This window comes from Paraburkholderia sp. J10-1 (assembly GCF_905220165.1).
In the GTDB taxonomy this organism is placed as follows: domain Bacteria; phylum Pseudomonadota; class Gammaproteobacteria; order Burkholderiales; family Burkholderiaceae; genus Paraburkholderia.
In genome coordinates this window covers 1,028,801-1,086,147 of record NZ_CAJMYW010000002.1, presented here as the reverse complement: position 1 = coordinate 1,086,147, position 57,347 = coordinate 1,028,801, and the positions used below count along the sequence as shown (strand labels likewise).

Annotated in this window: 50 protein-coding genes and 1 pseudogene (1 of these 51 cut by a window edge); 18 read left to right on the top strand and 33 right to left on the bottom strand. The window is 65.2% G+C overall.

The features are described from left to right. From U5A65_RS11630 to U5A65_RS11615, 4 genes are all read left to right on the top strand, one after another. Positions 1-71 carry the final stretch of an LPS-assembly protein LptD gene (locus U5A65_RS11630; protein WP_415764628.1) on the top strand. Its footprint begins 2,266 nt before the window's first position, so only the last 71 of its 2,337 coding nucleotides appear in the window; its start codon lies beyond the left edge, outside the window; the stop codon is at positions 69-71. Positions 72-278: 207 nt separating this feature from the next. After that, positions 279-1,589, top strand: coding sequence for an MFS transporter (locus U5A65_RS11625; protein WP_321914529.1), 1,311 nt, complete (start codon positions 279-281; stop codon positions 1,587-1,589). A gap of 4 nt (positions 1,590-1,593) precedes the next feature. Further along, positions 1,594-2,463, top strand: coding sequence for an alpha/beta fold hydrolase (locus U5A65_RS11620; protein WP_321946329.1), 870 nt, complete (start codon positions 1,594-1,596; stop codon positions 2,461-2,463). Then, entirely contained in the window at positions 2,460-3,821 is a 1,362-nt protein-coding gene (locus U5A65_RS11615; protein ID WP_321946328.1) for an MmgE/PrpD family protein, read from the top strand. Before U5A65_RS11620 ends, U5A65_RS11615 begins: the two co-directional genes overlap by 4 nt. Positions 3,822-3,829: 8 nt before the next feature. On the opposite strand, the gene gcvA is transcribed toward U5A65_RS11615, so the two are convergent. Continuing rightward, on the bottom strand, positions 3,830-4,753 hold the full coding sequence (gcvA, locus tag U5A65_RS11610; protein ID WP_321914526.1) for a transcriptional regulator GcvA: 924 nt from the start codon (positions 4,751-4,753) through the stop codon (positions 3,830-3,832). Between the two features lie 129 nt (positions 4,754-4,882). Here gcvA and U5A65_RS11605 point away from each other — a divergent pair, with 129 nt between their 5' ends. Both U5A65_RS11605 and U5A65_RS11600 read left to right on the top strand, forming a co-directional pair. Beyond that, on the top strand, positions 4,883-6,028 hold the full coding sequence (locus tag U5A65_RS11605; RefSeq protein ID WP_321933444.1) for an acyl-CoA dehydrogenase family protein: 1,146 nt from the start codon (positions 4,883-4,885) through the stop codon (positions 6,026-6,028). A 9-nt stretch (positions 6,029-6,037) separates the two neighbouring features. Beyond that, positions 6,038-8,188: an acetate--CoA ligase family protein gene (locus U5A65_RS11600; RefSeq protein WP_321946327.1), complete on the top strand. Its 2,151-nt coding sequence runs from the start codon at positions 6,038-6,040 to the stop codon at positions 8,186-8,188. A gap of 84 nt (positions 8,189-8,272) precedes the next feature. On the opposite strand, the gene U5A65_RS11595 is transcribed toward U5A65_RS11600, so the two are convergent. The 5 genes from U5A65_RS11595 to U5A65_RS11575 all read right to left on the bottom strand — a co-directional run bounded on the left by U5A65_RS11595 (position 8,273) and on the right by U5A65_RS11575 (position 13,445). Continuing rightward, positions 8,273-9,613, bottom strand: a complete 1,341-nt coding sequence (locus U5A65_RS11595; RefSeq protein WP_321914524.1) for an APC family permease — start codon at positions 9,611-9,613, stop codon at positions 8,273-8,275. A gap of 8 nt (positions 9,614-9,621) precedes the next feature. Further along, positions 9,622-10,458, bottom strand: coding sequence for an acetamidase/formamidase family protein (locus U5A65_RS11590; RefSeq protein WP_321914523.1), 837 nt, complete (start codon positions 10,456-10,458; stop codon positions 9,622-9,624). Positions 10,459-10,648: 190 nt separating this feature from the next. Next, a complete protein-coding gene (locus U5A65_RS11585) occupies positions 10,649-11,245 on the bottom strand; it encodes an ANTAR domain-containing response regulator (protein ID WP_321946326.1) in 597 nt (198 codons plus the stop codon). Continuing rightward, complete coding sequence (locus tag U5A65_RS11580; protein ID WP_321946325.1) at positions 11,242-12,387, bottom strand: transporter substrate-binding protein; 1,146 nt, start codon at positions 12,385-12,387, stop codon at positions 11,242-11,244. Before U5A65_RS11580 ends, U5A65_RS11585 begins: the two co-directional genes overlap by 4 nt. 245 nt (positions 12,388-12,632) lie before the next feature. After that, a complete protein-coding gene (locus U5A65_RS11575; RefSeq protein ID WP_321946324.1) occupies positions 12,633-13,445 on the bottom strand; it encodes a GntR family transcriptional regulator in 813 nt (270 codons plus the stop codon). 95 nt (positions 13,446-13,540) lie between these two features. On the opposite strand from U5A65_RS11575, the gene U5A65_RS11570 reads away from it, so the two are divergent. The 3 genes from U5A65_RS11570 (at position 13,541) to U5A65_RS11560 (ending at position 16,715) form a co-directional block, all read left to right on the top strand. Beyond that, a complete protein-coding gene (locus U5A65_RS11570) occupies positions 13,541-14,323 on the top strand; it encodes an SDR family oxidoreductase (protein WP_321933452.1) in 783 nt (260 codons plus the stop codon). 64 nt (positions 14,324-14,387) lie between these two features. Further along, positions 14,388-15,320, top strand: coding sequence for a 3-keto-5-aminohexanoate cleavage protein (locus U5A65_RS11565; protein WP_321933454.1), 933 nt, complete (start codon positions 14,388-14,390; stop codon positions 15,318-15,320). 96 nt (positions 15,321-15,416) lie between these two features. After that, on the top strand, positions 15,417-16,715 hold the full coding sequence (locus tag U5A65_RS11560; protein WP_321914517.1) for an MFS transporter: 1,299 nt from the start codon (positions 15,417-15,419) through the stop codon (positions 16,713-16,715). Positions 16,716-16,894: 179 nt separating this feature from the next. Here U5A65_RS11560 and U5A65_RS11555 read toward each other — a convergent pair whose 3' ends face one another. Beyond that, entirely contained in the window at positions 16,895-17,755 is an 861-nt protein-coding gene (locus U5A65_RS11555) for a 3-keto-5-aminohexanoate cleavage protein (protein ID WP_321914516.1), read from the bottom strand. 358 nt (positions 17,756-18,113) lie between these two features. Here U5A65_RS11555 and U5A65_RS11550 point away from each other — a divergent pair, with 358 nt between their 5' ends. From U5A65_RS11550 to U5A65_RS11540, 3 genes are all read left to right on the top strand, one after another. Then, positions 18,114-20,549: a membrane-bound PQQ-dependent dehydrogenase, glucose/quinate/shikimate family gene (locus U5A65_RS11550; protein WP_321946323.1), complete on the top strand. Its 2,436-nt coding sequence runs from the start codon at positions 18,114-18,116 to the stop codon at positions 20,547-20,549. Between the two features lie 78 nt (positions 20,550-20,627). Beyond that, on the top strand, positions 20,628-21,668 hold the full coding sequence (locus U5A65_RS11545; protein ID WP_321946322.1) for a porin: 1,041 nt from the start codon (positions 20,628-20,630) through the stop codon (positions 21,666-21,668). 164 nt (positions 21,669-21,832) lie between these two features. Then, positions 21,833-23,374 (top strand): methyl-accepting chemotaxis protein, encoded by a 1,542-nt coding sequence (locus U5A65_RS11540; protein ID WP_321946321.1) that lies wholly within the window; start codon positions 21,833-21,835, stop codon positions 23,372-23,374. 84 nt (positions 23,375-23,458) lie between these two features. Here the strand turns inward: U5A65_RS11540 and U5A65_RS11535 are convergent, their stop codons facing one another. The 6 genes from U5A65_RS11535 to U5A65_RS11510 form a co-directional block, all read right to left on the bottom strand. Continuing rightward, positions 23,459-24,421 carry a VOC family protein gene (locus U5A65_RS11535; protein WP_321946320.1) on the bottom strand — a complete coding sequence of 321 codons (963 nt, stop codon included), beginning with the start codon at positions 24,419-24,421 and terminating at the stop codon, positions 23,459-23,461. 15 nt (positions 24,422-24,436) lie between these two features. Further along, entirely contained in the window at positions 24,437-25,675 is a 1,239-nt protein-coding gene (locus tag U5A65_RS11530; protein WP_321946319.1) for an alpha-hydroxy acid oxidase, read from the bottom strand. Positions 25,676-25,704: 29 nt separating this feature from the next. After that, positions 25,705-26,628: an SMP-30/gluconolactonase/LRE family protein gene (locus U5A65_RS11525; RefSeq protein WP_321946318.1), complete on the bottom strand. Its 924-nt coding sequence runs from the start codon at positions 26,626-26,628 to the stop codon at positions 25,705-25,707. A gap of 21 nt (positions 26,629-26,649) precedes the next feature. Further along, positions 26,650-28,146, bottom strand: coding sequence for an MFS transporter (locus U5A65_RS11520; RefSeq protein ID WP_321946317.1), 1,497 nt, complete (start codon positions 28,144-28,146; stop codon positions 26,650-26,652). A 100-nt stretch (positions 28,147-28,246) separates the two neighbouring features. Beyond that, entirely contained in the window at positions 28,247-28,948 is a 702-nt protein-coding gene (locus U5A65_RS11515) for an RraA family protein (protein ID WP_321914508.1), read from the bottom strand. After that, entirely contained in the window at positions 28,945-29,937 is a 993-nt protein-coding gene (locus U5A65_RS11510; protein ID WP_321946316.1) for a hydroxyacid dehydrogenase, read from the bottom strand. Before U5A65_RS11510 ends, U5A65_RS11515 begins: the two co-directional genes overlap by 4 nt. Before the next feature lie 127 nt (positions 29,938-30,064). Between U5A65_RS11510 and U5A65_RS11505 the strand changes: the two genes are divergently transcribed. Further along, entirely contained in the window at positions 30,065-31,030 is a 966-nt protein-coding gene (locus U5A65_RS11505; protein WP_321933470.1) for a LysR family transcriptional regulator, read from the top strand. Between the two features lie 42 nt (positions 31,031-31,072). Here U5A65_RS11505 and U5A65_RS11500 read toward each other — a convergent pair whose 3' ends face one another. The 15 genes from U5A65_RS11500 to U5A65_RS11430 all read right to left on the bottom strand — a co-directional run bounded on the left by U5A65_RS11500 (position 31,073) and on the right by U5A65_RS11430 (position 45,348). After that, complete coding sequence (locus U5A65_RS11500; RefSeq protein WP_321946315.1) at positions 31,073-31,702, bottom strand: GntR family transcriptional regulator; 630 nt, start codon at positions 31,700-31,702, stop codon at positions 31,073-31,075. A 91-nt stretch (positions 31,703-31,793) separates the two neighbouring features. Next, positions 31,794-32,603 carry a CoA ester lyase gene (locus U5A65_RS11495; protein WP_321946314.1) on the bottom strand — a complete coding sequence of 270 codons (810 nt, stop codon included), beginning with the start codon at positions 32,601-32,603 and terminating at the stop codon, positions 31,794-31,796. A 10-nt stretch (positions 32,604-32,613) separates the two neighbouring features. After that, positions 32,614-33,195 carry a cysteine hydrolase gene (locus tag U5A65_RS11490; RefSeq protein WP_321946313.1) on the bottom strand — a complete coding sequence of 194 codons (582 nt, stop codon included), beginning with the start codon at positions 33,193-33,195 and terminating at the stop codon, positions 32,614-32,616. 48 nt (positions 33,196-33,243) lie between these two features. After that, positions 33,244-34,443 (bottom strand): CoA transferase, encoded by a 1,200-nt coding sequence (locus tag U5A65_RS11485; RefSeq protein WP_321946312.1) that lies wholly within the window; start codon positions 34,441-34,443, stop codon positions 33,244-33,246. Next, entirely contained in the window at positions 34,443-35,606 is a 1,164-nt protein-coding gene (locus U5A65_RS11480) for a CoA transferase (RefSeq protein WP_321946311.1), read from the bottom strand. The genes U5A65_RS11485 and U5A65_RS11480 overlap by 1 nt, the downstream gene beginning before the upstream one ends. An 81-nt stretch (positions 35,607-35,687) precedes the next feature. Then, a complete protein-coding gene (locus U5A65_RS11475) occupies positions 35,688-36,905 on the bottom strand; it encodes an FAS1-like dehydratase domain-containing protein (protein ID WP_321946310.1) in 1,218 nt (405 codons plus the stop codon). A gap of 209 nt (positions 36,906-37,114) precedes the next feature. Continuing rightward, positions 37,115-38,050 (bottom strand): SMP-30/gluconolactonase/LRE family protein, encoded by a 936-nt coding sequence (locus U5A65_RS11470; protein ID WP_321934152.1) that lies wholly within the window; start codon positions 38,048-38,050, stop codon positions 37,115-37,117. 22 nt (positions 38,051-38,072) lie between these two features. Then, positions 38,073-38,837: an ABC transporter ATP-binding protein gene (locus U5A65_RS11465; protein WP_321914499.1), complete on the bottom strand. Its 765-nt coding sequence runs from the start codon at positions 38,835-38,837 to the stop codon at positions 38,073-38,075. Further along, positions 38,830-39,648: an ABC transporter ATP-binding protein gene (locus U5A65_RS11460; RefSeq protein ID WP_321946309.1), complete on the bottom strand. Its 819-nt coding sequence runs from the start codon at positions 39,646-39,648 to the stop codon at positions 38,830-38,832. Before U5A65_RS11460 ends, U5A65_RS11465 begins: the two co-directional genes overlap by 8 nt. Beyond that, positions 39,645-40,643, bottom strand: coding sequence for a branched-chain amino acid ABC transporter permease (locus tag U5A65_RS11455; protein WP_321946453.1), 999 nt, complete (start codon positions 40,641-40,643; stop codon positions 39,645-39,647). Before U5A65_RS11455 ends, U5A65_RS11460 begins: the two co-directional genes overlap by 4 nt. 1 nt (position 40,644) lies before the next feature. Next, complete coding sequence (locus tag U5A65_RS11450; RefSeq protein ID WP_321933483.1) at positions 40,645-41,523, bottom strand: branched-chain amino acid ABC transporter permease; 879 nt, start codon at positions 41,521-41,523, stop codon at positions 40,645-40,647. Then, complete coding sequence (locus U5A65_RS11445) at positions 41,520-42,440, bottom strand: NAD(P)-dependent oxidoreductase (protein ID WP_321946308.1); 921 nt, start codon at positions 42,438-42,440, stop codon at positions 41,520-41,522. The genes U5A65_RS11450 and U5A65_RS11445 overlap by 4 nt, the downstream gene beginning before the upstream one ends. A 16-nt stretch (positions 42,441-42,456) precedes the next feature. Next, complete coding sequence (locus tag U5A65_RS11440; RefSeq protein ID WP_321914495.1) at positions 42,457-43,200, bottom strand: SDR family NAD(P)-dependent oxidoreductase; 744 nt, start codon at positions 43,198-43,200, stop codon at positions 42,457-42,459. A gap of 85 nt (positions 43,201-43,285) precedes the next feature. Continuing rightward, a complete protein-coding gene (locus U5A65_RS11435) occupies positions 43,286-44,143 on the bottom strand; it encodes an FAS1-like dehydratase domain-containing protein (protein ID WP_321946307.1) in 858 nt (285 codons plus the stop codon). Continuing rightward, positions 44,140-45,348 carry an ABC transporter substrate-binding protein gene (locus tag U5A65_RS11430; protein ID WP_321914492.1) on the bottom strand — a complete coding sequence of 403 codons (1,209 nt, stop codon included), beginning with the start codon at positions 45,346-45,348 and terminating at the stop codon, positions 44,140-44,142. The genes U5A65_RS11435 and U5A65_RS11430 overlap by 4 nt, the downstream gene beginning before the upstream one ends. Before the next feature lie 155 nt (positions 45,349-45,503). Here U5A65_RS11430 and U5A65_RS11425 point away from each other — a divergent pair, with 155 nt between their 5' ends. Next, positions 45,504-46,739 (top strand): CaiB/BaiF CoA-transferase family protein, encoded by a 1,236-nt coding sequence (locus U5A65_RS11425; protein ID WP_321946306.1) that lies wholly within the window; start codon positions 45,504-45,506, stop codon positions 46,737-46,739. Positions 46,740-46,933: 194 nt separating this feature from the next. On the opposite strand, the gene U5A65_RS11420 is transcribed toward U5A65_RS11425, so the two are convergent. The 4 genes from U5A65_RS11420 to U5A65_RS11405 form a co-directional block, all read right to left on the bottom strand. After that, positions 46,934-48,241, bottom strand: a complete 1,308-nt coding sequence (locus U5A65_RS11420; RefSeq protein WP_321914490.1) for an MFS transporter — start codon at positions 48,239-48,241, stop codon at positions 46,934-46,936. 91 nt (positions 48,242-48,332) lie between these two features. Then, positions 48,333-49,250: an NAD(P)-dependent oxidoreductase gene (locus U5A65_RS11415; RefSeq protein WP_321914489.1), complete on the bottom strand. Its 918-nt coding sequence runs from the start codon at positions 49,248-49,250 to the stop codon at positions 48,333-48,335. A 37-nt stretch (positions 49,251-49,287) separates the two neighbouring features. Next, positions 49,288-50,769: an aldehyde dehydrogenase gene (locus U5A65_RS11410; RefSeq protein WP_321946305.1), complete on the bottom strand. Its 1,482-nt coding sequence runs from the start codon at positions 50,767-50,769 to the stop codon at positions 49,288-49,290. A gap of 63 nt (positions 50,770-50,832) precedes the next feature. Next, on the bottom strand, positions 50,833-52,077 hold the full coding sequence (locus tag U5A65_RS11405) for an MFS transporter (RefSeq protein WP_321946304.1): 1,245 nt from the start codon (positions 52,075-52,077) through the stop codon (positions 50,833-50,835). A gap of 494 nt (positions 52,078-52,571) precedes the next feature. Between U5A65_RS11405 and tcuA the strand changes: the two genes are divergently transcribed. From tcuA to U5A65_RS40955, 3 genes and pseudogenes are all read left to right on the top strand, one after another. Beyond that, positions 52,572-54,053, top strand: a complete 1,482-nt coding sequence (gene tcuA / locus U5A65_RS11400; RefSeq protein ID WP_321946303.1) for an FAD-dependent tricarballylate dehydrogenase TcuA — start codon at positions 52,572-52,574, stop codon at positions 54,051-54,053. Positions 54,054-54,076: 23 nt separating this feature from the next. Continuing rightward, a complete protein-coding gene (locus U5A65_RS11395) occupies positions 54,077-55,096 on the top strand; it encodes an MmgE/PrpD family protein (protein WP_321946302.1) in 1,020 nt (339 codons plus the stop codon). A gap of 59 nt (positions 55,097-55,155) precedes the next feature. After that, positions 55,156-55,410 (top strand): annotated as a pseudogene (locus U5A65_RS40955) (MFS transporter); the annotation flags it as partial. A gap of 69 nt (positions 55,411-55,479) precedes the next feature. Here U5A65_RS40955 and U5A65_RS11390 read toward each other — a convergent pair. After that, positions 55,480-56,187, bottom strand: coding sequence for a GntR family transcriptional regulator (locus U5A65_RS11390; protein ID WP_321946301.1), 708 nt, complete (start codon positions 56,185-56,187; stop codon positions 55,480-55,482). A 216-nt stretch (positions 56,188-56,403) separates the two neighbouring features. Here U5A65_RS11390 and U5A65_RS11385 point away from each other — a divergent pair, with 216 nt between their 5' ends. Then, on the top strand, positions 56,404-57,177 hold the full coding sequence (locus tag U5A65_RS11385) for an MBL fold metallo-hydrolase (RefSeq protein WP_321946300.1): 774 nt from the start codon (positions 56,404-56,406) through the stop codon (positions 57,175-57,177). Positions 57,178-57,347 lie beyond the last annotated feature (170 nt).

The following is a 57,347-nucleotide window of genomic DNA, read 5'->3' as shown; positions in this document are numbered from 1 at the left end:
AAAACGTGCCGGGTTATACGCCACCGACGGGCGGCGATGCACCGGTCTCGAAGTTCACGGACTATGAGTAAGGCGGTTTTCTCGAGTTGACGGTTGCAGGCTGCGCGCATGATCGACAGAATCTTCGATGTGACTTTTTGGAACATGTCTGTGCGCGATATGAAGTGTTTTTTCTGATGCGCCCGTCCCAGACTGTCTCTACAAACCCCGCGTACACCCCCTGAGTGGGGGTCCCGTCGAGGGACCGAGGACCCGTAAGGTTCAACAAGGAGACAGCAGTGTCAGATATACCGTCCAATACGGCCGCACACCGATATCGCAGCGCCACACCGGTCATTCGGACCCGGATGGCCGGCTGTATCGGGCACGCCATCGAATGGTTCGACTTCTCGATTTACGCGAATTTCGCCATTTTCTTCGGTCCCCAGTTGTTCCCGTCGACGGATCAGCGCTCCGCGCTGCTCGCCGCGTTCGGCGTCTACGCCATCGGCTTCGTGATGCGGCCTGCGGGGGGCTGGCTGCTAGGCGCCGTCGCCGATCGCCACGGCCGCCGGACCGCGCTCGCCATTTCCGTCACCTTGATGGCGCTGGGTTCGCTCCTGCTCGCGGTATTGCCGCCCTACGCGGCGATCGGTCTCGCCGCCCCGGTCATCGCAACGATTGCCCGGCTATTGCAGGGGCTCTCCGTCGGCGGCGAGTTCGCCGCAGCCTGTTCGTTCCTAGCCGAGACAGCGCCGCCGAACCGCCGCGGATTTCACGGCAGCTTCCTGTTCTTCGGCACGGGCATCGGCTTGATCGCCGCCTCGGCGATCGCCTGGGTGCTGAACCGCGCGCTCACCCACGAGCAGATGCTGCATTTCGGATGGCGCATCCCGTTCCTGATCGGTGCGTTTGGCGGCCTGTTCGGGTACTGGCTGCGTACGCGCGTCGAAGAAACCGAAGCGTTCCGGCGCACCGCCACGCGCGCCAAGGAACGCAAAGGCTCGATCCGCATTCTGTTCACGCAATACGCGAAGCCAACGTGGACGCTCATCGGCACCAGCATTCTCGGTGCGTTCGCCTTCTATCTGTTCATTGTCTACGTGCCGGTCTACGCGATTCACCGCGCGGGCGCGGAACCGGCGACCGCCTACGCAGCGAGCACGTTGAGCCTGATCGCATTCACCGCGGTTCAACCGCTCTTCGGCTGGCTCTCGGACCGCTTCGGGCGTCGTCCGCAACTCATCGTGATGGCGGCGCTCTATACGCTGTTCGTCTACCCCGTCGTGCTCTCCGTGGGCAGCTCATTCTGGTCGATCGCTCTGGTCGAGATGTTCGGCATCGTGGTGTACGGCCTCTATACCGCGATTGCGCCAGCGCTCATGGCAGAGCTTTTCGGCGCCGAGATCCGCTCACTCGGTATCGGGCTCCCGTTCAACCTGGTCGTCGCGATTCTCGGCGGCACGACGCCCTATTTGATGACGTGGCTGCAGGGCCGCCAGCAGGAATACCTGTTCCTGATCTATGTCTGCATTGGCTCGGCAATCAGCCTCTTCACCTATGTGCGGATGAAGGAGACGCGTGGCATCGCGTTAGATTCGGAGCGCTGACACCATGATCGACGCATTGCACACGCGCCTTTCGCGCGCCGCGATCACCACGCAAGCTGACGAGTGCGCGCTGAGCCACATCGATCTGGGTAGCGGGGCCCCGCTTCTGTTGATCCACGGCGGCCACGGCGGCTGGTACCACTGGCTGAAGAATATTGAAGCCCTCTGCGCCCACTCGCGCGTCATCGCGCCTGATCTGCCGGGCTTTGGCCGCAGCACCGGCCCTGTGAGCAACTTCTCGTTGCAAGTGGCCGCCAGCGAGCTGTTTGCCCTGCTCGACAGCCTTGGTATCGGTACGATTGACGTCGCGGCGTTTTCGTTCGGCGCATGTATTGGCGCACAGATGGCGGTGCAAATGCCGCATCGCGTGCGCTCGCTTGCCGTGGTCAATCCGGCCGGAATGGGCCCGGTTTCAGCACGGCTCGCCGACATTCAACATGAAGCGGCGCGGGTCGCGAAATCGCATGGCCTCGAGCAAGGCGTGCGCATTTCACTCGAGCAAATCATGCTATGCGACGCCCGCCTCGTTACAGAGGACCTTTGCAGACTCACCGCCGACCATGTGCGGGCGACGCGCGTGCAAACGCGCGCCATTGCACGGACTCATCCCACGCGCGCCCTTTTCGGGCGCGTGCGCGCGCCAATGTGGCAGGCACTCGGCTCACAAGATCCCCACCAGCGCCATGCGCTTGAACAGCGGGCTCGCTATGTGCAGTCAATATCGGAATGCAACACCTCGTCGATTCGCCACGCCGCTCATTGGCTGCAATTCGAAGCGGCGCCGTGGTTCAACGACAACCTGACTGCCTTCCTCGACCGCGTTCGCGCGAGGCAGCGCACACCCAGTTCCATCGATACCGGATTCCAGACATGATTCTCGACACCTTCGCAGACTACGTCGCCACACAAGCGGAAGTCGATTTGCCAGCGTCCACCCGTCATGCGGCAAAGCGCGCACTGATCGACTGGTTCGCGGCGCTCCTGCCAGGCACGCTCACGGCACCCGCCCTGCAACTGCGGCGCGCGCACAGCGAGGAATTCGGCTTTGCGCGTTCGAGCTTGCCGGGCGCCGGGGCACGCACGTTCCCGGCAACTGCCGCCTGGATCAATGGCAGTACCTCGCACGCCGTGGAATTCGACGATATCTTCCGGGACGCCGTCTACCATCCGGGCTGTCCAACAGTGGCCGCAGCACTCGCGCTAGCCGAAGACAGAAACGCAAGTGGCGACCAGTTGCTCAAGGCGATTGTTGCGGGCTACGAAGTTTCAACGCGCATAGGCGCCGCGGTACAACCCGCTCATTACCGCTTCTTCCATACGACAGGAACGGTGGGATGTTTCGGCGCCGCCGCAGCGGGTGCGCTTCTTGCCGCGCCCGGTTCCAGCGACACGGCGCGTCATGCAATGGCGACGGCGGCGACCTTCGCGTCGGGCCTCCAGCAGGCATTCCGCTCCGACGCCATGACCAAAGCCCTGCACGCCGGCCACGCTGCCGCTGTGGGCGTACGCGCGGCACAGGGAGCGGCCGCCGGACTGACCGGCGTGACCGACATCCTCGAAGGCGCAGCGGGCTTCGGAGCCGCATTGTGCGACTCGCCGAGCTGGGACGGCGTAACCGACGGCCTGGGCGTGCGATTCAACATCGAGCACATTACGCAGAAAAATCACGGTTGCTGCGGACATACATTCGCCGCCATCGACGCGCTGCTCGAACTGAAGCACGAGCACGGCTTCACGGCCGGCGCGATCCGCAATATCACCGTGCGCACGTACGGTGCGGCGCTCGAGGTGGCCGGCATTCGCGATCCGCGAACGGCCTTTGAGGCGCGTTTCAGCCTGCCCTACGTCATGAGCCACGCGGCGATATACGGCTCGGTGCGGCTCAGCGCATTCGAGCCCGCACGGCTTGCCGAGGCGCCGCTGCGCGCATTGATGGAAAAAGTCGAACTGGTCGCCGATCCGGCGCTAACAGCCGCGTTCCCGAAACAGCGCGCAGCGCGTGTGGCCGTGACGCTCGACGATGGCCGCACGGTCGAGACTTTTGCTCCTTATCGCCGAGGCGATCCCGAAGCTCCGCTCACGGACGCCGAACTCGACGCCAAGTTCACCGAACTGGCAACGCCCGTCATCGGCACAGCCGCTGCGCGAGCGCTGCTCGATCAGCTCTGGCGCATCGACGAACATCGTGTCACCGATCTCGCGCTTGCCAGGCTCGTTGCATTGCAAGCGTAGCCCCCCCATCACTCTGCCATGCCTTCGATCTTTGGCATGGCAGAGATTTCGTCCATGAGCCACGAGCGAAATGCTGCGATCTTGCGCGACGGCCTGCGGCCTTCGGCAACCAGAAGGTAATAACCCAGCTTTCGCTTCACCGGGCGGTTGAACGGACATACCAACGCGCCCGAGGCGATATCGTTGGCGAGCAGACGCGTTTGCCCGATCACCACGCCGAGACCCTCGATCGCCGCCTGATAGGCGAGCAGAGAGTTCTGAAATCCGCCGCGCTGCTGCTTCACTAGCGCTTCGAGATCGCTGCGCCCCACGGCGCGCAGCCAGTCGAACCAGTCTTGGCGCCGATAGCGCGACTGAAGCAGCCGGTGTTTCGCGAGGTCCGAAAACGTCTTCAGCGGCGGCCCGTCACGCAACAACGCCGGGCTGCAAACAGGCTCGATGACATCGTCGAACAAATGCTCGCTCTGGATGCCAGGCCAGTTGCCGTCGCCGAACTGGATCGCCGCATCGGCCTCGACTTCATTGAAGTTCATCGGCGCAACGGTCGTGCTGATCTCGACGGGAATGTTGGGATAGCGCTGCTCGAAGCGTTGCAGGCGATGCATGAGCCACTTCGCTGCGAACGTGGTGTAGACATTGAGCCGCAGCGCCTCGCCCTCCGCACTCCCCACGATGCTTTCCGTTGCCGCCGCAATGGCGGCGAACGCCGGCCCCACCGCCTTGTGATAAGTCGCGCCCGCCTTCGTGAGCCTCACGCCGCGAGGCTCGCGCTCGAACAACGTGACGCCGAGATATTGCTCGAGCGTGCTGAGCTGCCGGCTCACCGCCGAGTGCGTGACGCACAGCTCGGCCGAGGCCTTCGTGAGGCTGCCAAGACGCGCAACGGCATCGAATACGTGTAGCGGGTTGAGCGGAGGAACCGTGCGGGACATAGCTGACTATCCGGGAATTGGTGTTCCAAAAACTCACATCAACGTACCGTATGCGAAGTAGTGTGTCAATCTCGCGGCGGGAATAATGACCTCACGATGAACACGTACCTGGAGACGAAGAGGAGAACCATGGACTTCCAGTTCACTGAGGAGCAAACCGCCTTTGCAGACGCCGTGCGCCGGTTCGCGAAAGACACGCTTGCGCAAGGCGCGCTGCGGCGGGCCCACGAACCCGGCTACGCGTTCGACGTAGCGCGGCTACTGTCCGAACAGGGCTTGCTCGGCATTACGATGGACGAGGAGGACGGCGGCCAGGGCGGAACGTTGATGGACGCCGTCATCGCGATCCAGGAAATCGCACTGGTCTGCCCCAAGAGCGCGGACGTCGTGCAGGCCGGCAACTTCGGTCCGATTCGCACTTTCGTCGAGTATGCGAGCGCGGAACAGAAGCGCCGCTACCTCAAGGATCTGCTCAGCGGACGCAAGGTCATCGCGCTCGGCATGACCGAGCCCGGCGCGGGTTCGGCCGTCACCGAACTGCGCACCTCCGCGCGCGAAGAAGGCGACGAGTACGTCATCAACGGCACGAAGATCTTCTCGACACACAGCCCCGAGGCCGACCTCTTCCTGATTTACTGCCGCTTCGGGCCGGGAACGGGCAACATCGGCTCGGTTCTGATCGAAAAAGGCACACCTGGATTCACGGTCGGCAATCCGTCCTGCTTCATGAGCGGCGAACCGTGGTCGCAGTTGTACATGGAGGAATGCCGCATTCCGGCCGAGAACGTCCTGCTCGGGCCAGGCGGCTTCAAGAAGCAGATCTCCGGCTTTAATGTCGAGCGCGTAGGCAATGCGTCACGGGCTCTGGCCCTGGGCCGTCACGCGTTCAATCTCGCGCGCGAGCATGCTGCCATGCGGGAGCAGTTTGGCCACCCGTTGTGCGAGTTTCAGGGCATTCAGTGGAAATTCGCCGATATGGCACTCAAGCTGGAATCCGCTCAATTGCTGCTCTACAAGGCCGCAAACGTTGCGCGCGGCACGCTGCCTTCGCCCAACGACACGGCGCTTGCCAAGCTCGCATGCAACCTGGCCGGCTGGGAAGTCTCGAACGACGCGCTTCAAGTGATGGGTGGCATGGGCTACAGTCAGGAGTCGCTGGTGGAATACTGCGTGCGACGAACGCGCGGCTGGATGATTGCCGGTGGATCGATCGAAGTACTCAAGAACCGTATCGCCGAAGGCGTGTTCGAACGCCGTTTCGACCCGCGCAAGTGAAGGGACAACATGAGCATGAATGAGACGATGGAGCCGACTCCCCGCACTGCCGTACGTGACATATCCCTCGCACGCTGTGTGCTGGCGCCCGAAAGCGTCGCGCTGATCGGGGCATCGGACGACCCGGCAAAGACGGCGGGCAGACCGCTGCGCTTTATCCGGCAGGCGGGCTACGAAGGGCGCATTTACCCGATCAACCCGAACCGCGACGTTGTGCAGGGGGAACGCGCCTGGCATCGTGTATCGGATCTGCCCGAAATTCCGGAGCACGCGTTCATCCTCACGCCAACGGAAGCCGCAATCGACGCGCTCGAGGCATGTGCGAACTTCGGCATTCCCGTGGCCACCATTCTCGCCGCGGGTTTCTCTGAGACGGGCCCGGACGGCGCCGCACGCGAACAGCGCGTGCGTGACATCGTCGCGCGCACGGGCATTCGTGTTCTCGGGCCGAGCGGTCTCGGTATGGTGAACGTGCGCACCAAGCTCGCATTGACGGCCAATGCCGCCTTTGCCGAGCCGGATCTTCCTGTTGGCGGCGTGTTTGTGGCCTCTCACAGCGGCAGCATGATCGGCGGCCTGCTCTCGCGCGGCAAGGCCAAAGGCGTTGGCTTTGCGGGTCTGGTTTCCGTTGGCAACGAAGTCGACCTGAGCGTTGGCGAACTCTGCGCCGCAACGCTCGACGACCCCGCCATCACCGGCTACATGCTCTTTCTCGAAACGCTGCGTCATGCCGACAAACTGCGCGCCTTCGCCCTGGCGGCGGCCGAGCGCGGGAAGCCCGTCGTGGCCTACAAACTGGGGCGCTCCGCGGCGGCAGCAGAGCTTGCTGTCTCGCACACCGGCGCGCTGGCCGGCGAAGACGATGTTGCCGACGCGTTCCTCAAGGATTGCGGCATCGCTCGCGTCGACACGCTCGAAGCATTTCTCGAAAGTCTCCCCCTGCTCCGGCAAATGCCGTTGCCCCGCTCCCGCGAAGCTGCGCGCGTGCCGCGTGTCGCGGTGGTGACCACGACCGGCGGCGGCGCGGCCATGGTGGTCGATCAACTAGGTGTTCGCGGCATCGATGTCGTGCAGCCCCGTGAAGAAACCTTCGCGCGGCTCGCGAGCGCGGGCGTGGACGTGTCCAGCAGGCGCATCGTCGACCTGACACTTGCGGGCACCCGTTATGACGTCATGAGCGCCGCGCTCCGTGTGCTTCGTACGGCACCGGAATTCGATCTCGTCATTGCCGTCGCAGGGTCTTCCGCTCGCTTCGCACCAGAACTCGTGGTTCGCCCGATTATCGATAGCGGGACGGCTGACCCGGCGTTGCTCCCGCTGGCCGCGTTTGTCGTGCCAGAAGCGCCGGAGGCGCTGCTGCGACTGACTGAAGCGGGCGTGCCGTGTTTTCGGACCCCTGAGGCGTGCGCCGATGCCATCGCCGCCGCAGCATCGAGACGCGCGCCGAAGCCCTTCTCGCGGCAAAACGCGGAGGAGAAAAGCACTACGAAATATGAGGATGCCTTACTGCTCGACGAGCTCGTGGCGTACGAGCAGCTCGCTCGAGTGGGTGTTGCGCATGCACCGGCATCAGCCATCTCAGTCAGCGAAGCCGCAGCGTTGCCCGAAGGTCTTGCCTACCCGCTCGCGGTCAAAGTTCTCTCTGAGCGGCTGCCTCACAAGACGGATGTTGGCGGTGTCGAACTCGGTATCAGCGACGGCGCCCAGTTGCGCGCAGCAATTGCTCGCATTGTCGAGAACGTGGGAAAGCACGTGCCCGATGTCGCGGTCGAGCGCGTCCTCGTGCAACCGATGACCCGGGGCCTCGGCGAGGCGCTGATCGGCTATCGGCTCGACGCGCAGGTGGGCCCGGTCGTCATGCTCGCGGCCGGCGGCGTCTATACCGAGCTTTACCGCGATCGAGCGTTGCGACTGGCGCCTGTCGATTTCGACGAAGCACGGGCGATGGTTGCCGAAGTCAAGGGACTGCGCGCGCTCGAGGGCTATCGAGGCAAACCACGCGGCGACATGGATGCTCTCGCCAGAGCGGTGGTGGCCATGTCTCGACTGGCCACCCTTCCCGATGTTTGTGTCGTCGAAGCCGAAGTCAATCCCGTGATGATCAGGCGTGAAGGCGACGGCGTACTGGCTGTCGATGCGTTAGTGCGCATCAAACAATGAAGCATGGCGCGCGTGACGGGCGTTCAGACGCACCAGGTTTTCCCGCCTGGTGCGCCCGAGCCAGGCAAAGTCGCCAGGCGCACGTCACAGCTCCATACTGACGCCTCGCCGGAACAGACGGGTGTTGACAAGGTAGTAGACAACTCCGGCCGCAAGCCAGGCCAGGCCGATCGCCTTTGCTCGCCAGTCCATCAGGAACAGGACGTAGCCGATAATAAAAAGGCCGATAAGCGGAAACACCAGATGGAGCATCCATCGCTTCGATCGCTGCCGGATCATGAAGTGATTAATGACCGACAGATGCAGTACGAAGAAACCCGTCAACGCGCCAAAGTTGACGATGCTGCTGAGTTCATCGATCCGCCCGAGGAAAGCGAGGCCGACCACAAGCGACACAACCGCGACGAGAATCGTGCTCACGTAAGGCGTCTGGTACTTGGGATGAACCTTGGAGAGCACGTGTGGCAGCTTGCGATCACGACCCATCGCGAACAAGATCCGCGAAATGGCCGCTTGCGCGACAAGCGCGTTGGCGATTCCCCACGAAAGCGCCGTGGCCCAAATGGTCGCGTAGCGCAGCGCGGGGCCCCCTGCAATCGCCGCCGTGTCATAGAACGCCCCATCGGTACTGGAAAACGTCGTTCCACGCGCAAGATCGACCGCAACCCACGTCTGCAGGATAAATAGCGAGCCCACCACCAGCAGGGCCCAAAGCGATGCCTTACCTACGCTGTCAACCCCGTCCCTGCTCTCCTCGGACAACGTAGAAATGCCGTCGAATCCCAGAAACGAAAGGACCGCGATCGATACGGCTCCGACCACCACTGACACACTGAACTTGTCCGCATCGTAGAGCGGTTTCAATGTGAGACCCGTGGGATGATCGCCCGAATAGAGTGCAATCAGACCCAGCACGATAAACACGGCGAGGATGATGCCTTCAGCCACGAGGATGTACCGGTTCGCCTTCGCGGTGAACTCCACGCCAACGAAGTTGATCAGCGTGTTGATGCCGATAAATCCCACTAGCCACAGCCAGTCCGGCACTTGCGGGAGGATCGGCCGCAGCGCCTCGGCGCTCACGAGATACAGAAGCGCCGGAACGAGAATATAGTCGAGCAGGATCAGCCAGCCCGAAAAGAAGCCAACCGTCTCATGAATGCCACGTTGGGCGTAGGCGTAAACCGAGCCAGCAACCGGGAATGCCCGTGACATCGCCCAGTAACTCATGGCGGTGAAGAACATCGCGACCATGCCAATCAGATAGGCGAGCGGCACCATGCCTCGCGCGTCCTGATAAACGTAGCCGAAGACACCGAATGGCGCGATTGGCACCATGAAAATCATCCCGTAGATGACCAGATCCCAAACGGTGAGTGCGCGCTTGAGCTCCTGCGTATATCCGAATTCTCTTTCGATTGACATAGTGTTTCCTAGAGGACGATTCCGAGCTGCTCCGCGATCGATTTGGGCAGTGCGTAGCGGCATGTTTTCTGAGGGTCAACGACCTGACAGATTTGCAGATCGCCGGCGACTGACAGCAAATTGACTGCGTCATCTGTCGAGAGCCCCGTCTCACCTGCAATGAAACTGACCATATTGCGCGCAGCCAGATTGGCTGCGTCATCCAGCAAACGAGCGGATGCGATCGTATAGAGGGTGTCCGCCGTCTGGGCCATCGGTGTCGGGAGCACACGGTCCCTGAGCACTGAAATGCTGACGGTGACTTCGCCGGCTATCTCCATCCCGCAAACGGAGACTTCGCCGTCTCCCATGGCGGCATGCAAATCGCCCAGTGCCAATAGTGCGCCGGGCACGTTGACTGGCAGATACAGGGTCGTGCCTTCAGTGATGATCTTGCAGTCCATGTTTCCGCCGTGCGCGTCCGGAACGCCGCATGACACTGAGTCACTGGACGGGGCCGTGCCGATGACACCGATCATCGGGTTGAGCGGCACGCGTACGCCTTGGGGCAGCGTGCCGAAGCCACCTTCCACGGGAATCACGCGGATCGACGGCGCCGTGATCTCATCGCCGCAGACTCCGAGGCCCGGCGCCGTCATCATGACCGCCTGCTTGCCAAGTACGATTCGTTCGATCTGAACGGCGAGGACGTCCCCGGGTTGCGCGCCGTCCACATAGACCGGGCCCGTCGCCGGATTGATGCGACTCCAGTCGAGCCCGGTGTACGGTGTGTCGGCGGATCGGATCTGATCCTCGAAGCAATCACAGGTCTCGAATACGACCCGCTCGCCGTCCTTTACGGTCAAAGCGGGAGCGTTCCCCGGGCCCATTGCATAGATGAGGTGGTTTCTGCTAACTCGATGCACAACGATTCCTTTCTCTTTCAGTTCTCAACGGGCGATAGCGCCTATTAGCCAAGCAAAGTTAGACGTATATAGGATTACTGATTAGCGAGGCCTATCTGGTTCCGTTGCCTTCCGGCTCGCCCTCAGTCGTTCATGATGACGCGAGGCGCACGGCGGCTGCGTGATGGAGAATTTCCTCGCTCACCTCGACCATGCTTCGATGCGTGGCCATTGCGCTTGAACGCAGCCGTTCGTAGCCTTCTTTCTCGGTGAGGCTGTGTTTCCCGACCAGGTATGCGACGGCCTGCGCGACGAGCGGATAGCCCTCGATCTTTTTCTGCAGTCCGGTGTTTCGCGCCTGAAGTGCGCTAATCCGCTCGCCGAGCGCAAACGCCATCATGAGTGCGGTATAGACCGCGCCCTGCGTGATCGGCGGATGCAGCATCGCCGTGGCGCCGAGCGCCACACCGCGCTGGATCTGCGAAAGCGTTTCCTGGCGCGTCAACGCACAGATCGGCACGCCCTGTGCACGCAGGCGCTCGGCAACGGATGGACTGTTGAATGTGTCCAGTTCGACGATGGCGGCGAAGCAATCGTCGATTGACGCTGGCGTGTCGCCGTGCACGGTGAACCAGCGGATACCGAGCCGCTGAAGACTCTTTTCGAGGCTGGCCAGATGGCGTTCGCTGCAGTCGACCAGCGCGACGCGCTGGTGTCCGAAGTCTGGTGCGTTGATGGTCGGCTTCATTTCACGATTCTTAAACGCGGGCGGGTCGAATCGACCGACAAGCTTTCGAAGGTTCTCAAGTCGGTTTGGGTCAGATACGGGTCCGCCTCGATCGGATGAGGTTCGGTGTGAACGATGCGAAAACGGTTGCCCGCGAGTTCGGCGATATGGCAAGGCAGCGCACCGTGGTTATTGCGTGAGCAAAGCTGGATCGCGCCGATTGAGGTTGCAACAGGCCTCTCATAGAGCCAGGCAAGCAACTGGCCCGGGTCGTCGTTGCCACACGCCGCACGCGCCTCTGCAAAGAGTTCGATCGAGACATGCGCGCCGGTGTAAAAGTGGGACAGCCGCATTTGCCCGTGCCCAGCGTACTGCCGCCGCGTGAATTCCGGCGCGGACTCTTCGAAAAACGGACCGGCCGTCAGGAGCGACAGCGCCTCCAGCGGACCGATCTTCTCCAGTTCGGCTTCCGTCAGGTCGTAACTGAGCACGGGCAGGCGCAGTCCGAGGCGCTGGCTCGCTGCATCGAGCGTTTGCAGGAACGCATATGACGACTCGCCAACCAGATTGTTGAGAACGAACGCGGGCGGACGGACCAGGAGTGCGTCGACGAGTTCGTCGATACCCGTGGTCGAACCAAGGTGCAGATAGCGTTCGCCCAGCACCTCGCCGCCCGATATCCGCAGCACTTCGCGCGTAATGCGGTTGCTCTCCCACCCCCAGACGTAGTTCGAGCCGATCAGGAAGGCGGTTTTGCCGTATGCGTGCAGGGCGTATCGCAGCAGAGGCAGCAGAGCCTGATTCGGCGTGGCGCCCAGATAAACGACGTTTTCGTTGCTCTCGAAACCTTCGTAGGAACAGGAATACCAGAGCAGCGCGCCGTGCTGCTGGAGGTCGGGAATGATGTCCTTGCGGCTCGCAGACGTCGATGCGCCGAAGATATGCCGCACGCCCTGCTCGAGCAAAGCGGCCGCGCCGTCGCGATAGGCTTCGGCCCCGCCTCGCGGATCGTATTCGCGCGCGCACAAACGGAATCCATAACGGCCCGAGCGGTTGATACGATCGATAGCATGCCTCGCACCGGCGAGCGAGCTGCGGCCCAGGCACTCGTAAGTGCCTTTGCTCGACCATAGCAGTCCAATCGGAACGTCTTCAAGCGTCAAGTTATTGTTCTCGCAATAAAAAAAGCCTGAACCGCCATTCATGGCAGGTTCAGGCTTCGGTGCCTGTTTCAGCGAAACAAAGTCTTAAAGGCCTAACGTCGCCATGCTTTGCGTTTTCAGATATTCAGCAAAATCGTTGCTCACGCAACAACGCGAGCGGATGATAAAGCAAAAGCGCGAGTGTATCCAATAGGAAATAACCCTTCCCGCAGGCAGCACATTCGGGCGGCCCCTCCAGCTTGCGCTCAGGCGTCGGACGACTCGGCCTTCGCACGCGCAGCCCGCGGCGGCTTTGCCGGATTTGCCCGCTTTGGCGGCTTTGCCACTTTGGCGCTCGATGCCGCAACCGGGACCGCCCCGCCGGCATCCGCGCTGAGCAGCACGCCCGCCGACACGATATAAGCCGCCGCGCTTTCGATATCGCCGCGCAACGCCGCGCAGGCGGCGTCGCTATCGCCCTTGCGCAGCGCGTCGAGCAGCTTGTCGTGGTGCTTGACGGCAACGCGCTCGCCCACGCGCTTCGAACCTGAGCGCAGGTCGTAGTTGAGAATCGGCCCGATGCGCAGCCACAGCGTCTCGATCATCTGCAGCAGCATGGGCATGCGCGCCGCTTCGTAGATGGCGAAGTGAAACGCCTGGTTCATCGCGATCACCTTCGCACCGTCGGGCTTCGCCTTTTGCATTTCTTCGGCAAAGCGTTCGTGCAGCGCCTGCAGGCGCGACAGGTCTTCTTTCCCGATCCTTGCGGCCGCCTGTGCCGTTGCGAGTCCCTCCACGTTCACGCGGATCTGCGTGATCTCGCCGAACTGGCTGATGCTCATGGTCGATACGCGCAACGCCCGGTTGGGTGTGAGCTCGAGCACCTGCTCGGCCACCAGCCGGTGCACCGCCTCACGCACCGGCATCACGCTAACGCCAAGCGCCGTTGCGATATTGCGCAGCGAAATCTGCTCGCCCGGCATCATCTGGCCGGTAATCAGGAGTTCGCGCAGTTGCGCGTAGACGTCACGGCTGAGCGTTTGGCGCGTCAGCGGGGTCACGAGTTCGTTCAGAGCCATGACCGGATCATAGCACATAGGGTATGCCCGATATGAGATCTGTGATCACAGTTATAACATTCAATCCGGTCACGATCTATTGACGGAGAGAACACATGTGGAAGGATGAATCGCTTGTCGGCAAGCGCGTGCTGGTCACGGCCGGCGCGGACGGCATCGGACTGGAAATCACGCGAGCCTTCGTGGAAGCGGGTGCGCGCGTGGCCGTCTGCGACGTTGCGGGGCAAAGTCTGGAGCGCATCGCGGCCGAGTTGCCCGGCGTGCTCGCCATCAAGGCGGACGTCTCGAACGAAGGCGACGTCGCGGCGCTCTTCGAGCGCATTGACGCAACGCTCGGCGGTCTCGACGTGCTCGTCAACAACGCGGGCGTGGCCGGGCCGACCGGCGGTATCGAAACGCTGACGCTTGCCGACTGGGAACGCACGCTCGCCGTCAACATCACCGGCCAGTTCCTCTGCGCGCGGGCCGCGGTGCCGCGCTTGCGCAACGGTCGCGCGCCGGCAATCGTGAACCTCTCGTCGGCAGCGGGACATCTGGGCATGCCGGGGCGCTCGGCCTACTCGGCCTCGAAGTGGGCCGTGGTGGGCTTTACGAAGTCGCTGGCGCTCGAACTCGGGCCGCAGGGCATTCGTGTGAACACCGTGTTGCCCGGCGCCGTCGACGGCCCACGCATCCGCGCCGTGATCGCGGCCAAGGCGGCTTCGCTCGGCAAGCCGCTCGAGGACGTGACGCGCAGCTACACCTCGCAGGCCGCACTGGGCCGCATGGTGACCATGCGCGACATCGCCTGCATGGTGCGCTTTGCCTGCAGCGATCAGGCCGCGAACGTGCACGGCCAGGAACTCGTCGTCGACGGCCTCACGCAGGCACTCAGCTAGGTCGTCGCGCTCACGTCGAACCGGGCAGCCGCCCCACCCCAATCAGGAAGAGCAAGGAGACCCCATGGCCAAGCGAGCCAAAGCCATCATCACCTGCGCGCCCACCGGCGCGATCCATACGCCGAGCATGTCGCCGCATCTGCCCGTCACCGCCGACGAGATCGCCACGGCAGCCATCGACGCCGCTCGCGCCGGTGCTGCAGTTCTGCACCTCCACGCGCGCGACCCGCGCGATGGGCGGCCCTCTCAGGACCCCGAACTGTTTCGCCCGTTCCTCTCGAAGATCAGCGCGGCCACCGACGCGGTGATCAATATCACCACGGGCGGCAGTCCGCATATGACTGTCGAGGAACGCATGCGTCCGGCCACCACCTTCAAGCCAGAGCTGGCGTCGCTCAACATGGGCTCGATGAACTTCGGCCTCTTCCCGATGCTGGAGCGATTCAAGGATTTCGAGCACGACTGGGAGCGCGAGCATCTGGAAAACAGCCGCAACCTCATCTTCAAGAACACCTATCAGGACATCGAGAACATCCTGCGTATCGGTGCGGCGAACGGCACCCGCTTCGAATTCGAGTGCTACGACATCAGCCATCTTTACAATCTCAAGCACTTCGTCGACCGGGGTCTCGTGACGGGCCCCGTGTTCGTGCAGACGGTGTTCGGCATTCTCGGCGGCATTGGCGCGGACCCCGAGGACCTGATGCACATGCACCGGACAGCGCAACGCCTGTTTGGCGAGCGCTTTCGCTGGTCGGTCCTCGGTGCGGGACGCAACCAGATTCCGCTCGCGACCATTGGCGCCGCCATGGGCTCGAACGTGCGCGTGGGTCTCGAGGATTCGCTCTGGATCGGGCCAGGCCAGCTCGCCGCGTCGAGCGCGGAACAGGTCTTGCGCATCCGCGCCGTGCTCGACGCCCTTAACATCGATGTGGCAACGCCTGCCGAAGCGCGCGACATACTGGAACTGAAGGGCGCGACGGACACGGCGTTCTGAATCTACTGAGCTGCCTGTCCCGACCGCCCCTTTCAACTGACCACCCGGGTCGCCACGCCGGCACAAGCCGCCGGCGTGCCTTGGAGACTTCCGATCATGCCTACCGCTCATGCTTGCGGCGCCTCGCTGTCGCGCCCGGCCGATCGCACACTGACCGCATTGCTGTTTCGCAAGCTGATGCCGTTGCTCGTGCTGGCCTACGTCATCAGCTTCGTTGACCGAACCAATATTGCGCTTGCCAAGGCGCACATTGCCGTCGATCTGCATATCTCGGCGGCCGCGTATGGGCTGGGCGCCGGTCTTTTCTTTCTGTCCTATGCCCTGCTGGAGGTGCCGAGCAACCTCATCATGCATCGCGTGGGCGCGCGCTTCTGGATCGCGCGCATCATGGTGACGTGGGGCGTGCTTTCGGCCGCGATGGCCTTCGTGCAGGGGCCAGTCTCGTTCTATGTCATGCGTGTGCTGCTGGGTGCGGCGGAAGCGGGCCTCTTTCCCGGCGTGATGCTGTACCTGACCTACTGGTTTGGTCAGGAAGACCGCGCACGGGCCATTGGCTACTTTCTGCTTGGCGTGTGTCTCGCCAATATCGTGGGCGGGCCGCTGGGCGGCGCACTGCTGGAAATGGACGGGATCCTGGGCTTCAAGGGCTGGCAGTGGATGTTCCTGATCGAAGGCGTGCCCGCAATCCTGCTCGCATTCGTGGTCTGGAAGAAGCTGCCTGACGGCCCGGAATCCGCGGCGTGGCTCACCCCGGCGCAGGCGCAGGAGGTGCGACAGCGCCTCGGCACCGAAACCGGGAGCCATGCAGCCACCGGCGGGCACACGTTCCTTGGTGCGCTGCGCGATGGCCAGGTGTGGCTCGCGATCTTCATTTACTTCTGCCACCAGATCGCCATTTATACGGTGATCTTCTTTCTGCCCGGCATTATCGGAACGTATGGCAAGCTCACCCCGCTGCAGATCGGCTCGCTCAATTCGCTGCCGTGGGTCGTTGCAGCAGTAGGTGCGGCATGGTTGCCCCAATACGCAAGCACGGCGCGCCGCGGACGGCTGCTGCTTGTCGTCGGTCTCGTCGTCATGGCCGCTGGCATGCTGCTCGCCGCGTCGAGCGGGCCGGTCCTTGGCCTCGTCGGCTTCTCGCTCACCGCGCTGATGTTCTTCGTCGTGCAGTCGATCGTGTTCGTATTCCCGTCGTCGCGGCTCAAAGGCGCGGCGCTCGCAGGCGGGCTCGCGATCATCAACACGTGCGGACTCGTGGGCGGCTTCGTCGGGCCATCGGTCATGGGCGTGATCGAACAGACCACGGGCAGCACGCGCTACGGACTCGTCGTCATCGCGGTGCTGCTGCTCGTCGCGGCTATCGGTGCGCCGTTCATGCGGCAGGGGCACGAATAAGCGTCGCCACAGGGGTCGTTCTGCAACACGGCCACCCGAACGCGAAGGCTCGCAAACACGATGCCGCCATTCCAGGCGGCATTTTTCGTTTGCGCGCGCTGACACCCACCATGGGATGCGAGACGCCCTGATCGCTGGGCGGGCCCCGGCGGATCAAAGTCCTGCAATGCTCGCAAACATCACGAACTCGCCTGATCACCCACAGGCCTAAGCGCCAGAATCTCGCGAGCCTGTTTCGCCGTAGCAACCGGCCGCCCAAATTCGCCGCACAGCGCAGCCACTCGCTCAACCAACTGAGCATTGCTTTTCGCGAGCGTGTCCTTATCCCAGCGCACGTTGTCCTCGAGACCCGTGCGGCAGTGGCCGCCCATTTCGAGCGTCCAGCGGTTCACCTCCAGCTGATGGCGACCAATACCCGCGGCAGTCCACGTTGCCGTCGGCAGCAGCTTGTTCAGTTGAGCGACTTCGAATTCAAGGATTTCGCGCCGGGCTGGCAATGCGTTCTTCACGCCAAACACGAACTGCACGTGCACGGGCTCCTTCAGGAGCCCTTGCTGAACCAGATCCACGGTGCTGTACAGCATCGCCAGATCGAAGATTTCGATTTCGGGCTTCACGTCGAGGTCGAGCATCGTCTGCGCTAGCGAGCGCACGAAATCCGGCGGGTTTTCGTAGACGATGGTCGGAAAATTCACCGAGCCGGTGGCCAGCGATGCCATATCGGGTCGCAAATCGAGCATCGCGCCGCGCTGCTCGAACGAGCGCCCGCGCCCGCCCGTCGAAAACTGGATGACGATGTCCGGGCAGTGCTTGCGGATGCCTTCCTGAAGCGCTGCGAAACGGCTGCGATCGGAACTGGAGCGCTCCTCTTCGTCACGCACATGCAGGTGCACGAGTGTCGCCCCCGCCTCATAGGCCTCGTGCGTACTTTCGATCTGCTCTGGCACCGAAATCGGCACGGCCGGGTTGTCCTTCTTGCGCGGCACGGAACCCGTAATGGCGACGGAAATGATGCAGGGCTGCTTCAAGGTCGAACTCATCGTGACACCTTTTTCCATGTACAGACATCAGGCTATTTGCGCCGAAGGAGCACTGAACACAAGCAGCCCGAGTCGCCCAAGGATAGGCTGACGCCGGTCGGACAGCAATATTTCGAACAGCCGTGGCGCGCGTTTATCGCACGCGCGCGTGCGATAAACGCTCACTTGCCGGGTTTGCACCGAGAGGCAGCCTACCGACTCCTCCTTGCCCGTCATAACTTAGTGATACGAAACAATCGAGTTGTCTGGACCGGCAAGCACGAGCGTGCCGACCTCCCCCCGATGCAACTTCTCGGGCGAACTCGCCAATTTAATCATAAAATGTACCACTTAGTTAATTTAGGCGACTTACACTGGTATGTCCAAGCAAGCGAACACAGAACCGATCCCCGCTCCGGCCCGGATCGGCTTTACCCTGGCAGGTCTCGCCGGCCTGCTCCTGGGGCTTTACTTCACCATCGGCGGCAGCATGCTCATCGCTCGCGGCGGCAGCGGGTATTACCTGCTGGCGGGTCTCGCGCTCTGCGCAACCGGCGTTCAGCTCGCACGGCGCCGCTCCAGTGCGTTCGTCATCTACCTCGTCCTGCTGATCGCCACGGCGCTATGGGCCGTGTGGGAAGCCGGCTTCGACTTCTGGCCGCTGAACACGCGCATCTTCATGTTCTCGATGATCGGCATGCTGCTCGCGCCAGCCTGGCCCGCGCTGCGCCGGGGCGAAGGCAAGACGCCGGCGCGCGGCGCGGCCTGGGGCCTTGCCGCCGTGCTGCTCGCCTGCAACGTCGCGTTCGGCTACGGCATGTTCGTCCCACACGGCAAATTCGGCGCCGAAACGCCCACGCCCACGGCCGGCAACACCGGCACCGAAGACTGGACCGCCTACGGCCACTCGGCCGGCGGCGACCGCTTCGCGGGCAATGCGCAGATCAACCGCGACAACGTGAAGAACCTTCAGGTTGCGTGGACCTTCCACACCGGCGACACGCCGATGAGCCCCGACGGCGGCGGCTCGGAAGACCAGGAAACCCCGCTGCAGGTCGGCAAGACGCTGTTCCTGTGCTCGCCGCACAACACCGTGATCGCCGTGGACGCCGCCACCGGCACGCAAAAGTGGCGTCATGAATTCCCGACCAAAACCACGGTTTGGGTGCGCTGCCGCGGCCTCGCCTACTTCGACGCGACGAGGCCGCTCGTGCAGCCCACCGTCGCCGGATCGACGCCGGTGTCGCCGATTGCCGCCCCGGCCGATGGAACCGATGCGGCCGCCTGCCGCCGTCGCATCTTCATGAACACGATCGACGCGAAACTCGTCGCGCTCGACGCCGACACCGGCAAGCTCTGCGACGATTTCGGCGACCACGGCATCATCGACCTGAAGGCGGGGCTCGGCAAAGCGAAGAGTCCGCTGTACCAGCTCACGTCCGCGCCGACGGTCGCGGGCACGACCGTGGTCACGGGTGGCCGGGTGGCCGACAACGTCTCGCTCGACATGCCGGGCGGCGTGATCCGCGGCTTCGACGTGATGACCGGCAAGATGAAGTGGGCGTTCGATCCGGGCAATCCGGACGACCACGCCGAGCCGGCGCAGGGCAAGATCTTCACGCGCTCGACGCCGAACGTGTGGGCGCCGATGACCTATGACGCGACGTCGAACACCGTCTACATGCCGGTGGGCAACGCTGCGATCGACCTCTGGGGCGTGAAGCGCACCGCGCTCGACGAGAAGTACGGCGCGTCGATTCTCGCGCTCGACGCCACCACAGGCGCCGAAAAGTGGCACTTCCAGACCGTTCACCACGATCTCTGGGACTACGACGTGCCGATGCAGCCCACGCTCATCGACTTCCCGATGCAGGACGGCAAGCGCGTGCCGGCCCTCATCGTCGGCACCAAGATGGGCCAACTGTTCGTGCTCGACCGCCTCACCGGCAAGCCGCTCACGAAGGTCATCGAGCATCCGGTCAAGCCCGCCACGATTCCCAACGAGCCCTACGCGAAGACGCAGCCGCTCTCCGTGGGCATGCCGCAGATCGGCGCCGAAGTGCTCAAGGACTCGGACATGTGGGGCGTCACGCCGATCGACCAGCTCATGTGCCGCGTGATCTTCCGCGGCATGCGCTACGACGGTCTCTTCACCGCGCCGGACACCGACCGCTCGCTCAGCTTCCCGGGCTCGCTCGGCGGCATGAACTGGGGCGGCCTCTCGTACGACCCGAACGCGGACATGATCTATGTGAACGACATGCGCCTCGGTCTGTGGGTCCATCTCGAGAAGGCAAAGAACCGCAGCGGCGCCTCGGACGGCAACGAAGCCGTGAACGCCGGCATGGGCGCGGTGCCGCTTGGCGGCACGCCGTACTCGGTGCTCAAGGACCGCTTCTTCTCGCCGCTCGGCATTCCGTGCCAGAAGCCGCCGTTCGGCAGCCTCACTGCCGTCGACCTGAAGACGCGCCGCATCGCATGGCAAGTGCCGCTCGGCACGGTGAAGGACACGCGCCTCTACGGCGTGCAGATGCAGATGCCCTCGCCCATCGGCATGCCGACCATTGGCGGCTCGCTCACGACGGGTGGCGGCCTCGTATTCTTCGCGGCGACCCAGGACTACTACCTGCGCGCCTTCGATAGCTCGACGGGCAAGGAAGTGTGGAAGGCGCGTCTGCCGGTCGGCAGCCAGGGGACGCCGATGAGCTACACCGTCGACGGCAAGCAGTACATCGTCATTTCGGCGGGCGGCGCGCGCCAGTCGCCGGATCGCGGCGACTACGTGATTGCTTACGCATTGCCTGATCAGAAGTAAGCGTCGAACCAGACCGTATTCGGGAGGGTCGCCATGCCGATCGCCGGTGTGCCGCGCCCTCCCTTTTCTGCTTTACCCATGCGTCATTCTTTTCTCGTACCCTGCGCGTTGCGCTTTGGCGTCGCTGCAACCGCGCTCGTGGCTCACGCCGCCGCCGTCCACGCACAAAGCACCGTGACGCTTTATGGCTCGATCGACACGAGCATCGAAGTCACGAACCCTGGCGCGGGTTACGTCGCCCGCATGGATTCCGGTGCGTATCGCGGCTCGCGCTTCGGCGTGCGCGGCGCCGAGGATATCGGCGACGGCGTCAAGATTCTGTTCGACCTTGAAAACGGTTTCAGCTCCGCTGACGGCACCCTCGCCGTTGCGAACACCCTGTTCAACCGTCAAGCGTGGATCGGTGTCGGCACGCCCTACGGCACGCTGCGCATGGGCCGCCAATATTCGCCGATCTATATCCCGTTCAAGGGTCAGCTCGATGCATTCGGTGCTGGCACGATCGCCTCGGGCCTGAACAATCTCTCGAAGATCACGCCCTACGAAAGCAATGCGCTCACGTATCTTTCGCCCGAAGTGCACGGCTTTTCCACCACGATCATGGCTTCGCTGCGCGACGCAACGGATGGCGACGGCAACGGACTCGCCGGCCACATCGAAACGTTCTCGTGGCACGAAGGCTCATTGCGCCTCTCGTACGCGCACCAGCAAACCCACGGTAGCGGCGCACTGCGCGCGAACCAGGGCGGCGTCTCCTATGCGTTCGGCCCGTTGACCGGATTCCTTTCGTATTTCAACGGGGACGGCGGTACGCCGCGATATCACAACGATGGCGTGTCCGTCTCCGCGCGCTATGCGGCGAGCGCGCGTTTTCGGGCGTCGCTCGGCTATGCCTGGCTGCGTGACCGCTCAGGAGCCGACAACGATGCCGACCAGTTCAGCGCCGCATGCGAATACGATCTCTCGAAGCGGGTGCTGCTCTACGCGAGCGCCGGTTGGCTTCGTAATCGCGGGCAAGCGCAATTCACCCTGAAAGGCGTGAACGTGACCGGCCTTACGCCTTCCTGGCCCGGCGCTTCCGTGCGAGGCGTTCAGCTGGGGATGATCGACCGCTTTTAGACTGACGTTCGCCACAGCGGCGTTATTAACTATTCAGTATACAAATCGTATTCCATATACATCCCATACCCAGGGATAGCGAGCATTAAAGTCGGACCCCTCATGCCGATAGTGTTAACCAGTTGGTTAATTTAACCTATCGCCATCCTGCCTATCCGCCAGACATGAAAGTTTCGACCAAGCTCGCCTTACTTGCCGGCACCGCACTCATTGGTTTGCTTTGCATCGCCGCCATCACGTTGACACAACTGAAACAGGCGCTCGTCGAGGGCCGTCAGGAGCAGATCCAGAATCTGCTTCTGAAGGCCGAGCACCTGGTCCTTTACTATCAGTCGCTGGAATCCCAGGGGAAGATGACGCGCGCGGATGCACAAGCCGCGGCGAAAACCGCCATCGGTCAGCTGAATGCGAACAGTAAGAGCTACTTCTGGGTAACGACGTCAGACAGCATCAATCTCGTCCATCCCGTGGCGGACTTGATTGGCAAGAAGTCCGGCGGCAACCGCACGACTTCCGGGGACCTCACCGATACTCAGGCCTACGCCCAGGGACTCGCCGTCAACCATATCGCGCTCGTCGACGTGCTGATCCACCGCACCCCGACGAGCCCGCTGGAGCCCAAATTGCAGGGCGTCGTGGCCATTCCCGCATGGCAATGGTGGATCGGTACGGGGTTTTTCTACGACGACATCGACGCCGCTTTCTGGCGCGTTGCGCGGACCATGCTCGCCGTCTCCTCGCTCATCTTCGCGATGGTCGGCGTCATGGCATGGTCGATGATGCGTGGCATTCGCCGTGCGCTGGGCGGTGAGCCTGTCGACGCTGCCGAATTCGCCGCGCAGATCGCAGCCGGCAATCTCGCTGCACACATCGAGCTTCACGCTGGCGACAGATCGAGCCTGCTCCACGCGCTCAGCGAAATGCGCGGCAAGCTGCGAGAACTGGTTCAAGGCATTCAGCAATCGAGCGACTCGATTGCAACCGGCGCGTCGGAGATCGCGCACGGCAATACCGACCTCTCGCAGCGTACCGAAGAACAGGCGGCCTCGCTGGAGGAAACGGCGGCCAGCATGGAGCAATTGACCGCCACGGTGAAGCAGAATGCAGACAACGCCCGGCAGGCACGCCAGCTCGCCGCGCTCGCGTCCGACGCGACTGGCCGGGGCGGCTCCGCAGTCGACGAAGTCATCCTGACCATGCGGGGAATTGCCGAAGAATCGAGAAAAATCGAAGAGATCATCGGCACGATCGAAGGCATTGCATTTCAGACCAACATTCTCGCGCTCAATGCGGCCGTCGAGGCCGCGCGCGCCGGCGAGGAAGGCCGCGGATTCGCGGTCGTCGCCGGAGAGGTCCGCGCGCTCGCGCAGCGCAGTGCGTCGGCTGCGAAGGATATCAAGGCGCTCATTGGCGCTTCGGTGGGACGCGTGGACGAAGGTACGGGCCAGGTCGCGCTTGCGGGCGAAAGAATGAAGGAGATCGTGCATTCCATCACGCGCGTGAGCGACATCATGGGCGAGATTGAATCGGCCTCCGTCGAGCAAAGCACGGGCATCGAGGAAGTCAATCGCGCGGTTTCGCAGATGGATGAGGTCACCCAGCAAAATGCGGCGCTCGTTGAAGAGGCTGCCGCGGCCGCCGCAGCGCTCGACGAGCAGGCGGCACGGTTGCGCGCGACAGTCGGTGCGTTCAGGCTTGCGCCGTGAGCGCTAAGCGCGCGCGATGACCGTGCTGCGCAACTGAGCAGGCAAACAGGCAGCTTTACAGGCGGCGCCGCTTGAGGCGTCGCTTCAAAACGCGCCGCCGCGCGAATCGGCGCCCTGTTGATAGTGGCGGTTGGTCTGTTGCGGATTCCGGTTGACCAGTGGCCGTGCATAAAGCGGGTGATGCAAACTCCGCACTTCGTGTTCGAGTTCGAAGCAACGCGCACCCGATGCAGGATTCACGATGCTGGCAAAGCGGAACTGATGGGGCTCTTCACCATAGACCACGCCGTGTTCGGCCAGACGCGCGTACGGCTCCGAAAAACTCGCGGCGTACACCGCAATGTGATGCCCGTCGTACTCGGGAATCGGCTCTGAAGTTTCCACATAGAGCAGTTGCTGATGCGTTCCGACGCCGATCACGGCGCACTGCGCGCCGTCCTGGTCCTGCACGGCAACCGGCGTGCGGAAAACATCCCGATAAAAGTCGGCGATCTGGGCAGCGCTGCCGACCGGCACATCGAGCTTGACGAACGCCATTCCCAAATCGATTTTCGACCACGGAGCCGAGTCCGGGCGGCGCTGGGGATCGAGGCAGTGATAGCGATTCCCCCATGGACAGGTCACCTCAACGTAGCCAGCGTGTTCGGCCCATGCGAACTGCGTGTCGCTGAGCAGCGGCGCAACCGCTTGCAGGCGCGTGACGAGCGCATCCAGCTCACCGACGACGATACCGACGCTGCCTCTTACGCGCTGTGCTTCTCCGGTCGGCAAATGAACCTGCGATCGGCCGATATTGATCCACATATTGTTCACGCCGGTCATCATGAACGGGTCGCGCGTGAGCCCGAGACCGCTCACGTAAAAGGTGGTGGCGAGAAGCTGGTCAGGCACCCGAAGATTGACGTGCTCGAGCAGAATCAGGTTACCTGTATCGTCGGCTGCGTAGATATGTTCCATTGGGTCGGCGTGGCGATCGGGAGCTGTTAAAGGAACCGCGAGACGTCCTGCAAAATTATGCCGCATCACGGCACAGGTTCCGCCAAGCATTCAGGTTCGCATTTTTCAGCCGACGCGTCGAGTCATATGGCTCGCGCCCAGTTCGTCGGGCCGGCACACGCCAAGCAGGGCCATGTTGCGCATCATCTCGGCGGCGACGATCGCAAACGCATGCAGGATGCCCGCCTGCCCGGCCACCGCGCCCGCGTAATTGAACGGCCTGCCGATAAAGACCGCCCGCGCGCCCAGCGCGAGCGCCATGAGCACGTCGCCGCCGCGCCGGAATCCGCTGTCGATCATCACGGGGCACGCGTCGTCCACGGCGGCCACCACGGCAGGCAGCGCGCGCAGCGGCGCGATCGATCCGTCGAGCTGACGCCCGCCATGATTCGACACGATCAGTCCATCGGCCCCAAGCTCGCGGGCGCGGCGCGCATCGTCCGGATTCAGGATGCCCTTGACGACAAGCTTGCCTGGCCATTGCTGCCGGATCAGCTTCACATGCTCCCAGTTCAGATGATCGCGGGCGCCGAAGTCGCGCAGCACGTTCGACGAAAGAATCGGCGCGCCGCGCGCCGTGCGCGAGTTTTCAAAGTGCGGCATGCCGTGCCGCCACAACGTGCGCAACGCCGTGCCCAGCAGCCAGCGCGGGTGCGTCGCGCCATCCCACGCCAGCCGCAGCGTGGGCCGCAGCGGCGTCGAGAAGCCCGCGCGCAGGTTGTTCTCGCGATTGCCCGACACGGGCACGTCGGCGGTCAGAACCAGCGTGCGAAAGCCCGCATTCGCCACGCGTTCGAGCAGCGCCGAGATCTTGTCGGGCTCGCCGGGCACGTACATCTGAAACCACGCCTGCGGGTTGGCCGCGCAGATCTCCTCCATGCGGATGAGCGATGAGCCGCTCATGATCATCGGCACATTGGCGAGCGCCGCCGCTTGCGCCTGGATCAGGTCGCCACGATACGCCGTGAGCGCGCTGATGCCCATGGGCGCGATGCCGAAAGGCGCCGCATAGGTTTGATCGAACAGCGTCGTTTCCAGCGTGCGCTTCGACGTATCGACGAGCACGCGCGGCACCCAGTCGTAGTCCTCGAACGCGCTGCGATTCTCGCGCAGCGAGCGGTCGGTCTCGCAGCCTCCGCTCACATAGGCGAAGATCGGCGGCGGCAGATGGCGGCGCGCCATGACTTCGAAGTCCGCGAGCGACAACACGCGCGCGAGACGCCGCGGAATGTGCGGTGACGCCGCGTCGCGCGGCGCGGTGTGATTGGCGAGCGGATAGTCGCGCAGGTTGAACGTATCTGACATGATTCCGATGCGAGGTCGAACGGCCGGTCTCAGGCGACGCGCGGCAACGCAATGCCGGGCACGCCAACGTCGGCCACGAGCACGCTGCCGCTCTTCGATTCGGTGATGAAAATCTGCTGCCGCTGCGCTCCGCCGAAAGCCAGATTGGTTACCGTCTCGCCCGCGCACGACTTCACGCGCGCAATGCATTCGCCATTCGGAGCAAACACGAATACCTGCCCGAGCGACGCGTGCGCGACGTACAGGTTGCCGGCTTCGTCCATCGCGAGTCCATCGGGGCCGCTCGTGCCAAAGAGCGAACAGAAGCGCCCCACTTTCGCGGTGCCACCGTTCGCGAGCAGCGGCACGCGCCACACCGCGTTATCGCGCGTCATCGCGACGAACAGCACGCGTCCGGACGGGTCGAGCACGAGCCCGTTCGGGCTCACACCGTTCGCAACCAGGCAGTCGAGACGGCCATCGGCGCTCAGGCGGTACACGCGGCCCGTCGGGTCTTGCAGGCCCGTTTGACCCTGGTCCGTGAAATAGATGTCGCCGTTGGCGGCGATCGCGAGATCGTTGCAGCCCTTGAACGATTCGCCGTTGCGCGACACCAGCAGCGGCTCCACGCGCCCCGATTGCGGATCGAGCTGCATGATGCCGTTGCGGTAGTCGGCAATCAGAATGCGGCCGTCCGGGTGAAACTTGAGACCGTTCGGCTCGCCGTCGTATTGGGCGACCAGCGTCCAGTCCCCCTCCTTGCCGATGCGAAAAATCCTGCCGAACGGAATGTCCACCACGTACAGGCGCCCTTGCGCGTCGAACGACGGCCCTTCGAGGAAACTGTCGACGCTCTGCCCTGCCTTGTTGGCGTTCGCCCATGCCGACGCAACAGCGCGCTGGCGAAAATGCTCGGGCATCGCGGAAAACACGCGCGTTTCGATAACGCGCGGCGGTTGATCGAGATAGAACATGTCGTAACCTTCTGCCTGGTGTTATCCGGAGATCTGTTCGAGACTCAGGCCACGCGAGCGCGGACCGAAGAACCCAATCGTCAGGACGACTACGAACATCGATCCTGCGATGAGCGTGAACACGCCCGCCACGCCCATATGCCGCAGAAAGAAACCGATGAGGAAGCCCGAGAGCATCGCGCTGATGCGGCTCGCCGAATACACGAGCCCGATGGCGCGTGCCCGCATCCGGGTGGGAAAGAGTTCTGCCTGATAGGTGCGATACGAGAACGTCATGCAATTGCCGGCGAGCGTCATCAAGAGACCCATCGCAACGAGCAGCGCGGGATCGCGCTGCTGCGCGAAAATCACGCCGAGCACGGCCATGGCGGCGGCCGAGCCCACGATCAGCCATTTGCGCTCCACGCGGTCGGCGATCAGCATGGAGAGCAGCGGCCCGAGCGGGCTGGCAATGGCGATGAGAAACGAATACCAGAGGCTGTGCGTGAGCGTCACGCCTTTTTCCGCCAGCAAGGTGGGCACCCAGCTCGCAAAACCGTAGTAGCCGATCGACTGGAAGAAGTTGAATACCAGCAGCATCACCGTGCGGCGGCGATAGCGGTTGCTCCAGGGGCCATCGTTCGACGCAGACTGACTCGTTGCTTGCGCAACGTTTTGCGCGCTCGAAGATGCGCTCGCCGCAGCCGGCAAGGGCTTGCCCGTCGCGCGTTCGATGCGCCGTTCGAGCCGCGTGACGATCGCCTCGGCTTCGGCCATGCGGCCGTGCTGGATCAGCCAGCGCGGGCTCTCGGGCAGCCCGAGCCGGATCAGCCAGACGAATACCGCGCCCGAGCAGCCGATCCACACGACCCAGCGCCAGCCGTCGTGGCCGAACGGCGCGATCGGCACCAGTTGCCACGACAGAAAGGCAATGGTGGGAATCGAGGTGTACTGAATCGCCTGCACGAATGCGAATGCGCGGCCGCGCAGGCGCGCAGGCACGAACTCCGAGACATACGCGTCGATGGTCACAAGCTCCGCGCCCACGCCAATGCCCGCGACCACGCGCCAGAACACGACCCATACGGGATCGCTTTGCAGCGACATCATCACGGCGGCGAACGTATAGCAGAGCAGCGCCCCGACGAACACGCGGCGCCGGCCCAGGCGGTCAGCAACGAATGCCACGCCAATCGTGCCGATGAAGAGCCCGAGAAAAAGCGCCGCGACGAAGGCGCCCAGGCCGCCCAGATCGAACAGCGACGCCGTCGTCTTCGTGAAGATGCCCGCCTTCACGAGCCCCGGCGCGATGTAGGCGGTGAGAAACATGTCATAGATCTCGAACCAGCCGCCCATGGCAAGCGCGGCGATCAACAGCCACACGGGCGCGCTGGGCGGCAGGCGGTCGAGGCGCGCCGAGATCTGGCGCGCGTGGGCGTCGGGTGCGAGCGCCGCGTGGGGTGCGGCGTGCGGTGCAAGCGCATCGTGGTTCGCGCCTGCCACGTCGTGCGCGTCGGCGGTGTTTGAATAGGGATGCATGGCCTCGTCTCCTGATTGTTGTGCTGGCGATGCCGCCGCGGCCCGGGCGGCATCGGCGGCCTATGCCGCGCGAAGGATTCGCTCGAAGCGCCGGCGGCGCTTACACCGGGCAGCCCTTCTTGCGCAGCAGCGCGTTGAAGCGCTCCGGGTCGGCCGTGCCCGCTGCGTTGCTCGCGCGGATCGCCGCTTCCTTGTCCGCGTGTGCGCGCACGAGCGGCAGCAGCGCGTCGAGCCGATCCACCGGCACGGCGATCACGCCGTCCGCATCGCCCATCACGAGATCGCCGGGGTTCACGACGAGGCCCCCACACGCGACCGGCACGTTGACTTCACCGGGGCCCTCCTTGCTCGGCCCGCGGAACGTGTGGCCGCGCGCATAGACCGGAATCACGCCCTCGGCCCATTCCGCGAGATCGCGGATCGCGCCGTCTACCACGAAGCCGCCAATGTGCTTCGTGAGGGCCGACGTGCGCATGAGGCCGCCGATCAGCGCCTGGGTCAGGTCGCCGCCGCCGTCGATCACGATCACGTCGCCGGGCTGCGCGAGTTCGATCGCCTTGTGGATCATCATGTTGTCGCCGGGGCGCACGCGCACCGTGAGGGCCGGCCCGCACATCGTGAGCGAAACCGAGTGGTGATAGGCCGTCAGACCCATCGCACCGATGCTGCGGCCAAGGCAATCGCCTGCGTGCGCGACGGGCACGTTGCGAAACGCTTCGACCTGCGCGGGCGTCGGCAGCGACGTGCGTTGACCGACGAAGAAGCCTGCGGGCCAGCCGGCCCGATCCTGCGACGTATTCATGCGATGACCTTTTTTTCGGAGTGGAGAGCGTCGGGGTTCACGCAGCTCTTGGCGTCGACGCCCTCGCCGCGCAGATAGCGCAAACAGGTTTCGGCGGCGCTCACCGCGACGGCATCGAGCGCGTCGGGCGTTGAGCCGCCCACATGCGGCGTGAGCACCACATTCGGCAGCGCGGCCAGCGGATCGTCCGCGCCGAGCGGCTCGTTGCGAAAGGTGTCGAGACCCGCGGCGGCGAGCTTGCCGCTTTGCAGCGCCGCGACGAGCGCGGCTTCGTCGATCAGCTCGCCGCGCGCCGTGTTCACGACGATGGCGCCGTCGGGCAGCCGCGCGATGGCGTTCGCGTCGAGCAGATTGCGCGTGTGCGCATTGACGGGGCAATGCAGGCTCAGCACGTCCGCCTGCGCCAGCAGATCCTCGACCGAGCGTTCGAGCGTGACGAAAGGCTGCGCGCCGGATTGCGTCGCGACGGGATCGAAGGCACGCACCGTCATGCCGAGCGCGTGTGCGATCGCCGCGACGCTGCGGCCGATCTGGCCATAGCCGATGAGACCGAGCGTGCGCCCATGCAACTGGCGGCCGTCGCCCGTGCGGGTCCAGCGGCCCGCGCGCAATTCGCTGTCGTAGTAGTTGACCTTGCGCGCGGCGCCCAGCATGAGCGCCATCGTCAATTCGGCGACCGAATGCGTGTTGGTGCCGGGCGTGGTGAAAACGGGAATGCCGTGGCGCGTGGCGGCTTCAACGTCGATGTTCGTCACGCCCACGCCGTGCTTGCAGACGACGCGCAGCGACGGGCAGCTCGCGATCGCCGCCCCGGAAAGCTCGACGGTGCGCGAAATCACGGCGTCGATGGGTTGGGTGGCAAGAATGTGGGCGACCTGGGCGGCGTTCTGCGCGTCGTCGATATAGACGACTTCGCACTGCGCCGTGGCCAGCACCCTTCGCCCGGCCTGCGCGAGACGCGGCGCCGTGACGAGAATTCGGTGGGACATGGGTGTCTCCTTCTGTCTGCATGAGGCTTCACGACATTGTTGACACCGCGACTCATAATGTCTATTTTCGATTTTTCATCTTTTCATTCCTGATGGTTATGTATTCGTCCACCCAACGGGGCCGCCCATGGTGATGAACCTGCAGGTACGCGACCTGATGTACTTTGCGAAAGTCGCCGAACTGGGGCACCTGGGCCGCGCATCGCAAGCGCTGCACATTACGCAGCCCGCGCTTTCCAAATGCATCGACCGGCTGGAAGAGAACTATGGCGCGGCGCTCTTCGAGCGCAGCGGCCGCGGCATTCGGCTCACCGACGCCGGGCGGCTGTTGCAGCAGCGCGCGGGGCTCGTCGAGCGCACGCTGGACGAAACGCAGCGGGAAATCGCGTCGTTAGGCGCTGGGCTGGCGGGTCTTGTGAAGATTGGCGCGGCGGCCACCATCGCCGAATTCATCATGCCGACGGTGTGCCGCGTGTTGCAGGAGGAGGCGCCTGCCGTTGTCGTCGAATTGCAGATCGGCATGAACGACGTGTTGCAGGACGCGTTGCGCAAGCGGCTGCTCGACGTGGTGATCGGTCCGCTCGGCGGCCACGACGAAACGCTGGTGCAAATTCCCATCGTCGCCGACCACGTCGTGGTGGCAGCCAGCGCCACCCATCCGCTCGCGGGCAAGCGTGCAACGCTCGAAGCCATGTCCCGCTATGGCTGGGTGCTGCCCGCGCAATCCGTGGCGACGCGCCAGTGGCTCGAACACGCGTTCGCCTCGCGCGGGCTGCCGTTGCCGCGCGCGGCCATCATGACGAGCTCGATCGCCGCGCTGCCGCGCCTGATCGCCGAAACGGGCCTGCTGAGCTTTATTTCCCGGCGCAACCTGGAAGCGGGCCGCTTCACGCCGGCGCTCGTCGAGCTGCCGAATCCCGAAACGACGATGACGCGTCAATTCGGCGTCGTGCATCGCAATGACGGCTATTTATCGCCGGCCGCGCGGCGAATCATCGATATCGTGCGCGAGCAGAACGAAACGGCAAAAGCGCCGGCGATGCGGCGCAAATCCGTTCCTGCGGGGAATCGGAAGGTGAGAAAGGACCCATAGGCTTTCTACCCTCGTCCGCTTGATCGTAGCGCCGGTTTTCTTCTACTTCGCCGCCTTGAGTACCGACCAGCCCGATTCGATATGCTTGCGCATCGCGAGCATGGCGGCAGTCACGTCGCCGGCTGCAAAGGCCTGGAGAATTTCCTCGTGTTCGGCTACGGCGTCGCTGCCGCGATCGTGCGCGGCGTTGATGATGTCGAACGGATAGCGCGCCCAGAGAATCTGCGTGAAATGGAGGGTCTGCGGCATGTCCGCAATGTCGTACATGCGCCGGTGAAAGCGATAGTTGATGCCTCTCGCAACCGCGCGATCCCCCTTTGCGAACGCCACGGCGAATTCGTCGGCGAGCTGGCGCAGCTCGACGATGTCCTGCGCCTTGATCTTTTCGACCGTGCCCTTCACGAGCTGCGTTTCGAGCAGAAGCCGCAGACTCAGGATTTCCGACGATGCCGCCGCGTCGAACGGCACCACGCGCGCGCCGCGGTACGAGTCTCCGCTGATATACCCCTCGGCCTCCAGCAGCTTGAGCGCCTCGCGTACGGGCGTGATGCTCAGGTGCAACTGCTCGGCGATCTCGGCCTGCTTGAGCCGCGAGCCGCGCGCGATCGCGCCAGAGATGATTTGCTCGCGCAGGAAATCGGCAACCTGCTCTTCCTTGGTTCTGTATTCCATTTGCTGTCGTCTGGGCCGGTTGGGTCTCGATCTGATGGCGCGCATGGCGCGCAAGGTCCGGCCGCGCCGCGGGCCCGCCTCCGGGCTGATTTTAAGCGATGTCGCCCTCGCCCGATTCCGCGAGAATGCGCCGCGCGCGCTCGACCACGGGCTTGTCGATCATCTTCCCCGCCACCGCCGTCGCGGCGCCGCCGCTCGCCGCGAACGCCTCGACCACCTGGCGCGCCCAGTCGCACTCCCCGGCGGACGGCCGGAACGCCGCGTTCACCGCAGCGACCTGCGCCGGGTGAATGCAGAGCTTGCCGCCGAAGCCGAGCGCGCGCGAGTGCGCGGCAGCGGCGCCCAACGCCTGCGCGTCGGCGAAACCGGTGCTCACCCCGTCCACCGGCGCCGCGAGCCCCGCATGGCAAGACGCCAGTACGATCTGCGTGCGCACGGCGAGCAGCGCGCCGCCCTCATCGGCAATGCCGGTCTCGGCGCTGAAGTCCACGCTGCCGAAGGCGAGACGCGCTACGCCCGGCACCGCCACGAGTGCGCACAACGCCAGGTAGCCCCGGACGGTTTCGATGAGCGCGACGATGCGCCTTCCGGGCAACGCGTCGGAGGTGGCGCGCAGCGAGGCCTCGTCGGCTTTGGGCAGCATCACCGCCGCCCCCGGCGCACGGGCGAGCAGGCGCAGGTCGTCCTCGTACCATTCGGTGCCCATCGCGTTGATGCGCACGAGCGTGTCGCGCCCTGCGCCCAGCCAGTCAGCCACCGCCTCGCGCGCCGCAGGTTTGGCCTCGGGCGCGACGGCGTCTTCCAGATCCACGATCACTTCGTGCGCGCCGCTCGCGAGCGCCTTTTCGAAGCGTGCCGGACGATCGCCCGGCACGAACAGCAAACTGCGTGCGATCCGCATGGGCCGCCCCTCACTCGAACGTCACGCCGTGCGACGTGCTGAGCGTGCAGAAGCGCCGCAGCCCCGCAATCGCGTTCTCGTGTTCCTCGGCCGTGATCGCGCAGCAGCAATCTTCGAGCACCGTCATCGAGTAGTCGCGGTCGTGGCCTTCGCGCACGGTCGCCTGCACGACGGCGTTCGTCGAGATGCCCGAGCAGACGATCCGCCTGATGCCGTGCGCTCGCAAGATCGCTTCGAGGCTCGTCGCGTAGAACGGGCTCACGCGGTGCTTGACGATATCGAAGTCGCCGCTTTGCTGGCCAAGGTCCGGATGCACCGCTGTGCCCCACGTCCCCAGCTTGAAGATGCCGTACTTGCGGGCTCCCGAGAAGATCGGCGAATCGGGCGGGCACTCGCGGTAGTCCGGCGAAAAGCCCACGCGCACAAAGCCGACCGGCACGCCAGCGGCGCGCGCCTTGTCAATGGCGCGACGCGTGTTCTCGATGATGCGCCGGCCGGCGACCTGCTCCGCATAGCCCGCGTTGCCGTTCGGGCCGTCTGCGTGGACGAGGTCGTTCTCCATGTCCAGCACGAGATAGATGGTGTCTTTCACGACATGCTCCTTGCTCGTTCTTCGGGTGGCGCGCTCGCGCGCCGCTTTTCAACAGATGATTTCGCGCGCTTCCAGATCGTCGCGCTGCGCGCGGCTCAACGCCAGCAGTTCGCCGAACACGTAATCCTCGTCTTGCCCGAGCGCGGGGGTGAGCGACCGGATCCCCACATCGGACGTGCGTGAAAAACGCGCGGGCGCGCCCACGGCGGCGCGCGCGGGAAGATCGGGCGCGCTCACATCGACGATCGCGCCACGGGCGCGCAGATGCGGATCGCAAGCGATGTCCTGCATGGTCCAGGAAACGTGCGCGCACACGCCCTCGCGTTGCAGCGCCTCGGCAATGCGGTCGGCGTCGCAACCGGCAAGCCACGCCGCCACGCGCGCGTCGAGCGCCTCGCGGCGCGCGAGCCGCATGGACCCGGTGGCGTAATCGGGGTCGTCCTCGGGCCAGCCCGCCACGCGCGCGAGCGCGCGCCAGGCGGCGTCGTCGCGTACGGCAAGCGTGAGCCAGCGGTCCGGCGTGGCGGTGGCGTAGACGCCGTGCGGCGCCATCGACGCGTCGCCGTTGCCCGGGCGCGGCGGCGTGATCCCCGCGCTTGCGAGCACGAGCGCGTCGCCTATCATCGCCGAGGCCACCTCGCGCGCCGCGAGATCCACGTGCTGCGCCTGCCCTGTCCTGCGCCGCTGATGCAGCGCGGCGAGCGTCGCCAGCGCGGCATGCAGGCCAGCGGAATGATCCATGACGTGGCGCATTTCGACAGGCGGCCCGTCGCTGTAGCCGCTCATCCAGCCGAGCCCGCCCCACGCGCCGAACAGCGGCGCATAGCCCGCGAACGACGAATCCGGCCCGCTCTGGCCGCACGATGAGAGCGAGAGCATGACGATATCGGGCCGGCTCTCGCGCAACGCTTCGAAGCCGAGGCCGAGCCGCTCCAGCACGCCGGGACGAAAGCTCTCCGCCGCGACGTCCGATACCGCGACGAGCCGCTTCGCGAGCGCAATCGCTTCGGGCTGCTTGAGATTGAGCCGCACCGAGCGCTTGTTCGACGACACCTGATCGAACGTCGCCGCCGACATCCGGCCATAGACGGCATGCGGCTTGCGAAACGCATCGGGCCGGCTGCGGCTTTCGATCTTGATGCATTCGGCGCCGAGTTGCGCGAGCAGGTGCGTGCAGAACGGCCCGGCCGCGTGAATCGTGAAATCGGCGATGCGTACACCGGCGAGTGGCGCACTGGCTGAATTCATCAGCAGTCCTCCTTTTCGAGTTCGCCCGGCGCCGGCACGTGCGCATGCGCCTCGAGCGTCGTGCAGCGGAACTGGAACGGCGCAACGAGCACGTCCACGGCGCGGCCGTCGGGGAGCGTTGCCTGCGCGAACAGGCCGCGCGCGCTTTCGTGCGCGCCCGCGAGCACTTCCTCGGGCGTGCGGTATTTCGCGGCCGGCACGCCGAGCGCCTGCGCGCGTCTCACGATGTCTTCCACACGCTCCTGCGCCATCCACGCGCGAATGTGACGGTTGATCTCGCCGCCGCGGCGGCTGCGTTCGAGCGGATCGCGCAACGCCTCCTCCTGCGCCCACGCGGGCGAGCCGAGCAACTGCACGAGCGCGCTCCACTGGCGGTCTTCGAGCGTGAGCACTTCCACGAAGCCATCTTTCGCCTCGAACACGCCGCCGTAGCGGAAGCTGCGCGTCGAGCGATGTTCGAGCGAGCCGTCGCCGAGCCGTTGCAGCGCGAACGCGCCTACCGCGAGGGCCGCGTCCTGCACCGAGACGTCCACGTACTGGCCGCCCGCGGATGGCACGGCCCACCACGCCGTGAGCGCCGCCAGTGCGGCCGTGCAGCCACCCTGATAGCCCGCAAAATGGCCGTAGATCTTGAGCGGCGCGCGCAGCGGAAACAACTCCCCAGAGAGGCCGTTTGGCAGCAGGTAGCCTTCGCCGCCCGCGTGCAGCAGGTTCACCTCTTCGCCGTCCCAGGCCGCCTTCGGGCCATGGGCGCCAAAGGGCAACACAGAGACGTGCACGAGTTGCGTAAAGCGAGCGCCCAGCCGTTTCGGGTCGAGACCTTGCGACTCGCGCTCGGCGAGCGGAGTGTCGTCGATCAGGATGTCCGCGCGCTCGAGTTCGTGCTCGAACCGCGCCTTGCCCTCGGACGTCGCGAGATCGCACAAGAGGCTGTGCTTGCCCGCCGCCAGATACGCGAACAGCGCGCTCTCGCCGCTGCCCTCGATGAGCGGCGCGGCGCCACGCAGGCGATGTCCCTGAGGCGGCTCCATCATCACCACGCGCGCGCCCATCGCGGCGAGAAGACGTCCCGCCCACGCCGCCGCCACGGTGCGCGAGTGCTCCAGCACGCGGCAGCCCGCGAGCGGGAGTGCGGCGTGGCCGGCTTCGTCGTTGCTTTCCATGTGCTCCCCTCCCTGTCGCGCTGCTCTCGCGCTGTTGTCGCGCTGCCGCCGTGCTGTGCGCCAGCGCGCCTGGACTTACGCTCAGCGCACGACCGGCAGTTCGAGGTCGATGCCCGCGCCGTCGATGAAAGCAGGCAGCCGCACGTCGCGCGAAGGCAGCGCCACAGTCGCAAGTCCCGGCGTGGTCACTTCGCCGCGCTGATTCACTGCGGCAAGTTCGATGTCGACGAGCCCCGCGCCGTCCTTCATGTACTTGCGCACGACCTTGCCCTTGCAGAAGGTGGTATCGCCCATGATGTTGAAGCGCCGCATTTCGGTGCGCACGCGCTTGATGAAGCCCGCGTCGCCCATCCAGTTCGTGACGAGCGAGCACATCCACGACGAGCGCTGCGGGCCGTAGTCGTAAGTCCCCGGCACGCCCACTTCCTTCGCCACCGACTCGCGATGGTGGCCGATGCCGGTGTACTCCACGCCGCCGCCCGCTTCCGGGTTGCGGAAGAAGTGTCCCGGATGCCTGACGGCTGTCTGCAGCACCACGCCGTGCGTGTGGCCGCGTCCGCAGCCGACGAGAAAGCCCATGGTGTCCATCAGCGAAAGCGGACCGCGCGCGATGGCGGGCAATTCCTCGCCTTCGCGAACGTCCTCCCAATAGCGCACGTTCGCGCCGCGAATGTGCTTGGGCTCGTCGAGCACCATCTGGTCGATGCGGTCGCGTTCTTCGTCGCTGTACTCGTGCTGGACGATCTCCTTGTACTTGCCGGTGTCGCGCGCCGCCTTGCGCTCGTGACGCGTGCAGGTGCCGAGCGCGCGCGCCACGAGTTCGCTGCGCTGGTTGTAATAGCTGGCCTCGACATACTGCAGCACGAGGCGGCCCGAGAACTTGCTCTCCTTTTCCTCCACGCCGACCACGCGTTCGATCGCCGTGATGCGGTCGCCCGGCCGCACATGGCGGAACAGTTCCCAGTCGTTGCCCGCGTAAAAGCCATGCACGCCCGCAAGACCCCAGCGCGTTCTGCCGAGCCAGCCGAACGCCATCGGAAACATCGGGTGCGCGACCATCGAGCCGAAGCGCGTGGCCGGCCCATAGCCGTAGTCGCGATAGAGCGGGTTCAGGTCGCCAATGCCGTTGCACCAGTTGCGCAGCGTATCGGCGCTTGCGTCCTGCAAATACGGGCCTTCGGGGCGCAGTTGCAGGCCGATCATCGCGCGCGCTTCGGCAATGGTCTGATCGGTGATGCGGCCTTCGGCCGGTGCGTTGCCTACGTCGCTTTGGGCAGGGGTGAGAGTGGTCGTATCCAAGTGGTTTCTCCGTGATTTAACCGCAAAGGGTGCAGAATGCATTCTTTTTGAGATGACGAAACGTCGCCTGTGAATCACATCACTCAGGTATCCTTACGGATATTTTTACTAGTCCCGTGTCGTGGAACGCGGGTCACTATTCGCTGTGTATGCAACCAGTTACGCCGCGCGCTCAATCATGGAATCGACACACGCGCGGCACAACATGCTCAAGCGGCCAGCGTCAGCCCCGGCCGCGGCCACCGGGCCTCGAACAGCTGCCCGTAGCCCGACAGCGTGATGAACGCTGTACGCCGGTCGGGGCCGCCAAAGCAGATATTCGTGCAGTAGCCCTCGGGCGCCTCATGGAACTCGAGCAGTTCACCCTCGGGCGAAAACACGCTGATCCCGCCGCGCACGAGCGTCGCCACGCAGATGTTGCCGCTCTCTTCCACTGCGAGCGAATCGAAACGCTGATAGCCCGCGAGCCCATGCACGAGCCGTCCGCCATTCGGTGACGGCCAGGCTTCCTGTCCCAGCTCCCCTTGCCCGATGACCGGATACGACCAGAGCCGGCTCGTCTCCGTTTCGCTCACGTAGAGCGTGCGGCCGTCGGGCGAGAGGCCCACGCCGTTCGGTGTCAGCACGGGATGCGCGGCGCAGCGGATCTGGCTGCCGTCCGCGCGCGCGTAATACACGGCGCCGCGCATGATGCGGTCTTCGAAGGTCTTGCCGAAGTCCGTGAACCAGAAGCCGCCTTCGGCATCGAACACGATGTCGTTCGGTCCATGCAGCGGCACGTCGCTGCAATGCGTATAGAGCGTTTCGACTTCGCCTGTCTCGATGTTCACACGCTGGATCGAGCCGCCGCCGTAGTTCGCCGCGGCACCTGTTGGGCGCGTAAAGCCGTTGTCGGTGCGCCAGCTGAAGCCACCGTTGTTGCAGACATAGCAATGGCCGTCGGGTCCGAGCGCCGCACCGTTCGGGCCGCCGCCCAGTTCGGCAACCACCTTCAGCTCTCCGTCCGGCATCACGCGCGTGAGGCGCCCGCCGGCGATCTCCACCACCAGCACGCTGCCGTCGGGCAGCGCCACCGGACCTTCCGGAAATTTCAGGCCGCTTGCCATCACGCGGCCCTGCAGGGTGAGATTGATGCGTGCTCCCATGATCGTCGTGCCCTCTTCCGTTCTAGATGTGTGCATTCGCGCGCTCGTCCTGACGCGCGCCCAGATAGGCGTCCACGGCTCGCTGCCGGCCTTCGCGGCTGCGCAGGAGCGGCTCGTCGAGTTCGCCGACGATATGGCCGTGCCGCATCACCCACGCATGCGAGGCCAGCTTCGCCGCCGCGTGAAAACTCTGCTCGACCAGCAGCGCCGCGAGTTGCTGTTCCTGCTGGATGCGAGCGAGCCGTTCATACACGCGTGCGACGAGCAGCGGCGCAAGCCCAAGCGAAGGTTCGTCGAGCAGCAACAGACGCGGCCCCGACATCAGCCCGCGCCCGATCGCGAGCATCTGCTGCTCGCCGCCGCTCAGGAGGCCCGCCGGCGCCTTGAGCCGGTTGGCGATTTCCGGAAAGAAGTCGAGCACCATGTCGCGGCGCCGCGAACGCGTGCGCGCGTCGACGAAATACGCGCCGAGCGTGAGATTCTCCGCCACCGAGATATCGGCGACGATGGCGCGCCCCTCCGGCACGTAGACAATGCCCGCACGAAAGCGCGCCGCCACGTTCAGGCGGCTCACGTCGTGGCCGTCGAAGCACACGCGGCCCTGAGCGGCCTCGAGGCCCGCAATGGCGCGCAGCGTGCTCGATTTTCCCGCGCCGTTGGCACCGAGCAGCGCGCCCACGCTGCCGTGCCCCACGCCGAAGCTCACGCCGTGCACGACCGGGCCCGCGCCGTACCGCACGGTGAGCGCCTCGACTTCGAGCAGACGCTGCGCTTGCGCTTCACTCATCGTCTTCTCCCAGATAGACGCGCACCACGTCCGCGTTCGCGCGGATCTGCGCGGGACTGCCCGACGCGAGCACGCGACCGACATTGAGCACGTGGATGGTGTCGCACACGTCCATGATGAGATCCATGTCGTGCTCGACGACCACGAGCACGAGTTCGGGACCGCGCAACTTCTTCAGCGCGTTCGCGAGATCGCGTGTTTCGAGCGAATTGAGGCCCGCCGCTGGTTCGTCGAGCAGCAACACGCGTGGCGAGCCCGCAATCGCCCGGGCGATTTCTGCCAGACGCAGCACGCCGGGCGGCAGTTGCGCGGGCAACGAATCGGCGACAGGCTCGATGCCGAGGCGCGCGAGTGCGGCCAGCGCCATCTCGCGGTGCCGCGCGCGTTCGGCACGGCCGCGCGAAAGCGGCAGGAACGCGTCGAGCCAGCCGGCCGCGGCCCCCCGCTGGAGTCCGATCATGACGTTCTCGGCAATCGTCAACTCGGGACACAGCGCGACATGCTGGAAGCTGCGCGAGAAGCCTCGCGCGGCGCGCCCCGTGGGCGGCACGCGCGTCATGTCCTCGCCGCCGAAACGGATGCTGCCGCGCTGCGGCGCATAGAGTCCCGTGAGGCAGTTGAAGAAGCTCGTTTTGCCCGCGCCGTTCGGGCCGATGAGCCCGGTGATCTCCCCCGCTTCGAGCCGCACGCCCACGTCGCGCAGCACTTCGTTGCCGCCGAACGAGAGCACGAGATTGTCGACGACAAGCGCGCGTGCCCCTGCTGACATCTCCAATGCGCCCTCTGCGTGCGCCACCATAGCCTCGCTCATTGATGCCTCCCTTCGAGCCGTGCGCGCCAGCCGGCGGGCAGCGCATTCGCCCCCAACACGACTGCCAGCAGCGCCGCGCCGTACAGAATCGGCACCCAGTCACCCGCGCCGGCCAGCAGCAGCGGCACGAGCGTGAGGAACAGACCGCCCGCAAGCGCGCCCATCAGCGACAGCGCATAGAGGCTCACGACCGACCCCACCAGCAGGAAGATCGACGTCCACAGCGTGAAGCTGTTGGGCGACACGGTCGACGCGGTGAACGCCTGCATCGCCCCGGCAATCGCGGCAATGGCCCCGCTCAACGCCATGCATGACAGGCGCGCCCAACTGCGTCGCACGCCGAACGATTCGGCGGCGTGCGTGGAATCGCGGATCAGCAGCAGCGCCATGGCCTGGCGCGAGTGGCGGAATTGCCGCAGCAACGCGATCACGGCGAACAGCACGAGAAGCGGAAAGTAATAGCGTTGCAGATTGCGCGGCACGCCGCCGAGCGCATCGAGCTTCACATACAGCCCTTCGTAACCGCCGGAGATCTTCGAGAAGTGCATGAGGAACTCGGGAAACGCGAGCGCGAGCGCCATGGTCGCCACCGCCAGCGCGATTCCTTTCAGGTGGCGCGACGGATACGCGAACAGCATGCCGAACACCCCGCCAACGAGCGCCGCAAGCGGCAGGCTCGCGAAGATCGGCAAGCCCCAGTACTTCTCCACGAGCGCCACGGTATAGGCGCCCGCCGCGACGAACACGCCGTGCCCGATCGACACTTCGCCGCCGTAACGCACGAGAAAGCTCACTGCAATAATGGCGATGGCGTTCGCGAAACACAGGCCGAGCGTATAGATCCAGTAGCCGCCGCCCACGAGCGGCAGGGCGAGCAGCACGAGCCCGGCAACGCCGCTCACGCCGAATGCACGCCATGACCTGCTGCGGCCGGCGGCCAGCGCGGCATCTGCCCCTTGGGCCTCGTTCGCGACGGCGGCTGGGGGAATGAACATGTCAGGCACGGGCGCCTCCTCGCGCAGCCAGTACGCCGCGTGGGAACAGATTGAGCACGAACAGCATCAGTACGAGCATGTACGTGTTGCTGAACTCGGCGGAAAGATAGAACGACAGCATATTCATCAGGATGCCTACGAATATCCCGCCGATCACTGCACCGGGTAGACTGCTGAAACCGCCCACCACTGCGGCCGCAAACGCCTGCAGCATGAACGACGCGACGCTCGTCGACGAAAGAAACGTGGTCGGCACGATCAGAAGCGCGGCCACGAGACCGAGCAGCCCGGCCAGCACCCACGAAAAGAGGTGGATGCGCCCGAGCTTCAGCCCGCATACGCGGCTCGCGAACGGATTGGCCGACACGGCGCGAAACGCCACGCCAATGCGCGTGCGCTCGATCAGCAGATACAGCATTGCGACGATCACGACCGTAGCCGCGAGCACCGCGAGATCGTACGACGTCACCCGCACCGGCCCAAGATGCGCGCGCCACCTCGGCAACGGCAAGTCGAGCGACACCACGTTCGAGCCGAACAGCAATTGCGTGCCGCCCTGGGCGATCAACCCGATGCCGAGGGTGGCGATCGTGCTGGTAATGTCCGACTTGAGCACGAGCGGCGCGATCACGGCGCAACTGAGCGTCGTGACGACCACCATCAGGACCAGCGTAAGCGGCACGGCCACGCCCCAGTCCATCTGGGCGAACGTGCCCGCGGTAAAGCCATAGACGAGGAACGCGGCGAGGCCCGCTAGATTGCCGTGAGCGAAGTTCACGACGTTCGAACTCTTGTAGATGAGCACGAGTCCGATGGCGCCGAGCGCATAGAGACACCCGCTCACCATGCCCGCCCAGACGAGGCCGAGAAAATCCGTCATGCCGTGGCCCCTCCCGGCGCGAGTTCGGCGTCTCGCGCGATCAGTTCGATCACGGCCGGAAAATATCTTCCGCTGTAGCCCTGCTGCGCCGTGGCGGCATAGTAGCGGTGCGCGAGTTCCGTGATGCGCGTCGACACCCCCGTCTGCCCCGCGAGTTCGAGCACGTAGCCGATGTCCTTGAGCACGTACTCGGGCGGAAACGACTTCTCCGGAAACTGACGCGGCAGCATCGCCTTGCGGCCGTGGTTGCGCAGCACGAAGCTGTCGCCCGAGCCCTTCGATACCGCGTCGAGCAGCGTGGCGGGCTCCACGCCCGCGCGTTCGCCAAGCACCATCATCTCGGCCAGCGCCACCGTGTTCTCGAAGACGAGCGCGTTGTTGATGAGCTTGACCACCTGGCCGCAACCGATGGCTCCGCAGTGGGTGACGTCGGTGCCGATGTAGTGCAGCAGCGGCGCGATACGTGCGAAGAGCGCAGCGTCCGCGCCCACCATGATGCTCAGTTCGCCGCGCTGCGCCGCTTCACGCGTGCGCGCGACAGGTGCATCCGCGAATGCAACGTTGCGTGCGGCCAGCGCCTCGCCCACCTTGCGCGCTGAAGCGACCGTCGTGGTGCTGAGATCGACGATCACCTGCGGCCGCCGCGCGCCGCTCGCGAGGCCCTGCGCTCCGAGCGTCACCGCTTCCACGGCGGGGCCGCCGGGCAGCGAAAGAAACACCATATCGGCCTGCGCCGCGATCTCGTCGAGCGATTGCGCGCGGCGCGCTTGCGTGCCCTCGAGCACCTGGAAGGCCTCGCCGTTCGTGTCGAATGCCAGCACTTCGCCCGTGTGCTTGAGCGCCATGTTGCGGCACATCGGGCCGCCCATCACGCCGAGGCCCACGAAGCCGATCACCACCTGATTGTCTGTCGCCATCGCTCGCTCCTCGCCCTCAGTCCATCCACATGCCGCCGCTGATATCGAGCGACGTGCCGGTGATCCAGTTCGAGGCCGGCGAACAGAGGAACAGCGCGGCCTGGGCGATATCGTCGGCATTGCCGTAACGGCCGAGCGGCACGGTTGCGTTCGCCGCGGGCGCGACGTTGCCCGTCACGTTCGACCACATCGCTGTTTCGACGGGTCCGGGCGCGAGCACGTTGGCGTAGACGCCGTGCGGCGCGCCCGCCTTGGCCACCCAGCGCATCATGCCGTGCACAGCCGACTTGGCCGACACATACGCCGGACCCGAGGCCACGCCGCCGTTCTTCGCGGCGATCGACCCGGCCGCGAGAATCTTGCCGAAACCGCGCTCGCACATGAGCGGAAAAAGCTTGCGCGTGGGATTCACCACACCGCGTACGTTCACGTTGAGGATCGCGTCCCACTCCTCGTCCGTGCTGTCACCAAGCGGTGTACGCGCGATGATGCCGGCGCACAGCACGAGAATGTCGATGGCGCCGTGCTGGGCGAGCACGCCGTCGATCACGCGGTCGGTCTCCACACGCGAAGTCACGTCGTAGCGCAGATATTGCACGCCCGCTCCGATGTCCTCGTGCACGCCGAGGTCGGTGGCGATCACGCGCGCGCCTGCGCGGCGGAACGTATTCGCAATGGCGCGGCCCATGCCGCCCGCGCCGCCGGTGATCAACGCGACCTGCCCTTCCAGATTCGCTGGACCGCTCAGATGTTGTGCCATGTGTCAGGTTTCCTGTGTTCCGATTGAGAATCCGATTGAGGTACCGACGGCGCCCGCGATAAGCAGGCGCAGCGAGGCCGGGGCGCTACGCGAAAGCCGCCGTGGCCGACATCGCCAGTTCGCCCTGCGCGCCGCGCGCCCAGAGATCGAGCCCGCCCTCCGCTGCCGCGCGCCCTTCGAGCGAAAACGAGCGGTCGACGAATAGCGGGCTGACACCGCGAAAATCGAAGCGCGCGAGCCGCCGCCCGCCGCCATGCTCGACGGCGAACTGCTGCAGCAGCGTCGCGGTGAGCGGACCATGAACGACGAGACCGGGATAGCCCTCCTCGTCGCGCGCGTAGGTCTCGTCGTAGTGAATGCGATGGCCGTTGAAGGTCAGCGCCGAATAGCGGAAGAGCAGCGTCGAATCTGCGCGAAAATCCCGCCGCCATTGCGCCTGCGCCTCGTACACAGCCGGTGCCGCTGCGTTCGCGCCGCCCGGCGGCGCTGCCTCGCGATAGACGATGTCCTGCTCCTCCTCGATGCACGGCAGGCCATCGCACGACGTGACGTGTCCCACCGTGACGAACCACAGCGTCCCGCGCTTGCCCGCCTTCTTCTCGACCTTGAGGATACGGCTCGTGCGCGTTGCGCCGGCATCGACAGGCAGGGGCTGCAGATAGCGGATGCGGCTGCCCGCCCACATGCGCCGCGGCAACGCGATCGGCGGCAGGAAACTGCCGCGTTGCGGGTGGCCGTCCGCGCCCAGGCCGCTGCGCCGCACGGCGGGATTGAAAAAGAGCCATTGCCAACCGGGCGGCAACGATTCGCCTGGCGTGGGCGCCGCGTCGAGATCGAGCGTGGCGGCCATGGCGCGCACGGCGCCCGCCTCGATGCGGGACGTGTGCACCTCCTCGCGGCCGATCCACGACTCGTAGACGTTCTCCAGTTCCACTTCGCTCATGAGAGCCTCGCGTCGAACACTTGCTCGGGATACGGCTTGAAATCGCGCACGAGCTTGAAGCCGTCGCTGGTCGCCTGAATGATGCCTTCCTGGCGCGCGCCGCGATGATCGCCGGGCTTGAAACTCACCCCCCGTGTGCCGCCAATGTTCTGATCGTGCATTGTCTCCATCACGTCGACGAGACTGGCGCGCGTGAGCGGCTTGCCGCTTTCGAGCAGCATGTTGAATGACTTCACGAACAGCATGCCGTTGCTCCAGCCGTTGAGGCCGAAAACGCCCACGGGGTCGCTCGCGTAGTACTTCGCGATGCTGTCACGGTAGGCCTTGATTTCGGCGTCGTTCGAGGTGACAGGCATGAGCCACGACGAGAAGTACACGCCGTCGAGCAACGATCCCGCGAGCTTGCGCGTGGTGGGATCGGCGGTGAAGAACGGCGCCATCCATTTCGCCTCGAAGCCGATACGGTCCGCCGATTTCAGCGCGGCGGCGAGATTCGAGTTCGATCCGAACAGAATGACCACGTCTGCCTTCGCGTTGACAAGACGGCGAATGTGCGGCGTGAAATCCGTATTTCGGACTTCGAACGGAATCGATTCGACGGCCTGCTTCTTCGCTCCTTCGAGGTACAGCTCGAAGCCGCGTTTGGCCGACCGGCCAAGCTCGTCGTTCTCCCACAGCAGCGCGACGCGGCTCACGCCGAGCGCCTTGAGCGCGTAGTCCGCGTTCGAGGCGGCGGACCAGCCGTAGTCAGGCAGGAGGGGAAACGACAGGCGCTCGGTGAAGAGCGCGCTCGCGCCGCCCACCGGGCCGACCATGGGCAAGCCCACTTCCTTTGCGTAGGGAATCACGGCCTGGGTCTGCGCGGTGCCTACTGGCGCTGCGAGCGCGAAGATCTTGTTCTCTTCGACCAGACGCCGCGTCACGGCAACGCTGCGCGCAGGCTCGTAGCCGTCGTCGTAGACGACGTAGTTGATCTTCCAGCCCTTGAGCGCGTTGGTGTCGTTGGACCACTTGAAGCAGGCGTCGGTGGCGCGCGTAACGATCGCGTAAAAAGGCACCGGCCCCGTGATCGGAGTGAACGCACCGACCGTCACGGTCTTGCTGACGGGGTCGATGCCCGGCGTCGCCTGCTGGGCAAAGCTTAAACCGGGCAACCCGGCTGACACGGCTGCCGTACTGCTGAAGACAAAGGTTCTTCTGCGCATGGTCTCACCTGTTGGCGTCGTTAAGAATGCATTCTATAAAGTATTGAAGAACGTTCAAGTCAGGGTTTTTCCCGTATTTATGGCGTTTCACGGACTTCAAGCGGAATATAGAATGCATTCTTAGACGCCTTTCTCATCCCACCACCGAGAAACCTATGAGACACGCACCCCTCGCCGGACGACGCATCATCGAACTGGGCACCATGCTCGCCGCCCCTTTCGCCAGCCACATCCTTGCGCAGCTGGGCGCCGAGGTCATCAAGGTCGAGCCGCCCGCCGGCGACCCGACGCGCAGCCTCGTGCGCGGCGGCCCGAGCGGGACATTCATCGCCTATAGCCACGGCAAGAAGAGCGTGTGCCTCGACCTCGGCAAGCCCGAAGGCCAGGCGGCATTCATGAAGCTCGTGGCCCAAGCCGACGTGCTCGTGCACAATCTCGCGCCCAAAGCCGCGCGCAAGCTCGGCGTGACGCGCGAAGCTTGCCGCGCCGTCAATCCCGCGCTCGTCTACTGCCATATCCGCGGCTATGCGGCGGGGCCGCAGGCCGAAGATCTCGCGTCGAACCCCGTTGCCGAGGCCTCCACCGGCGTGATGGAGGCCAATCGCGTGAATGGCCGCCCAAGCCGCCTCGGGCCCTCGTATCACGACCAGTTTGCGGGCGCCTATGCGGTGATCGGCATCCTCGCGACCTTGCTCGAAGGTCGCGAACACGCGGACGGCGGTGAGCGCCACGTGGAGGTCGGGCTCTACGAAACGGGCCTGCATGTGGCGTCGCGGGATCTCGTCGGCATGCAGTTGAAGACGCATCTGTTCGGCCGGCCCGAGCGCGAGCCGCACGGCGAATTCAGCATGCCGGGCTATGGCGCGTACCTCACGGCCGACGACCGCTGGATCTATCTGCTCATGCTCAACGACGCCCACTGGCGCAAGTTCTGTGAAGCGCTCGGTCTGCCGCAGGCCACCGATGCGGCGCTCGCCACGCTGCGTCAGCGCAAGAAGGCGCGGGAGAGCGTCGAGGAGATCGTGCGCCACGCCGTGCGCGCCTGTGATTTCGACGACGTTGCCGCGCGCCTGAAGGCAATCGGCGTGGGCTGCACCGAGGTGTTGCCGCTCGAACGCGTGCTCGAAGCGCCGCAGGCGCATCAGCCGGGCAAGCTGCGCGCGGTCGACTATCGCGGCTTGCCGTTCGACGTGCCCGAGTTTCCGCGCATGGCCGAGCAAGGCGCATCGCCCGGCACGCTGCCACCGCCGGAACTTGGCGAGCACACGCTCGAGGTGCTCGAAGCCGCCGGGCTCAGCGCACAGGAGTGCGCGGCGCTGCTCGCCTGCGGCGCGGTTGGCGTGCGTCAGGACGATTCGTTCGCCTGGGCGCCGGTTCGTCAGTCGGTATGACGCTTGCCGGGCACGCGCGGATGAGCGATGCGTCTGCGCGTCGCTTCGTTCTACGAAGTGACTTGTGGCGACATGACTGTTCGCATCGGCCATTCGGGCATGTCCAGCAAAACGTTGCAAAGAAAAGAAACGCGCGCAAACACTGCGCGCCGTTGCACGGCCGGAGCCGCCCTGCTACCGGATCCCGCTTTGGGTCAAGGCGCCGCGCGGCTCGCGAGCGACGCGCCCTCGCGACGCGTGCGCAGCAGCACGGCCGCCACGATCAACGTCACCACGATGAAACCCGCGAGCCCCAGCATCCCGCTCGCAAACGTGCCGGTCGCCTGCTTGAGCACGCCAACCGCATAGGGCGCGAGAAACCCGGCGATATTGCCGATCGAACTGACGACGGCAATGCCCGCCGCCGCCTCGGCTTGCGCGAGCAGCGTCGGCGTGAGCGCCCAGAACACCGGGAGATTGGCGAACGCACCGAAGCCGCCGGCAATCAGCGCGGCGAGCCGCACCGGCGGATAGTCGGTCAGCGCGACGACGATCAGCGCCAGCACCGCGACCATGCCGGGAATCATGAGGTGCCAGCGCCGCTCGCGCAGCCGGTCCGAGCGCGCGCCCCACCACAGCACGCCGATCGCCGCCGCGACGAACGGCAACGCCGACATGAAGCCCACCGCCGTGAACGACGCGCCGAAAGCGCGCACGATCTGCGGCAGGAAGAAGGTCACGCCGTAGTTGGCCGCGACGATCCCGCAATACACGAAACCGAGCGCCCACACGCGCGGATTGCACAGCGCGCGCCACGCGCCCGCATGACCGTCGCCGGGCGGCAGCGCGCGGCGCTCATCGGCGAGGCGCGTGCTGAGCCAGCGGCGCTCCTCGTCGTCGAGCCAGGCGGCCTCGCTCGGCGAGTCGGCCAGCGTGCGCAGCAGCACGACGCCGAGCACGAGCGAAGGCACTGCCTCGATGATGAAAAGCCACTGCCAGCCGCTCAGGCCGCCCGCGCCGTGCAGGTTCAGCAGCAGGCCGGAAAGCGGCGCGCCGATGCCCGCCGAGGCCGGAATCGCCACGGCGAACGCGCCGATCATGCGTGCGCGGTGCGTGGCGGGAAACCACTGCGTGAGAAAGAACATCACGCCGGGAAAGAAGCCGGCTTCGGCCACGCCCAGCAGGAAGCGCAAGCCCATGAATTGCGGCGTCGTGCGCACGAAGGCGAACATCAGCGAAAGTACGCCCCACGTGAGCATGATGCGCGCGAACCATCGGCGCGCGCCGAAGCGGCGCAGCGCCAGATTGCTTGGCACCTCGAACAGTACGTAGCCCAAAAAGAAAATGCCTGCCCCGGCGCCGAACACGGCGGGCGTGAAGCCCAGTTCCTCGTTCATCGAGAGCGCCGCGAAGCTGAGGTTCACGCGGTCGAGGTACGCCGCGAAATAGCACAGCATCAGGAGCGGCACGATATGCCGGCGAATCTTCGAAATGATCGCGGCTTCCTGTGAGGCCATTGTCATTGCCCGTCTCCTTGATGTCGGCGATACAACGAGAGTCAGTGTGCGCGCTGCACTGCGCCGCCGCGAAAGCGGCGCGTGGCGCAAAGCTGTCTCAGTCCGGCTCGCTCACGTGCCGCTGTGGCGCGGGCGAGCCGACGCGCCCGTCCACGAGCTGCACGATCGCCGGGTGATAGTTCTGGCCGAAGCCCGCGTCGCGCGCACGGCACATGAGGTCATACGTGTAGTTCGCGATATGCGGCTCGAACCCCGCCTCCGCCGCGAGATTGAGCGCGAGCCCCGCGTCCTTGATCGCGTAGACGAGCGGGAACACCTTCTCGGGAAAGCTGTCCGGCACGAGCGACTTCATGCCGTGATTGCGCAGCACGAAGCTGTCCGCGGAACCCTTCGAGAGCAGGCTGAAAAGCGTCTCGCCGTCGAAGCCCGCGCGCCGGCCGAGCGTGATGATTTCCGAAAGCGCGTTGACGGTCATGAACACCAGCATGTTGTTGAGGATCTTGATCGTCTGGCCGTTGCCGACCGGCCCGCAATGCAGCACGTCCGAGCCCATCAGCGCGAGCAGCGGCTGCACGGCCGCGAAGTCGGCCTCGGTCGCGCCCACCGAAATCATCAGCGTGCCTTTTACGGCGGCCTCGCGCGTGCGGGCCACCGGTGCGTCGATCAGCGTGATGCCGCGCTCGCCGAGCTTCTGCGCCAGCGCGCGCGTGCGTGCGACATCGCTCGTGCTCATGTCCACGATGGTTCGCAGGCGCTCGCCTGCGCTCGCGAGTTCGGCGCACACGCTCTCGACCTGATCGATCGAGGGCAGCGAGAGAAACACGATGTCGGCGGCGCGCGCCACTGCCGTCGGCGAAGCCTCCGCGGTGACGCCGTTCGCGACGGCTTCGGCGAGCGCCTCCTTCGACATGTCGAATGCGTGAACCGGCAGCGCCGACTTGCGCGCGAGATTCGCGCACATGGGGCCGCCCATCACGCCAAGCCCGATGAATCCGATACGGGTAATCGCGTTCATATGCCTGCTTCTCCTGTCATGCGTTCTGGCCGCGCGCTCACGTGCGGATCGCGAACGGGTCGCGCACGGCGCTCGAGTAATCGATCATCACGTTCTTCGTGGTCAGGTATTCGCGCAGCCCCGCTTCGCCGCGCTCGCGGCCGATGCCCGATTCCTTCATGCCGCCGAACGGTGCCTGGGCCGCGAGTGCGCGATAGGTGTTGACCCACACGGTGCCGCAGTTCAGCGCCTTCGACACACGCATCGCACGCGAAATGTCCTGCGACCAGATGCCGGCCGCGAGGCCATAGCGCGAGTCGTTGGCGAGTTTGATCGCCTCGGCTTCGGTGTCGAACGCAATGATCGCGAGCACGGGGCCGAAGATCTCTTCCTGGGCGAGTTCGCTGGCGTTGTCGACATCGGCGAAGATGGTCGGTTCGATGAAGAAGCCCTTGCCGAGCGCCGCGCCTTGCGCGCGCGCGCCGCCCGTGACGAGGCGCGCGCCCGCGGCCTTCGCCGCCTCGATGGCGGCGAGGATGCGGCGGAACTGCGGCTCGTTGGCCACGGTGCCCATTTCGGTGGCCGCATCGCACGGGTCGCCCATGCGGATGGCCCGCGCGCGTGCGGCGAGACGCTCGACCACCTCGGCATACACGCCGCGCTGCACGAAGAGGCGCGAGCCCGCCACGCAGGTTTGCCCGGTCGCGCCGAAGATGCCGGCGAGCGCGCCCACCACGGCCTTGTCGAGATCGGCGTCGTCGAAAATGATGTTGGGCGACTTGCCGCCCAGTTCCAGCTTCACGGGAACAAGGCGCCGCCCCGCCGCCGCCGCGATCTCGCGGCCCACGTTGGCGCTACCCGTGAAGCTCACGAGCGCGATGCCGGGATCGTTCACGAGCGCGCGCCCGGTTTCGGCGCCACCGGTCACCACGTTGAATACACCCGGTGGAAATCCCGCCTCCTCGACCAGCGAGGCGAATTCGAGCGTCGACACCGAGGCGTGCTCGGACGGCTTCACCACCACGCAGTTACCCGCGGCGAGCGCGGGCGCGAGCTTGTTCGCGAGCAGCGAGAGCGGCGAGTTCCAGGCCGTGATGAGGCCCACCACGCCATACGGTTCGAGCGAAACGAAGTCGAGCGTATCGGCCTGATCGAGCGGAACATGCTGGCCGAACAGCTTGTCGGCATAGCCCGCGAAATAGCGCAACTGGCGTCCCACCCACAGCATTTGCGGGCGCGTCTCGCGGACGATCTTGCCATTGTCGGCGCTCTCGATTGCCGACATGCGGTCCGCATTGGCTTCGATCAGCGCGGCGAGCTTGAGCATGAGCGCCGCGCGCGCCACGCCCGAAGTCTGCCGCCAGCCGTCGTGAAACGCACGCGTCGCGGCCGCCACCGCGCGCGCGACGTCCGCTTCGTCCGCCTCGGGAATCTCGGCCCACACTTCGCCGGTATAGGGATTCACGCTCGGCAGCACGCGAGCGCTGTGCGCCTCGACACGCTGACCGCCGATATACAGCCGACACTTCCTGATATCCACATCGCCTCCTTGATCTGGCCGCGCGTCGCGCGCGCCGGGTGGTTGTGCGGTTTGCGCGGCGCGCTAACGGTCCACGAGCCGCGCCGGCAACGCGAGCGCGAGCAGCGCGCCGAGCGCCATGCATGCCGCGAGCAGATACATGGCCGGCGCGCTGCTATGCGTCGCCTCCTTGAGCCAGCCCACCGCGTATGGCCCGAGAAAACCCGCGAGATTGCCGATTGCGTTGATGAATGCGATACCGGCCGCCGCGAGCGTCAGTGCACACATGGCGAGCGCTGTGTGGTTCGCCCAGAGCACGGCGAGCAGAAGCCCGAGCGCGCCCGCCAACGCCGAAGCCGCGACGTGCTTGCGGCGCTCGCGGCGGTGGTCGGCGTGCCTCGCCGCCGCCAGCATCGCGATCACGGCCGCGCCGAACGGAATCGCCGAGAGCAGACCGATCGTCAGCGGATCGGCCACGCCGGTGCTCTTGATGATGGTGGGCAGCCAGAAGCCCACGCCGTAGAGCCCCATCACGAACAGGAAGTGGATGAGCGAGATGAGCCATACGCGCGGATTCGCAAAGAGCGCACGCAGGCAGACAACGGGTTTCGCCTGGGCGTCCGCGCGCAGATTGGCGAGCAGGAGCGACTTTTCGTCGTCGCTGAGCCAGCGGGCCGTTTCGATGCGCTCGTCGAGCTTCGCCAGCACAACGAAGCCGACAAGGACGGAAGGCAGCCCCTCCACCAGAAAGAGCCACTGCCAGCCGTGCCACTGGTTCACGCCGTCGAGCGTCTTGAGCAGCCAGCCCGAAAGCGGGCCGCCGATCAGCCCGGAGAGCGCCACGCCGGTGACGAGCCACGCCGTCGTCATGCCGCGCCGGCTCGACGGATACCAATACGTCAAATACAGGATCACACCGGGAAAGAAGCCCGCTTCGGCCACGCCGAGCAAGAAGCGCATCACGAAGAACATGCCCGGCGTGCGCACGAACATCGTCAGCGCCGAGACCACGCCCCACGTGATCATGATGCGCGCGATCCATACCCGCGCGCCGACGCGATGCAGGATCAGATTGCTCGGCACCTCGAAGAGGAAATAGCCGAGAAAGAACACGCCCGCGCCGAAGCCATAGACGGCGTCCGACAGCTGCAGGTCGGCGGCCATCTGCAGCTTGGCGAAGCCCACGTTCACGCGGTCGAGGTAGGCGACCACATAGCACAGCAGCAACAGCGGCGTGAGGCGCCACGCCACCTTGCGGTAAGTGGCCTGCTCCGAAATCGCGGTTGCGCGGCTGACGGGAATCGACAAGGGGCCGCTCGGGGTTGCCATGCTCATGTCTCCTGGCTCTGCACAAAGGCTCGGGCCAACGGACACACGCCGCTTGCCGAGGCACGTTCTTGTGATTCTGATTCATTTGCCGCAGCGCACGGCCTTGCGTGCGTGGCGGCGGTGGCCGGATCGGTGCAAGGCTTCCGGCGCAGCAGGCTTACCCGCAGACATACCGGCGCGCGAACCGTGGCACACACAACGAATCGTCACTGCGCACGCTCGCCATGGCCGACGAGATGGCGAAAGCCTAGTCCTTTCCGCGACCCGTCATGTAGCCAGGGAATGTACTTACTGGAGTACTTGTGTATACAGTCGTATTCTGATTCGGACAATCAGGCGGTCTGCGTGTCGTCAGCGAAGTACGCGGAAAGCGCGAGAAAAGCGTTTGGTTGCGCGCGAAACGATTACGGCGCCAAGCCGGGCGAAACGCGCAGGCCATCATTCGGACCGACATCGAAACGCCAGCAAACGTCCCCACCGAGAGGAGCCCCGGAATGACCGACTATGACGTGATCGTGGTAGGCGCAGGCAACGCCGCACTGGCCGCCGCCGTATCGGCGCGCGAAAACGGCGCCCAACGCGTTGTCGTGCTGGAAAAGGCGCCGCGCGGCATGCGCGGCGGCAACACGCACTGGAGCGGCGGCGTGCTGCGCTTCGCCTTCGACGACCCGCGCGAGATCGGCCCGCTCCTGCCGGGCGTGGAAAAGGAGTTCGAGGACTTTTACGCGGGCATTAATCCTTACACGCGCAGCGACTTTCACGGCGACCTCATGCGCGTGACGAGCGGCCAGACCGACCCTGTGCTCTCGCGCGTGCTCGTCGACAATTCGAAAGACACCGTGTTCTGGATGCACAAAACCGGCCAGATCCGCATGGAGCCGGCCGTGAGCCTCACCGGCGTGCGCAAGGGCAATCAGATCATCTGGGCGCGCGGGCTCGTGGTGCGCGCCGAGCACGAGGGCGTGGGCCTGTCGCGCGGCTGGTTCGCGGCGGCCGAGCGACTCGACATCGAGGTGCGTTACGGCGCGGCCGTCACGGCGCTGCTGCAGGACGCGAGCGGCCGCGTGTGCGGCGTGCGCGTGCGCGACGACGAAGGCATCCGCACGCTCAACAGCCGCTCGGTGATCCTCGGCTGCGGCGGCTTCGAGGCGAACGTGCAGATGCGCACGCAGCATATCGGCCCGCTCGTGGGTGGGGCGAAGGTGCGCGGCACGCCGCACAACCAGGGTGATGGCTTGCGCATGGCAATGGAGATCGGCGCGATGCCGTGGGGCCAGTGGAGCGGCTGCCACGCCACGCCGATCAGCGCCGACTGGGGCAACTTCGCGCCGCGCGAAATGACCGACCGCAGCAATCGCCTGAGCTACCTCTATGGTGTGATGATCAACCGCAAGGGCCTGCGCTTTGTGGACGAAGGCGAGGACGGCGCGATGTTCACCTACGCGAAGTACGGCCGCGCGATTCTTGCGGAGCCCGGCGCGAAGGTCTATCAGCTGTTCGACTCGCAGACCGTGCATCTGCTGGAACCGCGCTACGCGACGAGCGAGCCGCTCAAGGCGGACACGCTGGAGGCGCTGATCGCCCAGCTCGACATCGATGACAAGGCGCAGGCGCTGCGCACCGTGCAAGCCTATAACGCCGCCGCGCACGACGCCTCGGACGGCTTCGACCCCACTGGCAAGGACGGACTCGCCACGCACGGCCTGAGCCCCGACAAGACCAACTGGGCGCTCAAGCTCGACAAGGCGCCGTTCTACGCGTACTCGGCCACGGGCGGCATCACTTTCACGTTCGGCGGCCTGAAGATCGACGAAGAGGCCCGCGTGATCGGCACGGACTGGCGGCCCATCGAGGGGCTCACCGCCTGCGGCGAGATGGTCGGCGGCCTCTTCTACGACAACTACCCGGCGGGAACCGGGCTCGTTTCGGGCGCAACGTTCGGGCGCATTGCCGGCCGCACGTCGGCGCGCTCGTGAACGCGCACAGCGAGGGCAAACCGATGACCGAACACGCACTCATTGCCGCCGCGCTGCCGCTGGCCCGGCGCATCGCGGCCTTCGACGCGCGCAAGGCCACACCGCACGCCCGGGCCGCGACGCGCGACGCCATCATCGAGACCGTCGGCGCGTTGATGAGCGGCGCGGGCAGCCCGGCAGCGCAGCGGCTCGCGCATACGCCAGGCGCGCTGGCCGAGGATGGGCCATGCCTCGTTGCGGGCACCGCGCGCCGCACAACGGCGCTCGACGCCGCGCTCGCGAACGGCGCGGCGGCAGCCGCCGGACAGCAGGGCGCGAGCACGGACAACGGCGAAGCGCACGCCGCGCGCTTCGCCGCGCTGTTCGCGCTGGCCGGCGCACGCAGGCTCTCCGGCGAGCGGTTCCATGCCGCGTGGCTTGCGGGCGAAGCGGCCGCCCAGGGGCTTGCAAGCGCTGCGCCGAACCTCGCGCCCACGCTCGCCACGACGCTTGCGACGGTCGCCGCCGCAAGCCATCTGCTTCGCTTCGACTCCTCGACGACGGCGGCAGCGCTCGCGCTCGCTCCTGGCGCAATGATGATGGATGAAGCCGACTTCGCAGCCGCAGCGCCCGACGAAGCACTCAAAGCTCCCTTGCGCGCCGGTCGGTGCGCGCGCGTGGCGCTCCATACGGTCGCGCTTGCGGAGCAAGGCGAGACAGCCGGGCCAACACCGCACGGCCCGCTGACCGACACGTTGACCGACGCATTGACGCGGGCCGCCGACGCCTTCGGCGAGCCGCGCCATGGCCCATCGAGCGCCGCGCCGCCCGCACACCATGACCGCTGCGACGCCTTCGTCGCGCGTTGCATCGCAACCATCGGCGCGTCCGAAGCGCTCGCGCTCTACGAACGCCTCGAAGCCATCGACGAAGCGAGCGACATCGCCCTGCTCGGCACGCTCATGGCGAGGCGCACGCTGCCGGGCGCCGACGCGGCGAGCGCACCGCTCGCACTGAGCACGACGCCCGGCGACGGTTCCGACGAAACCGCCTGGGTGCCCTGATCGCACGCCGGCACGCAAGGGCGCATAGGGCCATCGTGCCGTTCGGATTTTGCGTCGGCATGCTCACGCAGACTTTCGTTTCGCTGTGCTACGCATATACGCCGGAGCAATATCCCACCGATATCCGCAACACGGGAGCGGGCTTCGCGTATGGCGTTGGACCGCTCGCCAATGTCGGCAACGCGTTCATCGTTGCGGCGATCTTCACGCGCTTCGGCTATGTGTGGGTATTCGCGTATATCGCCGGGGCGTGGCTCGCGGTCGCAGCCGTCACGCTCGCATTCGGTGCGCGCAGGACGGGGCGCAAGCTCGAAACGATCCACCCCGCGCTCGCTGGAACGCCGGACGAAACGCTCGGCACGGCGGCCGAGCGGTTCCGAATCCTAACTGCCCGACTGGCCGCCCTCCGGGCCGAAAAGCATCTGCAGGCGCAGTTCGGTCGCGGCGGCGACGTGCGCCTGCGCGGCCTTTTCCGCGCCGTCCGCGTCGTGCCGCGCGATGCATGCAACAATCAGCTTGTTCTCCGCGAGTCCGCTCTTGATGCGGCCCGGCTGCGAATAGGTGGTCGTGCCGAGCAGCGCGAGCGCGTCGCCGAGCACACTCGCGGCCTTCGACAAATACTCGTTATGCGCGGCGGCCACGATGATTTCATGCAGACGCCGGTTCAACGCTGCTACTTCCTCCGGCACTTTCGTGCGCTCCAGTTGCGCAATGACCTGGTTCATCGAGAGCACTTCGATCGGCGAAGCCTGCTCGGCCGCGAAGCGGGCAGCCGCGCCAACCATGACCTTGCGCATCGCGTAAAGCTCCATGACCTGCCGTTCCGAAAGCTGCTCGACGACATAGCCCCGTGGCGGCGCGAAACGCACCATGCCTTCCGACTCGAGCCGCTTGAGCGCCTCGCGGACGGGGGTCCGACTCACGGCCAGACGCTCGGCAATATCGGTTTCCCGCAGCCGGGTGCCCGAACCGAGTTCGCGGTTGCGAATTTCCTGGCGAAGCCGGGTATAGACATATTGAGCAAGCGAGCCCTGACCGGCATCCGCCGGCGGCTCGATCTCGCGTAACGATGAATTGGATTTTTCGCTCAAGGACTCACCTTCGGCCTGTTGACTGCGGACCCGACTGGGTGCGTACCATTGTATACGCAAGTACCCAAAGTTAGATACCTGTACGCTGTCAGGACGAACGACATTGAGAACGTTCCCGCAGACAAGGTTGTGCGCCTCCAGGTCCTATCGGGAGACATCTCGAGGTGCGATGCGAAGTGTGTCAAAGTAACAACTCATACTCGTGAGTGCCCCTACATGACCAGGTTACCAATTGCCCAGCGGTGGTTTGAACTCAAACGCATCAGCGATGACATCACCCTGTTTTGGGAACCCCACGTTGTGCCGCTGATGCGCTGCAATATCTGGCATGTGCGCGGCCGCGACCGAGACCTGATGATCGACACAGGGATGGGTATCGCTAGCCTACGCGATGCGGCAAAGCATCTGCTGCAGAACAACGTAACCGCCGTTGCGACGCATACACACTCGGATCATGTCGGCGGACATCACGAGTTCGACCACACACTGGTTCACGAATTGGAGGCAGAGAATCTGCGCTCGCCGCGCGAGTCAGGCACCCTTCTGGCGTCGGTATTAGGCGACAAAGCCATTCGCCGGTATCGCGAAGCCGGGTATTCGTTCGACGGTGATTTGATCACGGCCCTTCCCGACGCTGATTACTCGATGTCTGACTATCGCGTGCGGGCCGCGACGGTCACGGAAATCGTCAAGGACGGGAACGTCGTTGATCTCGGCAACCGGAATTTTGAAGTTCTGCATCTGCCCGGCCACTCACCGGGCAGCATTGGCCTGTGGGAAGCGGCTACTGGCACTCTGTTCTCAGGCGATGCGATCTACGATGGCCCGCTACTGGATGAGATAAGCGGCGCTGATATTCCGACTTATGTGCGAACGATGAAACGCTTGCGTGAACTGCCCGTGCAAGTAGTCCACGCTGGGCATGATGGGAGCTTCGGGCGAGAACGACTGGTCGAGTTAGTTGATGCCTATCTGGCGAAACGTACCTGATCGCTCTCCGGGTCGGCGCTTCCGGCCATAGGGACTGGCTGGTTAGGGTCGGCTTATGCCACCGCATAGACTCGCCTGGTGGCGGCCGATCTGGCGCACGCCGTGGGTCAAAGAACGACCATCTCCAGCCTTTCGTCGGCACATTTAGATGGACAGTCAAATGTCCGTTC

Excerpts from the sequence above, each read along its gene's own strand:
- U5A65_RS11620 (WP_321946329.1), top strand. The coding sequence starts at position 1,594 with ATGATCGACGCATTGCACACGCGCCTTTCGCGCGCCGCGATCACCACG.
- U5A65_RS11615 (WP_321946328.1), top strand. The coding sequence starts at position 2,460 with ATGATTCTCGACACCTTCGCAGACTACGTCGCCACACAAGCGGAAGTC.
- gcvA (WP_321914526.1), bottom strand. The coding sequence starts at position 4,753 with ATGTCCCGCACGGTTCCTCCGCTCAACCCGCTACACGTATTCGATGCC.
- U5A65_RS11605 (WP_321933444.1), top strand. The coding sequence starts at position 4,883 with ATGGACTTCCAGTTCACTGAGGAGCAAACCGCCTTTGCAGACGCCGTG.
- U5A65_RS11600 (WP_321946327.1), top strand. The coding sequence starts at position 6,038 with ATGAGCATGAATGAGACGATGGAGCCGACTCCCCGCACTGCCGTACGT.
- U5A65_RS11595 (WP_321914524.1), bottom strand. The coding sequence starts at position 9,613 with ATGTCAATCGAAAGAGAATTCGGATATACGCAGGAGCTCAAGCGCGCA.
- U5A65_RS11585 (WP_321946326.1), bottom strand. The coding sequence starts at position 11,245 with ATGAAGCCGACCATCAACGCACCAGACTTCGGACACCAGCGCGTCGCG.
- U5A65_RS11575 (WP_321946324.1), bottom strand. The coding sequence starts at position 13,445 with ATGGCTCTGAACGAACTCGTGACCCCGCTGACGCGCCAAACGCTCAGC.
- U5A65_RS11570 (WP_321933452.1), top strand. The coding sequence starts at position 13,541 with ATGTGGAAGGATGAATCGCTTGTCGGCAAGCGCGTGCTGGTCACGGCC.
- U5A65_RS11565 (WP_321933454.1), top strand. The coding sequence starts at position 14,388 with ATGGCCAAGCGAGCCAAAGCCATCATCACCTGCGCGCCCACCGGCGCG.
- U5A65_RS11560 (WP_321914517.1), top strand. The coding sequence starts at position 15,417 with ATGCCTACCGCTCATGCTTGCGGCGCCTCGCTGTCGCGCCCGGCCGAT.
- U5A65_RS11555 (WP_321914516.1), bottom strand. The coding sequence starts at position 17,755 with ATGAGTTCGACCTTGAAGCAGCCCTGCATCATTTCCGTCGCCATTACG.
- U5A65_RS11550 (WP_321946323.1), top strand. The coding sequence starts at position 18,114 with ATGTCCAAGCAAGCGAACACAGAACCGATCCCCGCTCCGGCCCGGATC.
- U5A65_RS11545 (WP_321946322.1), top strand. The coding sequence starts at position 20,628 with ATGCGTCATTCTTTTCTCGTACCCTGCGCGTTGCGCTTTGGCGTCGCT.
- U5A65_RS11540 (WP_321946321.1), top strand. The coding sequence starts at position 21,833 with ATGAAAGTTTCGACCAAGCTCGCCTTACTTGCCGGCACCGCACTCATT.
- U5A65_RS11535 (WP_321946320.1), bottom strand. The coding sequence starts at position 24,421 with ATGCTTGGCGGAACCTGTGCCGTGATGCGGCATAATTTTGCAGGACGT.
- U5A65_RS11530 (WP_321946319.1), bottom strand. The coding sequence starts at position 25,675 with ATGTCAGATACGTTCAACCTGCGCGACTATCCGCTCGCCAATCACACC.
- U5A65_RS11525 (WP_321946318.1), bottom strand. The coding sequence starts at position 26,628 with ATGTTCTATCTCGATCAACCGCCGCGCGTTATCGAAACGCGCGTGTTT.
- U5A65_RS11520 (WP_321946317.1), bottom strand. The coding sequence starts at position 28,146 with ATGCATCCCTATTCAAACACCGCCGACGCGCACGACGTGGCAGGCGCG.
- U5A65_RS11515 (WP_321914508.1), bottom strand. The coding sequence starts at position 28,948 with ATGAATACGTCGCAGGATCGGGCCGGCTGGCCCGCAGGCTTCTTCGTC.
- U5A65_RS11510 (WP_321946316.1), bottom strand. The coding sequence starts at position 29,937 with ATGTCCCACCGAATTCTCGTCACGGCGCCGCGTCTCGCGCAGGCCGGG.
- U5A65_RS11505 (WP_321933470.1), top strand. The coding sequence starts at position 30,065 with ATGGTGATGAACCTGCAGGTACGCGACCTGATGTACTTTGCGAAAGTC.
- U5A65_RS11500 (WP_321946315.1), bottom strand. The coding sequence starts at position 31,702 with ATGGAATACAGAACCAAGGAAGAGCAGGTTGCCGATTTCCTGCGCGAG.
- U5A65_RS11495 (WP_321946314.1), bottom strand. The coding sequence starts at position 32,603 with ATGCGGATCGCACGCAGTTTGCTGTTCGTGCCGGGCGATCGTCCGGCA.
- U5A65_RS11485 (WP_321946312.1), bottom strand. The coding sequence starts at position 34,443 with ATGAATTCAGCCAGTGCGCCACTCGCCGGTGTACGCATCGCCGATTTC.
- U5A65_RS11480 (WP_321946311.1), bottom strand. The coding sequence starts at position 35,606 with ATGGAAAGCAACGACGAAGCCGGCCACGCCGCACTCCCGCTCGCGGGC.
- U5A65_RS11470 (WP_321934152.1), bottom strand. The coding sequence starts at position 38,050 with ATGGGAGCACGCATCAATCTCACCCTGCAGGGCCGCGTGATGGCAAGC.
- U5A65_RS11465 (WP_321914499.1), bottom strand. The coding sequence starts at position 38,837 with ATGAGTGAAGCGCAAGCGCAGCGTCTGCTCGAAGTCGAGGCGCTCACC.
- U5A65_RS11460 (WP_321946309.1), bottom strand. The coding sequence starts at position 39,648 with ATGAGCGAGGCTATGGTGGCGCACGCAGAGGGCGCATTGGAGATGTCA.
- U5A65_RS11455 (WP_321946453.1), bottom strand. The coding sequence starts at position 40,643 with ATGTTCATTCCCCCAGCCGCCGTCGCGAACGAGGCCCAAGGGGCAGAT.
- U5A65_RS11450 (WP_321933483.1), bottom strand. The coding sequence starts at position 41,523 with ATGACGGATTTTCTCGGCCTCGTCTGGGCGGGCATGGTGAGCGGGTGT.
- U5A65_RS11445 (WP_321946308.1), bottom strand. The coding sequence starts at position 42,440 with ATGGCGACAGACAATCAGGTGGTGATCGGCTTCGTGGGCCTCGGCGTG.
- U5A65_RS11440 (WP_321914495.1), bottom strand. The coding sequence starts at position 43,200 with ATGGCACAACATCTGAGCGGTCCAGCGAATCTGGAAGGGCAGGTCGCG.
- U5A65_RS11435 (WP_321946307.1), bottom strand. The coding sequence starts at position 44,143 with ATGAGCGAAGTGGAACTGGAGAACGTCTACGAGTCGTGGATCGGCCGC.
- U5A65_RS11430 (WP_321914492.1), bottom strand. The coding sequence starts at position 45,348 with ATGCGCAGAAGAACCTTTGTCTTCAGCAGTACGGCAGCCGTGTCAGCC.
- U5A65_RS11425 (WP_321946306.1), top strand. The coding sequence starts at position 45,504 with ATGAGACACGCACCCCTCGCCGGACGACGCATCATCGAACTGGGCACC.
- U5A65_RS11420 (WP_321914490.1), bottom strand. The coding sequence starts at position 48,241 with ATGACAATGGCCTCACAGGAAGCCGCGATCATTTCGAAGATTCGCCGG.
- U5A65_RS11415 (WP_321914489.1), bottom strand. The coding sequence starts at position 49,250 with ATGAACGCGATTACCCGTATCGGATTCATCGGGCTTGGCGTGATGGGC.
- U5A65_RS11405 (WP_321946304.1), bottom strand. The coding sequence starts at position 52,077 with ATGGCAACCCCGAGCGGCCCCTTGTCGATTCCCGTCAGCCGCGCAACC.
- tcuA (WP_321946303.1), top strand. The coding sequence starts at position 52,572 with ATGACCGACTATGACGTGATCGTGGTAGGCGCAGGCAACGCCGCACTG.
- U5A65_RS11395 (WP_321946302.1), top strand. The coding sequence starts at position 54,077 with ATGACCGAACACGCACTCATTGCCGCCGCGCTGCCGCTGGCCCGGCGC.
- U5A65_RS11385 (WP_321946300.1), top strand. The coding sequence starts at position 56,404 with ATGACCAGGTTACCAATTGCCCAGCGGTGGTTTGAACTCAAACGCATC.